The 57,671-nt window shown below is 60.6% G+C and carries 48 protein-coding genes and 2 tRNA genes (1 of these 50 running past the window's edge); 14 read left to right on the top strand and 36 right to left on the bottom strand.

What is annotated here, in order from left to right; genetic code table 11:
* Positions 1–681, bottom strand: the beginning of a protein-coding gene (gene pabB, locus KF841_16330) for an aminodeoxychorismate synthase component I (protein MBX3396923.1). 792 nt of this gene lie to the left of the window's left edge; the window shows 681 of its 1,473 coding nt (coding positions 1–681); the start codon lies at positions 679–681; its stop codon lies beyond the left edge, outside the window.
* 177 nt (positions 682–858) lie between these two features.
* On the opposite strand from pabB, the gene KF841_16325 reads away from it, so the two are divergent.
* Together KF841_16325 and KF841_16320 are read left to right on the top strand one after the other, a co-directional pair.
* Positions 859–1,368 (top strand): hypothetical protein, encoded by a 510-nt coding sequence (locus KF841_16325; GenBank protein MBX3396922.1) that lies wholly within the window; start codon positions 859–861, stop codon positions 1,366–1,368.
* 200 nt (positions 1,369–1,568) lie between these two features.
* Entirely contained in the window at positions 1,569–2,774 is a 1,206-nt protein-coding gene (locus KF841_16320; GenBank protein MBX3396921.1) for a hypothetical protein, read from the top strand.
* 2 nt (positions 2,775–2,776) lie between these two features.
* Here KF841_16320 and KF841_16315 read toward each other — a convergent pair whose 3' ends face one another.
* From KF841_16315 to KF841_16290, 6 genes are all read right to left on the bottom strand, one after another.
* Positions 2,777–3,661 carry a class I SAM-dependent methyltransferase gene (locus KF841_16315; protein MBX3396920.1) on the bottom strand — a complete coding sequence of 295 codons (885 nt, stop codon included), beginning with the start codon at positions 3,659–3,661 and terminating at the stop codon, positions 2,777–2,779.
* Positions 3,658–5,445: an OB-fold nucleic acid binding domain-containing protein gene (locus tag KF841_16310; protein MBX3396919.1), complete on the bottom strand. Its 1,788-nt coding sequence runs from the start codon at positions 5,443–5,445 to the stop codon at positions 3,658–3,660. The genes KF841_16315 and KF841_16310 overlap by 4 nt, the downstream gene beginning before the upstream one ends.
* A 67-nt stretch (positions 5,446–5,512) precedes the next feature.
* A complete protein-coding gene (gene yidD / locus KF841_16305; protein ID MBX3396918.1) occupies positions 5,513–5,722 on the bottom strand; it encodes a membrane protein insertion efficiency factor YidD in 210 nt (69 codons plus the stop codon).
* A gap of 14 nt (positions 5,723–5,736) precedes the next feature.
* On the bottom strand, positions 5,737–6,345 hold the full coding sequence (gene trmB / locus KF841_16300) for a tRNA (guanosine(46)-N7)-methyltransferase TrmB (protein ID MBX3396917.1): 609 nt from the start codon (positions 6,343–6,345) through the stop codon (positions 5,737–5,739).
* A 56-nt stretch (positions 6,346–6,401) separates the two neighbouring features.
* Positions 6,402–8,048 (bottom strand): murein biosynthesis integral membrane protein MurJ, encoded by a 1,647-nt coding sequence (gene murJ, locus KF841_16295; protein ID MBX3396916.1) that lies wholly within the window; start codon positions 8,046–8,048, stop codon positions 6,402–6,404.
* Between the two features lie 133 nt (positions 8,049–8,181).
* Positions 8,182–9,261 carry a PilT/PilU family type 4a pilus ATPase gene (locus KF841_16290; protein MBX3396915.1) on the bottom strand — a complete coding sequence of 360 codons (1,080 nt, stop codon included), beginning with the start codon at positions 9,259–9,261 and terminating at the stop codon, positions 8,182–8,184.
* Between the two features lie 241 nt (positions 9,262–9,502).
* On the opposite strand from KF841_16290, the gene KF841_16285 reads away from it, so the two are divergent.
* Positions 9,503–10,735 (top strand): hypothetical protein, encoded by a 1,233-nt coding sequence (locus KF841_16285; protein ID MBX3396914.1) that lies wholly within the window; start codon positions 9,503–9,505, stop codon positions 10,733–10,735.
* Between the two features lie 19 nt (positions 10,736–10,754).
* Here KF841_16285 and KF841_16280 read toward each other — a convergent pair whose 3' ends face one another.
* From KF841_16280 to KF841_16270, 3 genes are all read right to left on the bottom strand, one after another.
* On the bottom strand, positions 10,755–11,237 hold the full coding sequence (locus tag KF841_16280; protein ID MBX3396913.1) for a DUF5329 family protein: 483 nt from the start codon (positions 11,235–11,237) through the stop codon (positions 10,755–10,757).
* 89 nt (positions 11,238–11,326) lie between these two features.
* Positions 11,327–12,853: an amino acid adenylation domain-containing protein gene (locus KF841_16275; protein ID MBX3396912.1), complete on the bottom strand. Its 1,527-nt coding sequence runs from the start codon at positions 12,851–12,853 to the stop codon at positions 11,327–11,329.
* Between the two features lie 6 nt (positions 12,854–12,859).
* On the bottom strand, positions 12,860–13,099 hold the full coding sequence (locus tag KF841_16270) for an acyl carrier protein (protein MBX3396911.1): 240 nt from the start codon (positions 13,097–13,099) through the stop codon (positions 12,860–12,862).
* Between the two features lie 236 nt (positions 13,100–13,335).
* Here KF841_16270 and KF841_16265 point away from each other — a divergent pair, with 236 nt between their 5' ends.
* Entirely contained in the window at positions 13,336–14,220 is an 885-nt protein-coding gene (locus KF841_16265) for an alpha/beta fold hydrolase (GenBank protein ID MBX3396910.1), read from the top strand.
* Here KF841_16265 and KF841_16260 read toward each other — a convergent pair.
* From KF841_16260 to KF841_16180, 17 genes are all read right to left on the bottom strand, one after another.
* Positions 14,172–15,686 (bottom strand): N-6 DNA methylase, encoded by a 1,515-nt coding sequence (locus KF841_16260; protein MBX3396909.1) that lies wholly within the window; start codon positions 15,684–15,686, stop codon positions 14,172–14,174. The two genes, KF841_16265 and KF841_16260, sit on opposite strands and share 49 nt — an antisense overlap.
* A gap of 147 nt (positions 15,687–15,833) precedes the next feature.
* Positions 15,834–17,276, bottom strand: a complete 1,443-nt coding sequence (locus KF841_16255) for a flagellin (protein MBX3396908.1) — start codon at positions 17,274–17,276, stop codon at positions 15,834–15,836.
* A 92-nt stretch (positions 17,277–17,368) separates the two neighbouring features.
* Entirely contained in the window at positions 17,369–17,674 is a 306-nt protein-coding gene (csrA, locus tag KF841_16250) for a carbon storage regulator CsrA (GenBank protein MBX3396907.1), read from the bottom strand.
* A gap of 190 nt (positions 17,675–17,864) precedes the next feature.
* Positions 17,865–18,326 carry a flagellar assembly protein FliW gene (locus KF841_16245; GenBank protein MBX3396906.1) on the bottom strand — a complete coding sequence of 154 codons (462 nt, stop codon included), beginning with the start codon at positions 18,324–18,326 and terminating at the stop codon, positions 17,865–17,867.
* Positions 18,327–18,470: 144 nt separating this feature from the next.
* Entirely contained in the window at positions 18,471–20,417 is a 1,947-nt protein-coding gene (locus KF841_16240; protein ID MBX3396905.1) for a hypothetical protein, read from the bottom strand.
* Positions 20,418–20,487: 70 nt separating this feature from the next.
* Positions 20,488–22,212 (bottom strand): flagellar hook-associated protein FlgK, encoded by a 1,725-nt coding sequence (gene flgK, locus KF841_16235; protein MBX3396904.1) that lies wholly within the window; start codon positions 22,210–22,212, stop codon positions 20,488–20,490.
* A 3-nt stretch (positions 22,213–22,215) separates the two neighbouring features.
* Positions 22,216–22,746, bottom strand: a complete 531-nt coding sequence (locus KF841_16230; protein ID MBX3396903.1) for a hypothetical protein — start codon at positions 22,744–22,746, stop codon at positions 22,216–22,218.
* Positions 22,743–23,201, bottom strand: a complete 459-nt coding sequence (locus KF841_16225; protein MBX3396902.1) for a rod-binding protein — start codon at positions 23,199–23,201, stop codon at positions 22,743–22,745. The genes KF841_16230 and KF841_16225 overlap by 4 nt, the downstream gene beginning before the upstream one ends.
* Positions 23,202–23,205: 4 nt before the next feature.
* A complete protein-coding gene (locus KF841_16220; protein MBX3396901.1) occupies positions 23,206–24,327 on the bottom strand; it encodes a flagellar basal body P-ring protein FlgI in 1,122 nt (373 codons plus the stop codon).
* Positions 24,328–24,386: 59 nt separating this feature from the next.
* Positions 24,387–25,235, bottom strand: coding sequence for a flagellar basal body L-ring protein FlgH (locus KF841_16215; protein MBX3396900.1), 849 nt, complete (start codon positions 25,233–25,235; stop codon positions 24,387–24,389).
* A 5-nt stretch (positions 25,236–25,240) separates the two neighbouring features.
* A complete protein-coding gene (gene flgA, locus KF841_16210; GenBank protein ID MBX3396899.1) occupies positions 25,241–26,491 on the bottom strand; it encodes a flagellar basal body P-ring formation protein FlgA in 1,251 nt (416 codons plus the stop codon).
* Between the two features lie 120 nt (positions 26,492–26,611).
* Positions 26,612–27,418, bottom strand: coding sequence for a flagellar basal-body rod protein FlgG (gene flgG / locus KF841_16205; protein ID MBX3396898.1), 807 nt, complete (start codon positions 27,416–27,418; stop codon positions 26,612–26,614).
* 53 nt (positions 27,419–27,471) lie between these two features.
* Positions 27,472–28,230 carry a flagellar hook-basal body protein gene (locus KF841_16200; protein MBX3396897.1) on the bottom strand — a complete coding sequence of 253 codons (759 nt, stop codon included), beginning with the start codon at positions 28,228–28,230 and terminating at the stop codon, positions 27,472–27,474.
* A 213-nt stretch (positions 28,231–28,443) separates the two neighbouring features.
* Positions 28,444–29,019 carry a hypothetical protein gene (locus KF841_16195; GenBank protein ID MBX3396896.1) on the bottom strand — a complete coding sequence of 192 codons (576 nt, stop codon included), beginning with the start codon at positions 29,017–29,019 and terminating at the stop codon, positions 28,444–28,446.
* Entirely contained in the window at positions 28,995–29,555 is a 561-nt protein-coding gene (locus KF841_16190) for a biotin transporter BioY (protein MBX3396895.1), read from the bottom strand. The genes KF841_16195 and KF841_16190 overlap by 25 nt, the downstream gene beginning before the upstream one ends.
* Positions 29,556–29,629: 74 nt before the next feature.
* Positions 29,630–30,559, bottom strand: coding sequence for a PhnD/SsuA/transferrin family substrate-binding protein (locus KF841_16185; GenBank protein MBX3396894.1), 930 nt, complete (start codon positions 30,557–30,559; stop codon positions 29,630–29,632).
* Between the two features lie 224 nt (positions 30,560–30,783).
* The gene (locus KF841_16180) at positions 30,784–32,328 is read right to left on the bottom strand and encodes a glycosyltransferase (protein MBX3396893.1); all 1,545 of its coding nucleotides are present in this window, start codon (positions 32,326–32,328) and stop codon (positions 30,784–30,786) included.
* 373 nt (positions 32,329–32,701) lie between these two features.
* Here KF841_16180 and KF841_16175 point away from each other — a divergent pair, with 373 nt between their 5' ends.
* Positions 32,702–33,643: an ABC transporter ATP-binding protein gene (locus KF841_16175; GenBank protein MBX3396892.1), complete on the top strand. Its 942-nt coding sequence runs from the start codon at positions 32,702–32,704 to the stop codon at positions 33,641–33,643.
* A 176-nt stretch (positions 33,644–33,819) separates the two neighbouring features.
* On the opposite strand, the gene KF841_16170 is transcribed toward KF841_16175, so the two are convergent.
* Positions 33,820–34,245, bottom strand: coding sequence for a hypothetical protein (locus tag KF841_16170; GenBank protein MBX3396891.1), 426 nt, complete (start codon positions 34,243–34,245; stop codon positions 33,820–33,822).
* A 208-nt stretch (positions 34,246–34,453) separates the two neighbouring features.
* Here KF841_16170 and KF841_16165 point away from each other — a divergent pair, with 208 nt between their 5' ends.
* Complete coding sequence (locus tag KF841_16165; GenBank protein MBX3396890.1) at positions 34,454–36,205, top strand: tetratricopeptide repeat protein; 1,752 nt, start codon at positions 34,454–34,456, stop codon at positions 36,203–36,205.
* Positions 36,206–36,298: 93 nt separating this feature from the next.
* Here the strand turns inward: KF841_16165 and KF841_16160 are convergent, their stop codons facing one another.
* A complete protein-coding gene (locus tag KF841_16160) occupies positions 36,299–37,225 on the bottom strand; it encodes a prepilin-type N-terminal cleavage/methylation domain-containing protein (GenBank protein ID MBX3396889.1) in 927 nt (308 codons plus the stop codon).
* A gap of 80 nt (positions 37,226–37,305) precedes the next feature.
* Positions 37,306–37,716: a hypothetical protein gene (locus tag KF841_16155; protein MBX3396888.1), complete on the bottom strand. Its 411-nt coding sequence runs from the start codon at positions 37,714–37,716 to the stop codon at positions 37,306–37,308.
* 520 nt (positions 37,717–38,236) lie between these two features.
* Between KF841_16155 and KF841_16150 the strand changes: the two genes are divergently transcribed.
* The 4 genes from KF841_16150 to KF841_16135 all read left to right on the top strand — a co-directional run bounded on the left by KF841_16150 (position 38,237) and on the right by KF841_16135 (position 45,772).
* Positions 38,237–42,226, top strand: a complete 3,990-nt coding sequence (locus KF841_16150; GenBank protein ID MBX3396887.1) for a DUF11 domain-containing protein — start codon at positions 38,237–38,239, stop codon at positions 42,224–42,226.
* Positions 42,227–42,469: 243 nt separating this feature from the next.
* Complete coding sequence (locus tag KF841_16145) at positions 42,470–43,879, top strand: hypothetical protein (protein MBX3396886.1); 1,410 nt, start codon at positions 42,470–42,472, stop codon at positions 43,877–43,879.
* Positions 43,880–43,894: 15 nt separating this feature from the next.
* Positions 43,895–44,785, top strand: a complete 891-nt coding sequence (locus tag KF841_16140; protein ID MBX3396885.1) for a hypothetical protein — start codon at positions 43,895–43,897, stop codon at positions 44,783–44,785.
* A 243-nt stretch (positions 44,786–45,028) separates the two neighbouring features.
* Positions 45,029–45,772, top strand: coding sequence for a hypothetical protein (locus KF841_16135; GenBank protein MBX3396884.1), 744 nt, complete (start codon positions 45,029–45,031; stop codon positions 45,770–45,772).
* A gap of 157 nt (positions 45,773–45,929) precedes the next feature.
* On the opposite strand, the gene KF841_16130 is transcribed toward KF841_16135, so the two are convergent.
* From KF841_16130 to KF841_16120, 3 genes are all read right to left on the bottom strand, one after another.
* A tRNA-Leu gene (locus KF841_16130) sits at positions 45,930–46,011 on the bottom strand.
* A gap of 79 nt (positions 46,012–46,090) precedes the next feature.
* A complete protein-coding gene (locus tag KF841_16125) occupies positions 46,091–47,380 on the bottom strand; it encodes an agmatine deiminase family protein (protein MBX3396883.1) in 1,290 nt (429 codons plus the stop codon).
* A gap of 143 nt (positions 47,381–47,523) precedes the next feature.
* Positions 47,524–50,625: a phosphoribosylformylglycinamidine synthase subunit PurS gene (locus KF841_16120; GenBank protein MBX3396882.1), complete on the bottom strand. Its 3,102-nt coding sequence runs from the start codon at positions 50,623–50,625 to the stop codon at positions 47,524–47,526.
* Positions 50,626–51,002: 377 nt separating this feature from the next.
* Here KF841_16120 and KF841_16115 point away from each other — a divergent pair, with 377 nt between their 5' ends.
* On the top strand, positions 51,003–52,118 hold the full coding sequence (locus KF841_16115) for an acetyl-CoA carboxylase carboxyltransferase subunit alpha (GenBank protein MBX3396881.1): 1,116 nt from the start codon (positions 51,003–51,005) through the stop codon (positions 52,116–52,118).
* A gap of 55 nt (positions 52,119–52,173) precedes the next feature.
* On the opposite strand, the gene KF841_16110 is transcribed toward KF841_16115, so the two are convergent.
* Genes KF841_16110 through KF841_16100 form a run of 3 tightly spaced genes read right to left on the bottom strand, consistent with a single transcriptional unit; the run spans position 52,174 to position 54,940 of the window.
* The gene (locus KF841_16110) at positions 52,174–53,238 is read right to left on the bottom strand and encodes an NAD-dependent epimerase/dehydratase family protein (protein MBX3396880.1); all 1,065 of its coding nucleotides are present in this window, start codon (positions 53,236–53,238) and stop codon (positions 52,174–52,176) included.
* A 35-nt stretch (positions 53,239–53,273) separates the two neighbouring features.
* Positions 53,274–53,831 carry an isoprenylcysteine carboxylmethyltransferase family protein gene (locus KF841_16105; protein MBX3396879.1) on the bottom strand — a complete coding sequence of 186 codons (558 nt, stop codon included), beginning with the start codon at positions 53,829–53,831 and terminating at the stop codon, positions 53,274–53,276.
* Complete coding sequence (locus KF841_16100; GenBank protein ID MBX3396878.1) at positions 53,825–54,940, bottom strand: 3-oxoacyl-ACP synthase III family protein; 1,116 nt, start codon at positions 54,938–54,940, stop codon at positions 53,825–53,827. Before KF841_16100 ends, KF841_16105 begins: the two co-directional genes overlap by 7 nt.
* 430 nt (positions 54,941–55,370) lie before the next feature.
* Between KF841_16100 and KF841_16095 the strand changes: the two genes are divergently transcribed.
* The 3 genes from KF841_16095 (at position 55,371) to KF841_16085 (ending at position 57,574) form a co-directional block, all read left to right on the top strand.
* On the top strand, positions 55,371–56,399 hold the full coding sequence (locus tag KF841_16095) for a dipeptide epimerase (GenBank protein ID MBX3396877.1): 1,029 nt from the start codon (positions 55,371–55,373) through the stop codon (positions 56,397–56,399).
* A 55-nt stretch (positions 56,400–56,454) separates the two neighbouring features.
* Positions 56,455–57,225 (top strand): SDR family oxidoreductase, encoded by a 771-nt coding sequence (locus KF841_16090; protein MBX3396876.1) that lies wholly within the window; start codon positions 56,455–56,457, stop codon positions 57,223–57,225.
* Positions 57,226–57,501: 276 nt separating this feature from the next.
* Positions 57,502–57,574, top strand: a tRNA-Lys gene (locus KF841_16085).
* Positions 57,575–57,671: the final 97 nt, after the last annotated feature.

The raw sequence follows: 57,671 nt of genomic DNA, 5'->3' as shown, positions 1-57,671 counted from the left end.
ATTTGTCTGAAAGATATCGCCCGCGCGGATGTACTCAATGATCCGAGAAACCTTGGCGAGGTAGTCTTCGCGCGAGTAATTCCAGCCGGGGCCGCCGATTTCGACCCAGTCGGTCGAACAGTCCGCCTGATAGTCGCTATCGAGCGTCGCGACGCAGTCCGCAAGCTCATCGAGCCGATCGTCCAGCGGCGCCCGCTCGACCTGGGCATCGTCGAACAATCGGGGTGGAAGCTCGATTCCGGCGACGTGCCACGTTCCACGCTCGCCATCGTGGATGATGACCGTGTCGAACAATGACCAGTATGAAATCGGCAGACGGTCGACGCCCCCACGCCTGCCTGCGGACGGCTCGATGCAGTGCCCCGCCTCGTAGGCGAGGTAGCCGATCCATCCGCCGACGAACGGCAATTCTCCTGGACTTTGTACGGCGCCGAGTGCTCGGACGCGTTCCGCGAGCCGTTCAAACGGATCAACCGAGTCCGACTGGAGCAGCATGTCCGTTTTCACGGGGGAAACGGCATATATTGCGTATCGGCCCCAGCGCGGCGCGGCGGCTGCCGATTCCAGAATCACTCCGTGGCGGATCGCACCGATCTCATATCGCAAAGCGGCGATATTGATCGGTGCGGGTATCTCTCTGGCCGCCCACCGGACGGACTGCTGACCGGGCTTATCGGGCATGGCGGGAGTATATCCGCTTCCCCCCAGCTTCTCATAGCGGACAATGCCGATCGGGCACCGGTCCGGGAACGGCATGACCGATTCAAGTCTCGATGCCGCTTGAGATTGCAGGCTGTTTGCGTAATAATCTAATATCCAGGCAAACCTTGGGGGACCCACTGGAGCTAGGAACCACGAATGAGCGCAGAACGCGAAGTGGTGTCCGTGGCGGTTCCACCGACACGGCAGAATCAAACGGTCCTCTGGTTGATTGCCATGCTGCTCGCCATCATTGCGACGGCAATGGTGTTGCGAAACGATCTGCCCTTTGGGGCGCGGCCCGCGTTTGGTGATTCGCCGATGGCCGGCGCGCGAGGCATTTTCGCGTTTACCGGGCAGATTGACCGCAACAGCTATGGCCTGTTCATGATGGACGTGGATAACAGCACGATCTGGTGCTATCAGTATGTGCCGAGCCTGGGTCGGTTGCGGCTGGTCGCGGCTCGGTCGTACATGTACGACCGGTACCTCGAGAGTCACAACTGCGGCGATCCGACGCCGCAGATGGTCAAGCAACTGATCGAGGACGAACGCAACAACAGAAATCGCGTCTCCGGCGGCGGCATCGCTCCGGATTCGCCGCTCGAAGAAACGGACATCACGACCGACGCGCCACCGAAAGTGCCCGCGACGCAGTACGAGCCGTGAGTCCACCGGCCATCGGCCGTGACCGGGTAATTTGAAAACCGGCGTCGGGGTGGACGCCGCAAGAGCACCCGCCGCGAAAGTCGACGGGCGAGCCGTGCCTCGCCGCGAAGCCTTTCGCCCAGCAAGCGCCGTCAGCAGAATCGACGCCGTTTAACCAACCCGCTCCCTCCATCGGGGAGCGATAGCGCAGGAACGTCGCCATGAACGGATATTTGACGATCGAGGAAACGTGCAAAAAGCTCGGCAAGACCGAAGACCAGATCAAGGCGCTCGTGCGGCAGGGGAAGCTCCGCGAAGTCCGAGACGCCGGCAAGGTGTTCTACAAGGCATCCGAGGTTGACAACATCGCCGCCAAGGAAGGCAGCAGCGTGGTCGACCTCGATGGCGCTTCGCCGGAGATCATCAGCCTCGACGATAACGAATCGTTCGCGTCAGCGCTGTCGAATCTTGCGGACTCGTCGGCGTCGCTTGGCGCGCTCGACGAAAGCCCCGAGCCGGACCAGCTTCCAAGCCTGGAACCGGGTGAACGCAGCGGCAGCGCTTCGGGCATCTCGTTCGCTGACGACAGCGCTTTGAATATTGACGACATTCCCGAGGAACTGCCGTCAGCCGGATCGAAGGCCGGCGCGCCAACCGAATTCTCTTCAGAGATCGATCTGCTCCCGAGTGATGACAAGGAAGGCTCGTCCATGGCGCCCGCGCCGGCGCCGCAGAAGGGTCGCCCGTCCTCGTTCGAGGATGTTCCCGACCTCGGCCTTTCCGGATCGAGCATCATCAGCCTTGAGCCGGGCGATTCGAAAATCGTTGACAGCCCGGCCGCAAAGGAAGGCACCAAGATCACGCGGCCCGGTATCAGCGTCTTCGACGAGGAAGAGCTTGGCGTGCCCAGCGACCCCATGGGCGAAACCCAGATTTCCTCCGGCGCCGGCGACTTCGACTCCGTTGGGAGCGGCAGCGGGCTGCTCGACCTTACCCAGGAAAGCGACGATACCAGCCTTGGCGCCGAACTGCTCGACGTGATCTCACCGACCGAGGCCGGCGAGACGGAAGTCGAGGCTGAAGTCGTCGAAGAGGACACCGGGCCTCGCACCAAAGGCGGTACTGCCGTGGCGATGACACCCCCGCGCGAGTCGGTGTCCACAGCCGCTGCGGTGACTTCGGTCGCGGCCCGAGCGGCAGTCGGAGGTCCCGACGCATCCACGCTTCCGATGAACATCTGCCTGTTTGTCGGCGTGCTATCGATGGCCATTCTCGGCCTGGCGACATCGGCCGCCATGCAAGGGACATGGCCCGAATCGATCATGGGAGTGATTTCCTCCGGCGTTGTACACTGGTCAGTCCTCGGGGGACTGTCGGCCGTGGCGATCGGCATGGGCGTCTGGGGAATTCTCGCCGGGCGTAAGTGATTTCAAAACGACGACGCTGATCGCGCCCGCTGGAAGACCGCAACCTTCGTCGAGAAGCCGCGGACCCACCGTTGACGTTGAAGGATCGCATCGAATGTCGTCAGGACGCCGCCTGCGACAGCGCCGACCGCCTCTCCCACGGACGGCAAGGTCCGGATCGTTTTCGCGAGCACGCTTGAGAAGTGACGCCAGGCCCACGTCATCGCCGCGCCGCGCAGGCCGTCCGCGCATACCTGACCATTGGACACAAAGAACACCGGGCGCATCTGAATCAATCTGAATCCGATGGGCGACAATTCGGCGAGATGCTCGTCGAGCGTGTGAAATGACTGGCTTGCGGTCGCGGGCAAGGTGCGCGCTGGAAAATTGTCCGTCACGATGAGAATCCCGCCCGGCACGACGGCTTCGCCGCATACCCTCAGGGCTCGTCGCCAGAGCGCGTCATCGGTGATGTGGAAAAGCACGTCCATCGCCGACACCACTTCAAACGGGCCACCCGCACGAATCATTTCCGGCAGGCCCTCACTGATGTCGCCAGCCTCAAACACCTGTCCCGGAAACCGCTCGCGCAGGCGCCGGACCGCTTCTGGTGAGATATCGATCCCGGACAGCCGCCGAAGCCCGAGCGACCGATAGATTTCAATGTAGAATCCGGTGCCGCAGCCGATGTCAAGGACGTTGCACTCCTGAGTCGGAAGCAGCCGCCGCAGCAACCTGATGAAATGGGCATGGCGCAATCGATATAGCGCCCGGTTGTATCGCTCGCCCAGTCCGGCGTAGCCCACGCGCTCAAACGCCCCCGAATACCGGTGACGAGTGAGCCATTCATCACGCGTTGAGGGAGGCACCGGCCGATCGGATTGCTCTTCCCGGCTCGTTGCAGTCATTCTTCGTACGCCAGGTCGCGCGCGTTCTGGAGTTCAATTCGCCACTTGCCGTCTTCCTTGACGACAACCCCGATCACCCGAATGCGCCGACCCTCGACCAGCTTCTGAGACGCCGACATCTCCTGCGCCGTCCGATCATAGTAGTACAATTTCACCTCGACATCGCCATCCTTGAGAATCACCGAATGCCGTTCGCCGTGTTTCGCGCTGGGCCGTGATGAGATGCTCTCCACGACTGCCGACACCGTGACGCGCTTTCCCTTCAGCTTTTCTCCGATGTCCGCCAGTGCCGTCATGTCGGCAGCCTTCACGCGATTAATGCGCGAAGCGATCACAGCCTCCTCGCTGGCGGGCAACGGCCAATAGACATAGTCGGTCGAGGCGTTCCAACCTTCGTCGTGCTGGCCCCCGTCGTCTTCGCCGTCGTGGCCGAGGCAATAGAGCACGGGTTGACCATCATTCAGAAAGTACTTGAACGTCTTGCCGCTGAACGGGTCCTTGAGCACCTTGCCGACGCGTCCCTTGTCCAACTCCGACAGTTTTTTCGGAAACGCGTATTTACCGTCGCCTTTCTTCGGCTTGTACGAGAATACGGCCAGCAGCAGTTGCGTCGCACGCCGTTCCGCTTCGCACTGAGCCGCAAGCGTGTAAATCCGCGAGTATGTGCCCTCGGCTCCATAGAGCATACCCTTGGTCAGATTGTTCGTCTGGGCAAGCTGGCGGCCGGCATCGATGATTCCCTGATTGTTCTCGGTGGCGTATCCCGGTTCCATCAGTCGGTCGATCGTCTTGAACGCCGCCATGACGGCACTTGCCGTGCCGGCGGGATCGGCATCGACGCGCGCGCCCAGTGCGAAGCGATTTCCGCCGCCCAGCGTCTGGCCGGTCACATCGCGATATCGATTGCTATTCAGCTTCACCCCGCCGCCGAGGGGACCGAAGATGTACTGCAAATTGTCCAGCATGATCGCGCATTCAGTTCCGAGGCAGTACGACGCGTCCAGCGGCTGAGAATCAATCTTTGCCAGAGACGTCGACAACTTCGCCGCGTCCGCCGGCTTCAATACTCCGTGCGCGAACGCCCAGCGAATGTGTTGATAGGTCATCCGCCGAATCGAGTAGCCCGTGAGCTGTTCAATGGAGAAACGGGCCGTTCGCAGCTGCCCGGCCACGCGAATATTGGTTTCGACAGATGCAATGAACCTGGCCGGATCGACGTCGCCATCCTTCCCGATTCGCCATGCATTCTCCATGACGCCCTGCGCACATTGACGCAGCTTCGGGACGTGTTTCAACTGCGTTTTCTCAAGCCGATTGGCATTGTCATCACGATCGCCATCGATGGTCATCGGCGCGACGACGTATTTTCGCTTCGAAGCCATCTCGAACTTCTTGAGCGCGGCCTTCGTGCGTTTGAATGACTGCTCCCACGAACCGCGCCGGTTCGGGAACCACGGCGCCGGACTGCGCTTCGTGCGCGTATCCGCCTCGCCGGTTGATACCTCCGTGTTGTCGGCCGCGGCGGAGCCGGTCAACATACCGTCGAATTCCGGCCAGTTTTTCTCCTTGACTGGACTGTCAACCAGGCCGGGCATGAACTCGGCGTACAACGAATAGGCATCATCCTTGTCCGGCACCCTGGCTACAGACTCGTACCATTGGGCGTAATTGGTGTGTCGGTGGAAATCCGGCATGGGTGGAAGATCCACCGCCAGAACCGGCCGACCGCACAGCGCGACCACCGATGCCACAGTGACAAGAAGACAGCTCGTGACTTGACTCATGATGGCTTGATCCCCCGTGCCGCGTGGACGGCACGATTGGCGAACATTGTGATTTCATCGCATTTCGCTACGGCACCGGGTCGTAGCCGCTTCGCCGTCCGGGATGGCAGCGAAAAATTCGCTTCAGACCGATCCACATGCCGCGAAGCGGACCATATCGCTCAATTGCTTCGATGGCGTACTCACTGCAGGTCGGAATGTATCGGCAATGGCCAAAGAGCAATGGTCGGATCGCAGCCTGGTAGCCGCGAATGCAAAGCAGCAGCAGGAATGTAATCACCCGGTACAACATCATCGTCGCCTGAACGCGAGCCGATGGATCGGGCGGCCCTCGCGGATGTACTTGATCTCAAAGTTGGTCTTCACATCGCCTTCGGCCGTGCCGAAATCCTCGTCGCGAAAATCGACCGCCTCCAGCTCAATTCGAGCCGCGGTCACTGCCTTGATCTGTTCGAAGTAGTCAGCGTGGTCCGTCTGAATCGCCAACCGTGAACCACTCGCCAGCGCACGGATCGCGGCATCGACAAAGGCCGGCTGGATCAATCGCCGGCGAAGATGCCGCTTCTTGGGCCACGGATCCGGATGATAAATATGCAGCGCGGCCAGGCTGCCGGCGGCGAGGCGCGTCATCACAAACTCGCGTGCATCGGTTCGCATCAGACGGACATTGGCGACACCCCAACGCGCCATACGATCAGCGGCATATTTGAAGAACTTGTTCGCCCATTCGATGCCGACATAGTTGCGATCCGGATGGGTCTGCGCCTGCCGGAGCAGGAAGCCGCCTTTGCCGCAGCCGATCTCAAGCTCAATCGGCGCAGAGCGCTCGAACAGTTCACGCAGATCGGTGAGCTGCGGGAGCGAATCCGGATCGACGGTGATCGCCGCGAAATCGAGCATGATCCGAATAGTATAGCCTCAAACGGCATGCTCGTTCGAGGGCGCGTTCGGGTAATTCACACTGTGTCGACCGATTTCCTGCCGCGAGAGAACAGCCAACCCAGCTCGTCCATTCGGAGCATCCGAGCGACGATGATGAACACCAGCCCGGCCGCCGCCGCTGGCCCGAAGACCATCGTGCAATCCCGGACGATTCGCGGCCACCCACCGACGCCCGCCTCCGGCAGGCGAGACAGCACCATGTGGGCCACCCCACAGGCCAGCAGTGTGGCCGTCACGGCTTTTGCGGTGGATCCGGCCAATGCCGTTGCTCCGATTCGCCCTTGCAGCTTTCGACGCAGAAGCATCGTCGAAATGAATACATGCAGGAACGAAGTGATCGATGTGCTCACGCCGAAAGCCGCTTCGCCAATCCACCAGAGCAGTACGACGTTCATCACCGCATTCAATCCGACGAGCCAGCAACTGACCCACATCGGCGTCATCGTGTCTTTCAGGCTGTAGAAGCCGCGAAGCAGTATGTGCTGGCAGCAGAATGCCGCCATACCCAGCCCATACCACATCAACACGGCCGCCGACCGCACGGTGTCCGAATGATCAAAACGCCCTCGCTCGAAGAGCAGCGTGACGATTGGCTCGCGAAGCACAATCATCAGAAGCCCTGACGGCAGCCCGACAAACACCGCCAGCCGAAGCGCCTGCGTCAAAGCGCTACGAAGGCCTGCGAGATCGCGCCGGCTCGCGAATCGGCTAAACATCGGAAACGCCGCCGTTGCAAGCGAAATCGCCAGCACGCCGAGCGGAAACTGATACAAGCGCTGTGCATTCGTCACGGCGGAGAACGCGCCTTCCTCAAGCGGATAGCGAATTGAGGTACCGAACAGCGTGAATGTCGCGGGATCTCCGGGACCGCGTGTCAGCATTGTGCAAATCTGGGCATCAAAGAACACGTTGAAGAGCAGCACGCCCTGACCCAGCATCACGGGAATGAACATGCGCAGAATGGTTCGCAAGTCCTCGTCGCGATGATCAAGCGACAGGCGAAAATGCACGCCGTATCGGCGCAGCGTCGGGAAGATCATGAACAACTGAATGACGCTCGAGGCCAGCACGCAGACAGCCACGCCGTAAACCTGACGTTCGATTTGCTCGCCGAACATCAGCGGACCGACCGTCGTCACGCCGACCATATTCACCACGTTCAGCACGATGGGCAGCAACGCCGGCACGGTGAAGTGGTTCAGACAATTGAGGATGCTCGAGAATAGCGCGACGAGGCATACACCCACCATGAAGGGCAGCATCACGGCCGTCAGCCCGATTTGCAGGGTCGACATGGTCCCGCCCGGCGAACGCCAATAGACGACAAGCGCGACCAGCTCCAGCAAAACAAGCAGCACCACGAGTACCAGCGTCATGATGCCCGCCACGCGCCCCAGCAGAAGCCAGGCCCGATCGCGACCCTTCTTATCGAGGACATCGGTAAAGACCGGGATGAAGACGGCGGAGAGCGCCCCTTCCCCGAAGAGACGACGAAACAGGTTAGGCACCTGGAATCCGTAATTGAATGCGTCCTGCACCCAGCTTTGCCCGTAGGCATAATTCATCACCATGTCACGAGCCAGACCGGTGACCCGCGACAGGAGCGTGCAGAATGCGACAAGTCGGGCAGACCCGAGAAATCGTGACGAATGGTCGGACATCGGGCGAGACTATATCGATCGCGCCGATCCGTCACAACTCAGCCGGAATTGAGATTGAATCAACCCATGTCTCGCGATGCTTCCGCGGGCACAATCGAAGTGAGCCGTCCAGCACTTCCGACGGCAAGCCCCGTCACCGCCCGGAAAACTCGTCCGGATCGTTGGCGTACGCCCGAGCCGTCTCCAGCGTGATTCGACCCACGCCGACCAGCCGTCGAAGATCGGTATCGAGTGTGAACATCCCATCCGCCCGGCCGCTCTGAATCGCCGATTCGATCGATTCAATCTTGCCGGTCCGAATCGCATTGCGGACCGCATAGTTCGCACCGAGCACTTCCATCGCCAGAACGCGACGCCCACCGATCGCCGATGGCAGCAGATGTTGCCCAACGACAAACCGCAGGCTCATTGAAAGCTGCGCCCGGATGTCGTCGTGCCGCTCACCGGGAAACAGATCAATCAATCGTGTGATTGCCCCCTTTGCATCGCGCGTGTGCATGGTTGCAAAGATGAGGTGCCCCGTCTCCGCCGCGGAGATGGCGAGCTGTGCCGTCTCCATGTCGCGGATCTCACCGACAAGAATGACATCGGGATCCTGCCGCAGTCCCGAGCGAAGACCCTCATAAAACGACGGCACATCCGAACCGACCTCCCGCTGGGTGATGATGCTCGCGCCGTCCTGCGGGTAGATATATTCGATCGGCTCTTCAATCGTGATGATTCGATAGCCCCCGCCTGAATTCAGCATCTGGATCAGGGCGGCCAGCGTCGTCGTCTTGCCGCTGCCCGTGATTCCAGTCACAAGGACGAGGCCGTCCTTCTGCATGGACAACCGGCTGCCCAGCGCCGTATCGAAGCCCAGCTCGATCAGCGTCGGTATGGATTCGGGAATGGCCCGAAAGCACGCACCGCATGAACCGCGCGATGAGAACACATTGGCCCGGAACCGCTTCACGCAAGCACGCCCGCCGGGCGTCGCACCGGAAAACTGAAATGCGAAATCCAGATCGCCCTGCCCCAGCCGGCTCCGCATCGCAGGCGGAACAATCGGCTCGAGCAGCGCCAGCAGCGATTGTCCTTCAACCACTTCGTCCGCCGCGGGTATGAGCTCACCATGAATCCGGTAAGTCGGCCGGTAGCCCGGAACAAGATGCAGATCCGACGCCTCGCGAACGTGCATGGCGTCAAGCCACCTGGAAAACGACTCATTCATGTGTTCACTCATCGGCAAGCATTTCCGCAACCGTCGCCGACCATGATACAATCCCGGCCCTGGAAAGTCGCACCGGCGAGCGCCGCAAACCCGGCTCCAGTTCCGATTCGACCTCGCGCTCGCGCGGTCGTCCATTGGAATGCAGATTCGGAATTCAACCCCGTTTTCAATTCACCGGGCGAAACCTTGATCGCCGATTTCCCATTCGCGGCGAAAGCAGTCGATCGTATAATCGACCTGTATGACGATCGTCCTGTTCGAAGACGCCGGTTATCGCGATCTGCTTCCCCTCGTCTATTCCCGCGCGACGTTCAATCTCCGCTGCGGGTTTGACAATCTTCGCAACAAGATCGAACACGCCTACGCCGCGCCGATCAATGCAATGTTCGTGAGGCCGGAGATCGCGCCGGTCATGGTTGAGCGTTGGTCCCTGCCCGTCAATGCCGCTCCAACCTCCGATCGCCAGCTCTGGATCAACGGGCGCGTGCTACTCTCAAAGCGCATCGATTTGCCGCCGGATTGCGCGATCTGGCAAGGTGACACGCTCGTCGCCGCAAATCTCTCCGCCGCCGCCGTAAAGGCGTGGACGGTTCAGACGATGCTCGATCACGACAAGCTCCGTGCCGCCACGGCGAATCTGCGCCGCCTCGAAGCAACCGCTGGCGAGTTTCGCCTCATCCGCTATCCATGGCAACTGATCCACGCAAACGCGGACGAAATCAATCGTCAATTTCTGGCGCTGGGCAGCGGCGAAATTCTGGGTAACGTTTATGCCGGAGCGCACATCTTGAACGATTCCGCGGTCCGTATCGGCAAGGGCTCGAAGATCAAACCCTGCACCGTGCTCGATGCCGAAGACGGTCCGATTCACATTGGGGAGAACGTCAATATCGCGCCGAATGTGACAGTCACCGGCCCCTGCTTCATCGGCGACCAATGCACCGTGCAGGCCGGCGCCAACATCCGTGGCGGAACCAGCATCGGCACTTTCTGCAAGGTTGGCGGCGAAATCGAGGGCGCGATTTTCCACGGTTATTCGAACAAGCAGCATGACGGCTTCGTCGGCCATAGCTATGTCGGCGAATGGGTCAATCTCGGCGCGGACACGGTCACGAGCGACCTGAAAAACACCTACGGATCAATCAAAGTCGCCCTCAATGGTTCGGAAATCGATACCGGAGAAATGTTCATCGGCTCAATCATCGGCGACCACGCCAAGACCGGGATCAACACCGTCCTGCCGACCGGCTGCATCGTCGGCTATGCCGCGAATCTGTTCGCCAGTTCTCACCCGCCGAAATTCGTGCCCAGTTTCACATGGTTGACGGACGACGGCCGATCAATCAACGAGCCGCAAAAGGCGCTCGCCGTCGCGATGAAGGTCGTCGCGCGACGGAAGCGCGTCTATTCACCGGCTGAGCAGGCGCTGTTTCTTTCCGTGGCCAGAACGGCGAAGGCAATCGAACGAGTCTGAGCGCCAGTGCCCGGCACGCCTAATTCGATCCAGACTCGATTCGCTTCAACTCCTTCAGCAGATATTCGTCGCTCCTCACTTCACGGCCGTCATTGAAGCGAATGAGATAGGGCTGGCCACTGACCGACGACTTCGTCGCTGCCACGCGAATAAAATCGCGCGACGTCCGGATTTCGCGGCGCTTCCATTGCCACTTGTCACGCAAATGACCGGCCGCCTCGCGGCATGTGTGTTCATCGCCGTTACGAATGAAAACCGCGCCCTCCAGCGATTCAACATGCTCGATCAAGCGCTCGATCTTCCGCCGCTCGGAGAGCTTCTTCGCCGCCAATGAGTTGGGTGCGGTTGATGTGACCGAGCTCGATGGCTCCGATGCCGTTGTTGTCGCAATCGGGTTCGGATCGGCGGCGGCCGCAGGCCGGCTCATCGGCCCGGTTGCCTCGTCACGGTCACGGCAGGCGGCGAGAAACAGGATCAACAGGAAGGCGAGCATCCTTTGCATTTCAAGCCTCGCTGAAGCATCGTCCTGTACCAGCGCCCGATCACTCAGCTCAACGAAATGTCGCTTCCGCGCTTTCGCCCCGTACGCAATCACGAACCGGCACGCATCAGAGCCTGAAGGTCGATTTTTCCCCGGTCTGTCCGGGGCAGCTCCGGCGAAAAGTGCCATTCATCCGGCATCATGTACCCGGGCAGCAGCGGCCTGCAGAATGCCACCAGCCCCGCTTCATCGAGCGCGGCACCGGCTTTGGCCGATACGCAGGCGCGAATCCGGTTGCCGAAAACCGGATCGGCGACAGGAACCACCGCGGCCTCCTTCACGGCCGGATGACGGTGCAGCGCCGCTTCCACTTCTCCCGGCTCGATCCGGTGTCCCCGACACTTGATCATTCGATCGATGCGTCCCTCGAAGAGCAAGACGCCGTCGCTGCGCCGCCGCACCCGATCCCCCGTGCGGTACCTCAGTCCCCCACCATCCGGGACGGCGCAGAGCCTGGACCGCGTCATCTCATTGTCACCAAAGTAGCCGGTCGTCACTGTCGGCCCCGCCACGAGCAACTCACCGGATTCCCCCTCTCCGACCGGTTGACCATTCTCATCAGTGATCCACAGGCGCGTGTCGCGAATGGCGACGCCGATGGGCACCGGTCCGTCGTCCGCGATATCCGCCCCCGTACACCGATGCCATGTGCAGACATTCGTCTCCGTCGGCCCGTAGAGATTTGTCCATGAAACGTGGGGAATCTCCATCGACAGCGCTTGCAGCGCCGGCTTCGGCATGACCTCGCCCGCGAAGATCACATGCCGCAGCCGCGAAAAGTCGTGCTCCGGGAGCCGGCCGCGAAGCTGCATCATGATCAGTGCCGACGGAACCGAATACCATGTGGTGATTCCCTGCTCGGCAATGAACTTCGCCGTACGATAGGGAAACATCTTGAGCGATTCAGGTACGGGACACATGGTCGCCCCCACCCGCACCGCCGCGAATATATCGAATGTGGATAAATCGAAATTGTACGGCGCGTGGTTGGAGAGCCGGTCTTCCGGTCCTAATTCGAAACAGTCCGCGCCCCATTCCGAAAAGTGCAGCAGACTGCGTGTCGTGATTTCGACACCTTTGGGCCTGCCGGTTGAACCGGACGTATAGAGAATGTTCGCCACGCCCCGCTCCGGAGAACGCGATTCCGCGGCCGGTTGCCACGCGTAACGCTCGCCCCAGGTAGCCATGGCGGACTCATCAGGATTCGCGAATACAAGTTCAACACCTGTCACGCCGGCCGGCGGATTGCCGCTGCCGACCCAGATGGTGATTCCCGCGTCGCCCACAATCGCCTGCACTCGCTCTGCGGGCCAGGCCGGATCGATCGGCACATAGGTTGCCCCCGCCCGGATCAGTCCGAACATCGCAACAATCGCCTCGATCGATTTTCTGAAGCAGAACGCGACGCGCACACCCGGCCCCGCACCAACCGACTCCAATAATCCCGCAAAGTCCGACGCACGCGCATGCAGATGGCGATAGGACAGGCTTGTGCCGCCGAACTCGACGGATGGCCGGCTGCCGTGCCGAGAAGCGGCGTTCTCAAGAAGGGTATACAGCGAGGAATCGTCCATCATTTTCAATCATCGCCGGGAGTCGATCCACTCGACAAGCGAATTGACCGTTTCTATCCGCTCGGGTGTCACCTCCTCGTCCGGCAGGCGGACCTTCAGCGTATCCTCGACGAACACCAGCATTTGCATCAGTCGAAGCGAGTCCATGCCGTGATCGAAAAGACTCACGTCATCCGCCGGCCATGCATGGCGCTCCGTCGGAATCAGTGTGCCGAACAGGTATTCACGAACTTGCTGACGTGTATTCATGGCTGTGCCAGGCCTCTGGTTTTCGATCCGCGCGCCCGAATGTTCCGAATTATTCAATGAGTTTAATCGCGGGCAGGACGGCTTTCAAACCAAACGACCGCGTCGGCCAGCGCTTGAAATCTCAGCCGCCATGCTAAAATACGCTTTGATGTTTCCTGACCCAATCCTGTCGACCCTCGCAGGCTGCGCAAGCCAATTGTCCAGGACATGCCGGCCCGAGTGCCGATCGGCCTAAGATGCTCCCGAATCAGTTGCCTCCCCCGTCCCGTAAGACCGCCCGACGACGCCCGCGACTTGCAATGCTCGCCGCCGCGCTGATCGCCCTGTTCGGCGGCACCGGCTGCGGCGCGTTCGTCACAGACAGCGGAATCTTCCCATTACCGGCGATCCACCTTGTTTATCCCCTGCCATCCCAGCTCGGTTTGACTTTCGAGACGGTCCGCATCGGCTCACCCGCCGGGTCGATCTTCGCATGGTTCATTCCCGCTGAAAATGCGAAGGGAACCGTCTTCATCAGCCACGGAGCCGTCAACAATCGCAGCAGCCATCTCGCCCACTATGAACTACTGCACAATATGGGATACCATGTCTTCATCTACGACTACCAGGGATTCGGCGAGAATCTCAGTGTCATCACCATCAACAATATCCTCTCTGATGCCAGGCTGGCGTTCGCGAAGTTGCTGGAACGCACCGAGCCCGGCACCGAAAAGATCGTGATGTTCGGACTCTCCATGGGCACCCTGCCGACCATGGCAATCGCCGCGGATGACCCCGAACGAGTCGTGGGAGTTATGCTCGAGGGCAGCTTCATCACCGAATCCTTGCCGCCGCTCTCATTCATCGGGCTCGGCATCACGCCCTCGCCTCTGGCGTATACACGGATTCCCGCCGACCTCAACCCACTCTCTCACATCGACCGCATCGGCGTTCCGAAGCTTTTCCTGCAATCACGCGACGACACAATCACCCCCTTCGACAGCGCGAGGGAGCTATTCGATCTCGCGACCACGCCGAAGTACTTTGTGCCGCTTTCCGGCCTGCATACCTACAGCGTGATCTTCGACCCCAGCTATGGTCCGCGCATCGAGGAATTCCTCAACGCGGTGACAGGGAACTGACTCGCGCCGAAAAGCGTTCGAGGAACTTCAATCGCCTCCACGTCCCGAGGCTCCAGTTTCAGCAGTCCCTCTGCATAGATCCGCCGATGACAGGACAGTGCATCCTGCGCAGCATCGCTTGTCAGGTATTCGAACAAACGCTCCATGAGCGCGGCGGCGTCGGTCCGAGGATACAGTCCATGAAAAGCCGTCAGATTCAGTGCCGCTGCCTCGTTCCGGACAAACCTGAATCGGCCGCGCGCGAACACAGACACCCAGATCGGCGCCGCCGGACGGTGCTCCGGCCTGAACCACACCGGCCGATGCGCGGGCAGATACCGCCGGTGAATTCCCAGAGATTTGCCCCAATCGAGGTACGCCTGCACCGGCTCGCTGAGCGGCTCGCGCGGACTCAACAGATAAATCCGCTGATCCGCCTTGATCAATCGTTCCACGTCATCGAGCGAGAAGACTGATCCGATCGCGGACTGCGCCTTCGTCACACAAATCGAAAAATCCGCGCGATCCAATCCGTGTCGCATCCGATCCGATTCGCGAAGCGTGAAGTACTGGTTGGCTCCCGTGGCAATTCCTCGAACACACCGCGCCAGACTCCCTAGCGTAATCGCGTCCGCAACGGGCCTGACCGAGCGATGTCGCGAACGTCCGCCCCCTAAGCTTGTCGAACCCTGCCCGCGCGCTTCGAACAGCGGCGTCCACTTTCGCTTCGGATCAAGCACGCTCCGAGGAACACCCGGCGCACGCTCCAACAGGCGATCGTCCGGTCCTCCGGCCGTCTCGACCGTAGCCAATTGAACCGGTTCGTCATCGCCACGGCCCCTCCGCAACAGTGTGATCGCTGCCGTGGTCATGACATCCTGAAACACCTTCGAAGCATGTGGAAACTGCACGATACCGTCGAGTCCGTTCCGTTCCAGAAGAAATGCCTTGATCGGCGCTCCGAAGTCGGCGTTCAGCCATTCGGCCGGTGTGATGACCGCCGCCCGCCCGCTGGGCGCCAGGGCTTCCCAGATGCGAAGCAGAAACAGCCCATAAACATTCGTCAGTCGACTGAGGCGACGTCCGCAAAGCCGATCAAATCGACCGAATACCGACTCGCCGTAACGATGAGCGTGATGCCGCACATAAGGCGGATTTGCAAGGATCGCCTCGTAAGCCCGAGGAAGCTCGGCCGTCAGAAAGTCCTCGCATCGGCACGTGACGACGCCCAGTTCCGCCGGAGCGCAAAACGAGCGGATCATCGCAGCGTCCACATCGTATGCATCCACCGACGGTCGATCTGGAAAGCCACGGAAGGCGAAATAAGACGCCGCTGCATCGACAAAGACGCCAGGCCCCAAGGCAGGATCGAGAATCGATCTCGGCCCATGCGCGCAGGCCCACGCCGTCATCCAATCCGCCACCGCTCGCGGCGTGAAGACCTGCCCCAGCGCGCGCCGCGATGCGATCTGTTTATCAAATGACATCCCCTGTCGCGACATCGGCCACAGTATACTGGAACGCAATCCCGGTAGAATGAGAAAAGCCCGCGACACGTCTGCCGCGGGCGTTGAATTGTGACTGATCGCCGGGCGCGTCAGGGAAGCGCGTCCGTGCGCGAACGCTCGGTCGAACTAGCGAAGCAGCGAAAGCACTGACTGCGGCGTTTGATTGGCGACCGCGAGGATGCTCGTTCCCGCGCTCACGAGAATCTGGTTACGAGTCAACTGCGCCGTCTCCATCGCGAAGTCCAGATCGCGAATGCTTGATTCGGCGGCCGTCAGATTCTCCATCGTGATCGAGAGCTGATTCACGTTGGTATCGAGCGTGTTCTTTTCGAAGGCGCCGAGCCGCCCTCGCAACACCGATACCTGCTTGATGGCCTCCTCGATGATCATCGCAGCCTGTGAAGCTTCGCCCTTGGTCAGTGAGAACTTCCCGGCGTCGGTAATCTCCTGCAAGTAGCCGATTGTCGCGTTGCCGAGCCGGGTCGCAGCGACCGATTGGACCCCGATGTTCACCTGCTGATTCGTGTCCACGCCGGGTCCGAGCTGGAAGATCGCGCCACCGCCGGCGATTGCAAACGATGAGGCCGACCCGTTTGTGTTGAATGCCTCCTGAATCCGAAGTTCGATGCCCAGTGCGCTGTTGTTCAGCGCGAGGTTCAGACCCTTTCCGATGATACCCGCGCCGTTGATCGTGGCCGACACGTCGCGGCCGATGTCGCGGGCCTTCTGTGCACCGGTTTCGTCCTCAAACAGCGCCTGGATCGCGCCGTTACCGCCGATCTCCTGCACGCTGACGAACGCATCGCTGCCAAAGCCGACCGAGGTGAGGATGATGCCCGAAGCCGCATTGCCGTTGATGAAGGTCGCACTGACGCCGGTCGCATCCGTCTTGCTGTTGATCGCGGCCAGGATCTGCGACGCGGTCTGACCGGACTGAAGCGCGATGGAGTCCACGCCGTTCTGGCCGGCCAGCTCGATCGTGACGGAGCCGCTCAGCACATCGACCGGGAAGAATAGTTGTGCCCGCTGTGCCGATTGTATGACATTGATTTCGACCGGGAGGAAAGGCGCCGTGCCCAGCTGCGCCTTGCTGATGTTGAGGTCGGTGATCTGTGTCGCGACGATGCCACTGGTGATGTACGAAAGCGAGCCGTTAAGCAGCTTTCGTCCGCCAAACGTGGTCGTATTCGCAATCCGTGTGATCGAATTGATCGCATCGTCAATCTGAAGCTGGTTGGCCCGAATCTCATCATCGGACACCGCGCCGCTGTTGGCCGCCTCGATGATCAGACTCTTGATGTCATTCAGCAGGTTCGCCACCTCATCCAGCGCGCCTTCGGTCGTCGCAATGACGTTGCTGGCGCGCTGCGAGTTCGCGATCGCCTGCCGAACAGATTCAATCTCTGAACGGAGGTTCTGCGAGATGATCAACCCCGCCGGATCGTCCGCCCCGCGATTGATTCGCAGGCCGGTCGAGAGCCGCTCAAGCGAGGATTGCAGCGATCGCTGCGAGCGGGATAGGTTCCGCACTGCTGCGAGTGCGGACGTGTTCGTATTAATGCGTGTCATACGCATTCCTCCGTGAAGATCCGATCGCGCCCCAAGGCGCCGAATCGTAAGGTCGCCGAAATCAGCCTTCCGTGGCCGACGGCATCAAGAACTCATGAACCCTTGCCCTGGTTGTCCTGCTTCGGCTTCCGTCCCGTACCTGGCTGCGGTCCCTGTGACCCTGGCGGCTGCTGCGGCCCGCGCGGAGGCGACCCTTCCGGCAGATCTTCAGGTTTGATGTTTGCCGCCGCCCGATTCTCCCGCTTGATCGCCTCGTAAACCTCCTTGCGATGCACCGGAATATGCGGCGGCGCTGTGATGCCGAGGCGAACCTTGTCGCCACGGATGTCGACGACGGTGATTTCCACGTCGTCTCCGATCATGATTGTTTCATCGCGCTGACGCGATAGCACCAACATGGTTGGCTCCTCCAGAGCCACGCCGACGCGATGGACCGTCGACGCGAGCCCGCGGGTGTCGTCCTGACATTTGACTCACCATTCCTTCGTAGCCCATCGCGCACCGTGAGCAAACTCGCCCCGTCGGCCGAAACCGACGCCTCGCCCTGTGCATCATAGGCGTTCCTTAAAGCCTGCGTTGCGCCGGTGCTCAGGCCGTCTTGCTGACCGCGCGCTGCTGTGACTGCTGACCGGGCAGCCGCATTAGCGGATGTCGGGTCGAATACTTCTTGTCCGAAAGCACGAGCTGCTTGCCCACGCGCGTCGCGATGTTGATCACCAGCGGACCCTGCAGATTGCCCGTCAGCATGTCCTCGACCTTGTTCACGATCACAAAAACCTGCGAGCCGCTCGTGTCCGCCAGGCCGATCTGGGCCAGATCCTCAGTCTTGATCGCGATGCGATAGTCCGGCACGAACAAACGCGGGTCGCACACCACGAACGCCAGTTCAGGTCGATGCACCGCCTGCATCCAGTAAAATGCGCTGTCCTCGCCCGTCTGGATCAGCGCGTACTCGCGGTCATCCGGAAAACCCAGCAGCCCCTTCGGAAAATTCAGGAACCGCTGGTCATCTACTTCAATTCCTCCGAACCTTGAAGTCTGGATCATCATGTCACCGTGCTCCCGGCCGCCGGTTCGCGGCCTCTATCGCTGATCTCCCGGTCGCTCGGTCCGCGGCCCCATTGGCCGATTCACCGATTCCCGGATGATCCTTCCCAAAAAAGACAAAACCGCCGTTGCTCGCGATGAGTCCATTCATCGCAGGAAATTCAGCAACGACAGACTGAAAGTCTGTGAACCCACTTGCAGGCTCGCCTGCAGCGACGTCTGGGCCTGCTGGAAGCGCGTGACCGCCTCCACGAAATCCACGTCTCGAATGTCCGACAGCAACGCATTCGTTGCCGAGACCGCGTCCTCCAACTGATTCATCCGGCTCTGCATGTCGCGAGACCGCGCCCCCACCTTGCCGGCGATGCTCGACAGGCGCCGCTGGGCCGCGTTGATCAAACCACCCGCAACCGTGATACCCTGCGAATCATCCGCCAGCAGCGCATCGCGCAGCTGATACAGGGCACTGAACACGCCGGCTTGCATGAATCCACCGACCGCGGAACCATCCAGCAACGTCGACGTTCCCGCCACGTTCAGCCCCAGCTCCTGCGCGACCGGCGACAGCGGCGGATTCGGACTCGACACCGTGATCGGATCCGGACCCGCCGGCCCCGTCAGTCGCAGCCCCGCGCCGTTCGGCGCCACCGCCGCAGTGATGCCTGCGCCGGCCGTTGACGATGCCGCATTGATGGCAGCAATCACCGCCTCAAGCGTCGTCAAGCCGCTCAAATCGACCTCGAACGAAATGCCATTCGCATTCGTAATGCGTAAGTCGTTGCCTTCAACCGGATGAATGCCGCGACCGCCGTTCAATCGAGACAGCGGTGTATTCGAACTCAACGTGCGAAGACCCAGCGTCGCGGCGTCGCTGCCGCCGTTCTCGCCGATCACCAGCACCGTTCCAGCCGCGAGATTCTCAAGCTCGAAGCCGTCGCCGGCGGCGTTGATTCGCGCCCGCACATGCGCGCCGGCGTTGTTGATTCGATTCAGGACGTCCTGCACGGTCGTTGCGCCCGTGAACAGCACGGTGCGGCTGATCTGCCCGTTCTTGATCTCCAGTCCGCTCGGCAGGCTGATGCCGCCCGGCCCCAGATCGGCAAGCAGGGTCGTCAGCGTCATGCGCCGGTTAACCGGGTTGCCGTCCAGCGTGAGTCCCGCGCCGACCGTCTTCCGTATGCCAAGATCAGACGCGGTCGTGCCGTTGCCGACTTCCACCACCGCGACGCCGCTGCCCGGCGGCGGCGTAATTCGCAATGCCGCGCCATCGACCGGATTGATCGCCAGCACGAGTCCGCTGCCAGCGCCGGATGCCGCCGCGTTGAACCGCGCAATGATCTGATCGATCGTTTCCGCACCAGAAAGGTCCACGCGGAAAGTGATGTTCGGCCCCGTTTCCGTGATGTCGATGCTGCCGAGGTTGACGCCCGTCTTGGTCGCGCCGGACAGTTCGCTGATCCGCCCGCCTCCCGAAAGCTGCACATCGAAGGTCGTCGCCCCGCCGATGACCTGCTCCCCCGTCCCGAACAGCTCGCTTGTCGTCAGATTAAAGGGCAGCGTCGATCTGAAATCGACGGCTGTCGATCGCAGTCCCTGATCGGCAATCAACGTCGCACGCCCCGATGCATCAGTGATCGGAGCACGATCGAGCGACCGGCCGCCGAAAAGATACTGGTTCTGAAATCGACGGTTTCCCACGTTCTGAAGCTGGGCGATGATGCCCTCAACGATCGTTGCCTGTGCCGCGCGCTCGTCAGCACTCTGTAGGCTCCCCGCCTGCTCGCTCGCGATCCGCGCCGCGTCGTTCAGAAGATCCGAGAGGTCCGAGATCGCCGAGTCAGCCGCCGAAAGGAAGCTGTCCGCGCTGCGCAGGTTTGCCAGAATCTGGTCCTGCCCTTCCAGCGACTTGGTCATTCGCGCGATGCGCTCCGCCGCGATCGGATCATCTCCCACCGACAGCAGTTGTCTGCCTGACGACAGGCGCTGCTGATCCTGAAACATGCGCAGCGTGTTGCTCTGAAGCTGGGACAACAGGGTGAATGTCCTCAGGCTCGTCGAGACGCGCGATAATGTTCCGGCAGAAGAGATATACATGAACTCAGCTCTCACCAATCCTAAAACCCAGGCTCCTTGAACTTAGGCTCCGTGAACCCGCCGCCCGTCCTCATCTCAACAGGCCCAACAGGGTCTGAAGCATCGAATCAACCACCTGCATATAACGGGCAGCGCCTTCGTACGCCCGCTGGAACTGCATCAGATTCACCGCTTCCTCATCCAGGTTGACGCCCGAAATGCTCTCACGCTGCGCCGTCAGGGAATCCCAGATCACGCCGGCGGCCTTCTCCGCGCCGGCCGCCGCCGACGAACCGACCGACAGCGCCGCGATGGACGAGTTGTAAAACTCGTTAAGCGACGCGCCGCCCAGGCTCGCAATCGCCTGATCCTGAAGCGCCGACAATCGGAGTGCATTGCTGTTGTCACCCGTGAAGAAAGCCGGGTTGTCCGTCGGCCGGGCCACGGCAAGGTAGTTGACATTGCCCGCGACCAGGGGATTGACGCCGATATCGACCGCACCGGAGCCGGTGAAGAAGGTGTTCAGCCCCAGCGCTGCAAGTGCACCGGATGTGTCATCCAGAAAAGTGAAACTGTAGCCGTCAGCCGAGGACAATTGAAGCCTGCCGTTTGAAAGCACCGTCGCCGACAGGTTCGGAACATTTGCATTGATATCAGCCGCCAGCGAATCCAGCGTCGTATCCGAACCCAGCCCGTCCAGATTGATATTGATCTGTCGTGTTGCCACCACCTCGCCCGTGTTCGCATCACGGACATTGATGAAGAATGACCCGGTCTTGGGCAGATAGGGCAGTCCGTTGTTGGCCGTGTCCAAGGCAACTGTCGAATCAATCACGCCGTTCGTGCCCGTGAGCTGGCTGAACGCCGCAAGCCCCTGGCCGCCCGAGTGAATCCTGTTGAACTCACCGATCAACGCGAGCGCGATCTGATCGAGCCGGTCAAACTGGAGCTGATTGTGCTGATCCCTGGCGCTTACCAGACCTTCCACCAGCCCGCTTGAAGTCGAAATCAGGCCATTATTCAGCTTCAGCCGCACATTGACCGTCGGCAGGCCGTTCGCGTCGGAGACCATCTCCGTCTTCAGGCCGAATGACTGTCCGAATTGAATCAACGACTCATTCCCGACATACACGTTGACCGCGCCGCCCGGCTGCTCGCGCACCGTGATGTTGAAAATCTCTGACAACTGCCCAAGCAACTGATCGCGTTGATCACGAAGCGCCGAAGCCGGTCCCGTGCCACCGGCCTCCGCGACGCTGATCTGAATGTTGAGATTCGCAATCTCAGTCGCCAGTCGATCTGCCGACGCAACCGACGACTCGATATCCCTGTTGACGTCGATGCGATGGTTGATCAGATCGGTACGGACCTGCTGAATCCGCTTTGCAAGCCGATCCGCCGTGGTCACGACGATGCTCCGCGTCGCGGCACTGTCCGGATTAGCCTCCAGATCGCCCACCGCGCCGAAAAATTCCGAGAGGAGCGAACCGAGATTCGAATCCCCCAGCGGATCGAGAATGCCTTCAAGCCGCGTGAGCGTGCCGCGCTCCGCGCTGGCCGATGCCTTGTCCGATGTCGCCGAGCGCAACCGCGTCTGGAGCGACTCGCTGATCGCCCGATTGATCGCAAGCAGGCGGACGCCGTTGCCCATTTGCCCGGCGCGAATCGTCGCACCCGCGACGGACGCGAGTTGCGCCGTGTTCCGCGTGTACCCCGGCGTGCCGACATTAGCGATATTCTGGCCGGTCACCTGCATCGCGGCCTGATAGGCCGCAAGCGCGTTCTGCCCAATTCCCAGTGCTGAACTCAATCCCATCGATCAACCCACCGCATCGAGAACCGAGACTTGTCCGCGCGATTCAATCGCCCCGCGGTGCGAATACGTTTTCGGTGACTCGTCCGCGAGGATCATCGCGCCGAACATCGCCTTGAAATGCGCCATCATCTCGCGACAGACCAGATCAACCACGCGATTTGACTCAGCCACGCGCAGCATCTTCTCACGAAGCCTTGCACCCACCTCAGCAAGCCGACCGCCCCGGGCGGCATCCAGCCGCGAACACAGCGAACGGAGTGACACACTATCGGCACGCGGAGGAATCTGAAGGCCCAGCGCCTTGGACAATTCAACCGCAAGCCAGCATCGGCGCTCATCCAGGAGCGAGGCGTCCGCCGCAAGCTCCCCCTCAAGCGCCGATGCCGCGCTCATCGCGGATACATCGCATCGCCGCATCGCCTCCAGCTTCTGCTCGATGGCCGCCAGGAACCGATCCTGAATGCCGCACAGACCTTCAAGAACGCCCGCCATGTCATCCGCAAGCGATGTCAGCTGCGCCGATGTCGTCATCATTCACCTCTCGCCAGCACGAACGCCTGATTCTGAACAAGCGGCCGAACAGTCGTGGTCGGTCGAGCGTTCGCCTTCCGCGCCGAACGTTCCGCCGCCACGCCCAGCTTTACCTCGCTGCCGGCCGAATCCCGACCAAATCGCGCGAACGCCTCATACATCTTCTTCGCGATCGGGTCCGCGACCGATTTCCCCATTCGAGTCGCCAGTTCCTGGTTCAACTGGCCCTGAAACACCTCTTCGCCGCGGCCGCCATGAAAGTACTTCCCCTTGAGCTTTGACGACTGCATCTGTCTCATGAGCGTGCCGTAAAACACGTTCCCGACAAATTCGCCGACGCGCTCGCGCAGCACATCCCGACCGGCCTCGCGATTCGGCTTCAGACCGTCCGCTCCCGCTCCCGGCGCCTTCGCCAAGCCCGGAATCGTCGTGCTCCATGTCGCATCCAGTGTCGTCACACCGTCACTCCTGATAGACCAGCTTGCCGCGAATCTTGCCCGTGCGGTAGAGGTTCTCGACAATCTCGATAATGTCCTTTGCCGACACATTCAGTTGATTCAGCTTGTCAACCAGGTCGCGCAGCTTGGGTCCGCCCGTGTTCGTCGTATCCATCCCCGCCGCACGATCCTCGCGGATCAGCGGGTTCTGCTCCGTCGGCTTCGGCTCCGGCACCGTCATGCGAATCGTCATTCCCCCGTGCACGATCGCCGCCGGACCCATTTCGACGCCCTCGCCGATGATGATTGTTTCCGTCCGCCGATTGATGACGATGCGTCCTTCGCTCGTCGGCATCAGCAGCTCGAGCCCCTCAACCCGACCAATGAACTCCGCCGGATTCACCCGATACTCAATCGGAATCTCCACCACGACATTCTTCGGGCCGATCGCCCGCGCAAGCTGCCGCACCTGACCGATCTCCGACTGATCCTCGTTCACCGCCTGTGCAATGGCTGCAGCCAGCGCATGACTCGCATGAACATCCTCGAGCACCAGCGTGAATTCCCAGTGCTCATTGATGTACGAGTGGATGACGTCTTCCTCCATCACCGCGCCGCCCGCGATCACGCCGGTGCCCTTCTGCTTCGGATCGAGTACCCGCACCGGACCCTGCGCAAATGCGAAGATTCGATCCAGGCCCGGACCCTGCAACGGCGTCGGCACCAGTCGACCGTTTTGAAGACTCTTCGCCGAGCCGACCGCGCTCACCTGGACATCCACGGCGTCCCCCTCGCGAACGCCGTTTTCCGGCAACTTCACCTCGACCCAGACGATCGCCACGTTCTTCGTGTCCGAAAGCTCGGATTGCGTCACCGGAATCTCGAATCGATTCAGCATCGACTGCAACTGCCTGATCGACGCCGCATATTTGCCGCCATCGCCGGTGCCGGACAGCCCGACGACCAGTCCGTATCCCATCAGCGAATTCGCTCGCCGGCCCTTCAGATGCGACACATCGCTGACCGAAGTAGCCTCCACCACCGGCGCGAACACAAGCAGGCAAATCGACATGAGCGCGGCCCCGCACAGCTGCCGAGCGCCGCCCGGAACATTCCCGGCCGAGTTGTCGCTTCGTGCATTTCGCATCGTCGTCTCCATGCCATTGTGCCTTTGCCCTGGCCTGACCATCCGCTCGTCCACCCTTGTCAGAATGGCTTCACCTTATCGAGCACTTCCTTCAGCCAGCCGCGCTTGATCGCATCTGACACCGTGCCCTCATTCTTGATGTCCGCGTCAAGGTCATAGATCTTGTCGCTCGTGATCGTGCGATCCGGACCGATATCCCGGCTGTTTACCTCACCGCTCAGCATCAGCACCTGCTTATCATCGCCGTAGCCGATTCGCGCCGCGCCGACGATGATCAGGTTCCCGTTCGGCTTCACGTCGATCACTTTCGCCATCAGCCGCGTTTCGACGATGTCCTGCCGATTGGATCGACCCTGATTCTTCATCTCGTTCTGATGCTGGAAATCCACCTCCGGCTTGCCACCCCCGAAGTTCTGCTGCTGCCATTTGCGATCATGAATCCGGAACCACGCATCCAGCTTCGACTGGACATCCCACTCGTTCTTCTGCTGCATGCGAGAGTCGGTCTGCGACCGGAATCGATGCCGGATCACGACGCCGACAAGATCATTCACCTTCACCAGGGTCGGCTCGGGCGGCGATACCGCCGTCAGAGAATTCTGAATCAATGCCAGATTCCGGGGCGCCGTCGGCGCGGGCGACGACCCGGTGCTGACCCGTAGCGCGCCGTTCGTGGCATTCGTTGCGCCGCCTGCCGCGGACGCCCGCGCAGAATCATTTGACTCCGTCGTCGGAGCCGTCGATCCCGTCGCCGGCCGCGACGTGGCTGAACCGCCGCTTTGCGAGCCCGTACCTAGCAGAACGTTGGATCGCGATGCCCGGTACAAAGACGAACTCTGTCCCAGCGCCACCGCCGTCGGCAGGATACAGATCAACAACGCCGTCATGATTCGACCATTCACGCGCATCGGCCTCACTCCTCGCGGCTCGCCATCAGCCGTGCCTCTGCATAGCTCACCAACCCGGGCCCGACCACCACCGCGTCGATCAGATCCTGCTTCCGCCGCGATCCGTCTCGACGGATCGCGATCACATCACCCACCGCACCGGAGGCCTGCGCCTGACCCGATGTACGGATCTCCACGCCCCCGCCACTGATGATGATCTTCACCACTTCGCCGCGGCGAATGACCGGCTTCGACTCCACCGCCCGCGCATCAAGCATCTCGCCCTGTCGAATGAACCGCCGGCTCTGCTGCCCCGCCACAGCTGCAACATCCGTCAGCCCGATCTGCTCAATTCCATCGAAACGCCGTTCTTCAAGCTTCACGTCGCGAACCGTGATCGTCTGCCCCTGATTGATCGGCCCGCGTGCCACCACGACCGCCTTGAGCAGAATCACCTCAGCCGAAACCAGCAGCTCCCGCGACGCCTTCGCGCCTTCGTCGCCGCGATCACCCCGCGGGGCTTCAACTCCCGCCGCCGGCGCGATATCGCGCGACAATGATGCCACATCCGAGGCGCTCGAGGACTCAATCCGTACTTCATAGCTGACCAGGCCTGTTCGCCGACCGTCCCGATTGCGAATGCGAACCCGGCAGTCAGATTCCACCGATTGCTCCAGCACGCGCTGCGATGTCGGGCTGAAGCGAATTTCGACCCGACCCTCTTCGTGGGAGAAACCGGCCACAATGTGTCGACGCAGGATCGACTCAAGGGAATCCGCCGCGACATCCGGCTCACCGCGAGAATCCGTCACGAACTCACCGTCCGACAATGCGGTCTCCACGCGGGCCCCTTTGGCGCCTCGCGCCCCGATGGGTTTGTGATTCGGCAGCGCCGGCCTGCTTCGTGTCGGTGCCCTGTCGTTGTTGCCGAGTTTCGGCAGAACGGTCGCCCGCGCCTCCCGCGGCGGCTCAAAGCGCGTCACCCGGCATCGCGACGCGCCGAACACGACGACATCCGCCATGTTGACGCCCGATTTCGCCAGCGCCTCTCGCACATCATTCACCCGCACAAGCGACTCGCCGCCGACCGACGGAAACTCCGAAATGCCGACACTCTCCAGACGCACCATCGCGTCCGCGTCAAATCCGATCAGCTCCGCCACGTCGCGCAACTGCACCTCTCTGCTCGATACCACGGCCGTGGGCCAGATCCGGATCCGCCCCGCCTCCACTACCTGCGTGCAGATCAGCACGCAGACTGTCGCGATAGAAAGCACCGCGCCGATCGTTCGCGGCGCGGATTGCCTGGTTGACCGGAATGTTGCGTGATGACTCATTTGATCCCGTGCTTTCATCTGCCGCCTAGCTTCTCTAAGCCCCGAAGCGCCGACCTCTCATCACCGCCTCAACTGATTCACCACCTGCAGCGTCTGATCCGCCGTCTGGATCGATTGCGAGTTCAGCTCAAACGCTCGCTGCGTTCGAATCAGTTCAATCAGCTCGCGCGCCGGATCCACGTTCGAAAGTTCAAGGTTTCCCTGATGCAGAATCCCGATGCCATCCGCGCCGGGATTCGCCAGGATCGGCGGGCCCGACGCATCCGTGTTGCGATACAGGTTGTCGCCCAGTTGTCGAAGACCGGCCGGATTGATGAACCGCGCCATCTCGATCTGCCCCACATCCTGAAACTCCGTCGCACCCGTCACCATCACCGACACCAAACCGTTCTGACTGATGCGAATCGTCGTGGCCTCCTGCGGCACGTTGATCGACGGCTCCAACCGCGCTCCAAGCGAATTGCCCAGAACCACGTCGCCGTTCGCATTCAACGTGAAATTCCCGGCACGCGTATAGACGGTCTGCTCCTGCCCCTCGATGAACGCATTCACCTGAAAGAACCCGTCGCCCTCAATCAGAATGTCCAGGGGCTGCTCGGTCTGATTCACCGAGCCCTGCTGAAAATCCTGCTGCGTGCTGGACAGATTCACGCCGATGCCGACCTGCTTGCCCAAAGGCAGCGGATCATCCAGACCGTTTCGTAACCCGGGCTGCTCCACCGACAGGTACAGCAGGTCTTCAAAGTTCGTCCGCGACCGCTTGAACGCCACCGTATCGATGTTCGCAAGATTGTTCGCGATGACCTCCAGCTTGGAGTCCATCGCCTTCAAACCCGTCGCGGATGTGTACATCGCCTGAATCGACATTCGCTCGTCCCTGACTGCCCAAGTGGCCGCAAACCGTCACGGCTCAACGCCGACTATCCAATCCGACCGACATCATTCACCGCCCGGCCAAGCGTCTCGTTCTGTAATGAAATCAGCGACGCGCCCATCTCGTAGGCCCGCGTCGCCGCGATCATCTCAACCAGCGTCGAACTCGGATCGACGCCCGATGCCTCGACGTATCCCTGCCGAACATCGCCCCGTCCCTCTCGTGCCACCGCGCGGTCACCGCTGAACAGGTTCTCACCCGTCTTGTCCAATGACCGGCGATCCTCAAAATCAACGATCCCGACATCGCCGATGACGTTGTCACCCTGACGCATTCGGCCCGTCGAATCGATATGCACCGGATCGCGTGAATCCGCATCGATCCGCAGCGGAAGTCCCTGCGCACTGAGCACCGCGCCGCCCGACGCCGTGTGCCGAATGGTTCCCTGCACGTCCGCCGTGAAGCGGCCGTCGCGCGTGTAGAACGTCCCGTCGCCCGTCTGAACCGCGAAGAAACCCTCCCCGACCAGCGCGAGATCCAGCTTATTGTTCGTGGGCAGAAGCCGGCCCTGTGCGAAATCGGTATAGGCGGGATCGCTGAACAGACCGCCCGAGCTGCGCGAGAATGTCGGATTCGACTCGCCGACCGCCCCACGCAGAACGGCCTCGTTCAACCGCTCCGCGAACGCAACCCGATCCGGCTTGAACCCGGCCGTGTCAACATTCGCCAGGTTGTTCGCGATCACATCCTGACGATACTGCTGCGCGATCAGCCCATCTGCGGATAGCCAGAGTCCGTTTACCATGATTCATCCATCCGACGGCGAACGCGACGTTTCCAACGTCGCTCGTGCACAACAACCCAGCCCCGACAGCCGAGGCGCCAAGCGCCGACGGCCGCGAGGCATGAGCCCGCGCACGCACAATCGAATCGATGGTTCGTGGGTAATTTCTTGAAATTAGGGAATTAGCGGCGCTCGGAGCCGCAATAAGGCGGGAAGACGCGCAGATGATGCCAGTCAACCGGCAGGCTTTGGCGGATCCTTCGAACCTGGTGGCTCGTCCATCCGCTTGCGGTCCGGAGCGAATTCCCCCTCAACCGGGCGACCCATCGGGCCCACCGGAAGTGCGAAAATCGTCCGGAAGATCTCGTTATTCGGCCCGGTCGCCCCCACAAAATAGGTACGGCCCTGCGTCAGTTTCCGGGGTCTGGCGTCCCGTGGCGGGTAATTCTGAACAAACCCCGCCGGCGTTTGACCATAGACAATGGCGAGGTGCTTCGCCTGGACACCCGATTTCTCGACCGCCTCAATCTCCCAGAGCGATTCATCGTCCGCCCCGATTGCCAGCGCATTGACCCGCGGCCATCTCGCCGGCCAACCCCAGGTCACTTCGTGCATCAGAAACCGCGGCTCTGGATTTGAGAGGTCCACCTCAACCCGATAGGAATTCTGACATCCGATCTGGAGCGCCGACAGGAAACAGGCCGGTACCAGAACAGCACACGTCCGCCGCCGAAGGCGCAGCTCGTCCTCACCGGCCGCGAAAGCCTCGCGCGATCCACCGGACTTCACTTCGAGGTTGACCGCCGCCATATCGTAACGCCGTAGGCCGCCATCGCGCTCTTCAGGACACTGGTGACCAGAAATGGAACGACGCCGAGCGACAACGCCGACTCAATTCCCACCCAGAACGACAGCCAGGCAAATCCCGATGCCAGAATAACAACATGCCCCACAAGGAAGGCCGTCGTCAGCGAAGTGACGCCATGCAGCCTCATGCGCTCCACCGTCAGGCCGACAAGCCCCGCTGAAAGCAGAAAGCCGATGAGATACCCGCCGGTTGCCGTCGCAAAATACGCCGGGCCCGCGGTCCCATTCGCGAACACAGGAAGGCCGGCCGCTCCCTCGATCAGGTATACGCCAACCGCCGCGACCGCCCGCGTCCCACCAAGCGAGCCCGCGATCAGCATCACCGCAAAGGTCTGCATCGTGAACGGCACCGGACCAGAAACCTGAATCCACGCGCACACGGCGATCAGCAGACTCGCCGCGAGCACAAGTCCCGCTTCCTTCGCAATGCGGATCCGGATGGATGGCGCACCAACAACCGAGCTGTTTGCAGTCAACATGTATTTCGTTCACTCCTTGGAGCAACAATAAGGCAGTGGCTCACGGGCCGGAACCTGCCCACTGGATATAACTCTCAATTCGACTGGACAAGCGGGCGGATCGCCTCGTAAGTGCTCAAATTCGGCTCCGCAAACCCCTTGATCCCGAGATCCTTGCAGATTCGAGAATCATCCTTCACTTCCTCGATCAGATATCGCCGCAGCTTCTCCGTCAGTCTCGGATTCGCGGCCGGCCCGGCAACAATCAACAGCTCCGGGACTTCGACCGTCTGACCGACGATTGTCAACTGGTCCTTGGACGGGCCAAGAAGAAAGCTCCCGCCTGTGTCCTTCAGGCCTGCATACTCGATTTCATCGACGACGCCCGCATTCACTGTTGGATCATTCGTGATCGTTTTCGCGACATCTTTGCCGAGGTACAGACGCCCCTCCAACCCCAAGGGCGGCGGGGTCAGCAGTTCCGGCAACAAATCCTTCAACGCCACGCCGGCATTCTCAAGCGCCGCCTTCGCGGCGACATCCGTCAAGAGATCCTTGTATACACCAAAGGCGAATCGCTTCCCTTTGCAGTCATCAATCGACTTGAGATGCGACTCCGCGCGAATGACGATGTACGCCTTGCGACTTGTCTTGCCCAGTGAGTTCGTCGCCTGCGCGATCGGCTTCAGTTGGCTCAGGTCGCGAATCGACGCATATTCCGCCGCCGACAGAATGCCGTACTGGATCAGTTCCTGCCGAAGTTGATCGCCGATCGCGACCCCATCGGGCTGCGACGCGAACATCACAGGACCTTCAAGCTGATTTTCAAGTCTGGCATGAAGCGATCGATATTCCGCCGGAATCCCGAACAAATCGGCCCGCGTCGTTCCGATTTGCGTGATCTTGCCCATTTCCTCCTGCTTCGCCGGAGCCTGGCAGCCCGCGCCAGCCATCAGGCAGAGCGTCGAGAAAACGACCCCGGTGAGCGCGACCCGCGTTAATCCGCGTGCTGGCGAGCGATACATGGCGACGAACTCCGAAGCGGCGATCCACATTTTCCCGTCGAGAGTATACCTTCGGCCCGCCCGTCCACAACCAGCAGCCGAATCCGACGCCAGGACGCGCGAACTCGAAGCGACACTGGCCCCGTCACGCCGGCCCGAAGAATCAGCCCGCTCCCCCGCACGCTCATATTGAATTCAGGATGAATGAAAAGCGATGGATCGGCGATCAGCGATCCCCGAAATGGCTACAAGCGCACAATCTGCGCATCACGCGGATCATCGTCCGGCTCAGCGGCCGCTTTGGCTGACTGATAGCGGCTCATGACCGTCAGGCCCGCGACATACGCGAAACCGACCATGAACAAGCACATGAAAAACAGTCCGACCCACATCTTCATGTAGATCGTGTACGCGACGCAAACCATCATGTAGATTGCCATCGTCGCCTCAACCCACATCTGAATCCGCTTCGCGTCAAGCTTATTTGTGCCGGCTGATCGCTTCCACCGCTCGTCCGTCGCTGTGGCGACGCCGAATTTTGGCGTCCGCACGAACTCCGACTGCCCGCCGAAGAAGCCTTCGATTGCCGCCCGCGCATTATTTACCGAAATTCCCACGCCCACTGCCATGAGAAAAGGCAGATACTTCAAGCTCTCGCCCCACGATCGAAAGATCTCTCGCTGCGACGCAACATAAAAGCTGCTTGCAGAGAAGGTTGCGAGCAACACCAGGGACATATCCATCGCAAACCGCATCCACGGGCTGTCCTCAAACAACGCATTCTTGAAGTACAGCGCGGGGAACAGCAGGAGCGTCAACATCATGATCAGGAAGTAGCTTACGCAGCTCGTAAGATGAAAGAATGCCTCCAGCTTGATGCGCCACGGAAGTCGCGACCGCAGAATCACAGGCAGCAGTTTTCGACAGGTCTGCGCCCCGCCTTTGGCCCAGCGGTGCTGCTGGCTCTTGAACGCGTTCACTTCAGGCGGAAGTTCGGCCGGACTGGTCACATGCGGAAGATAGACGAATTCCCAGCCTTTCATCTGCGCGCGATACGACAGATCAAGGTCCTCTGTCAGCGTGTCATGCTGCCAGCCGCCCGCATCGACGATGCAGGATTTGCGCCAGCCCCCCGCGGTCCCGTTGAAGCTCATGAATCGGCCGGAACGATTTCGAGCCGTATGTTCAATCACGAAGTGCCCATCCAGCAGGACGGCCTGCGCCTTGGTCAGCAGCGATGAGTCGCGATTGATGTGCTCCCACCGGGCCTGGACCATGCCCACCTTCGGATCCGCGAAGTAGTCGATCATCTCCTCCAGTATGTCAGCCGGCGGAACAAAGTCCGCATCGAAGATGATGATGAACTCGCCCTTGGCAACCTTCAGCCCCTCCTCCAGCGCGCCCGCCTTGTAGCCCTGCCGGTTCTCGCGATGCAGCAATACGACGTCGTGACCCTGCGCTCGCATCCGCTCGACCGTCTCCCGGGCGATATCAACCGTGTCATCCGTTGAATCGTCGAGAACCTGTATCTCCAGTTTCTCGCGCGGGTATCGAATCGCACAGGTGGCCTCAATCACCCGTCGCGCCACAAACCGCTCGTTGAACATCGGCAACTGGATGGTCACATACGGCTTCACTTGGAAGCCGGAAGCTTTCCTGGGGGCGTTTCGACGGTGCTTGTAATAAAGGTAGACAAGCTGGTAGCGATGAACGCCATAGATGGCGAGCAACGCGCAGACGACAAGATGCGTCGTCACCAGGAACACGCCGAGTGAACTGGCCTCGTTCATATCTTCTCAATGCCCTACCGGAGCATTCGCCATCAGCCGTCATGTCCTCGCATGCGAGGACACTGACTCCTGACTGGTCCCGTAAGGCACCAGACGGCACTCCGCAAAAACCCGATGGAAACCAGCACCGGATTCTACGTGCCCGCCCCGGGCTGATCAATTCATATCAGTACCGCATCCGGACCCTCTCCGGACTTCGAAAACCACTGAACTTATTATTCGCACTTATGTTATGAATATTTCACCCAGGCATTCACTGGCAATTCCCGTCGAAGCCCGGCTCGCACACCCGCCGGTGTGCGATATACTCACGGCACGCCTCGGTGGTCAGTGCCCGCCGGGCTCAGAGTCCTCTATCAAGGGCCGGTATTCGATGTCCGCCACCATTCTCGAAGCCGTCAACCTCCGGGTCGAGTACGGGAACTTCACCGCGCTCGCCGATTTCAGCATCCGGCTGGAGGGCGGGAATCTCCTCGGCTTCATCGGCCCCAACGGCGCCGGCAAGACCACCACCCTCAAGGCCGTCGCGGGGCTCGTGCCTCTGGCGGCCGGGCAGGTCACCGTCCTTGGTGAGGCTGTTGAACCCGGCAACACTCCAGCGCTCGCGAGAATCGGATTCGCGCCCGACACGCCGCCGGTGTACGAGGATCTCAGAGTCGTCGATTTCCTCCGCTTTGTCGGCCTGGCCTACGGCCTTCGCGGCCCAACCATCGACGAGCGGATCGAATTCTGGCTCGACCAGCTCTGGCTCACCGAGAAAAGAAACTCAAAAATCAAGGAGCTTTCCCGTGGCATGCGTCAGCGTCTCACCGTAGCCCGGACCCTCCTGCCGAATCCAAGCCTCATCCTTCTCGATGAGCCGGCCGCAGGACTGGACCCCGCAGGCCGCGTTCAGTTCAGGAAGATGCTCGGAAGCCTTCGAGATCAGGGGCGCGCCCTCGTCGTCTCCAGCCACATTCTCGCCGACCTTCACGAATACTGCACACACATCGCCATCATGGAAGGCGGCCGAATGCGGCAGTTCGGAACGGTCGCCCAGGTTGTCGGCGGCAACGAAAACAATCGATGCCTCTACGACGTCCTGCTGGCATATCCAACGCCCGATGCCGCTCGTGCGCTTGAGGAGATCCCCGAAATCTCACTTCTCCAGATTCACGGACGCCAAATTTCCTTCGAATTCGAACACGACGACGCACGGGCCGCCCAACTGCTGCGGGCGCTGCTCGAAAAGGGACTTCCCATCGCGCGATTCGCGCCCGTCGAGCACGACCTCGAACAGGCTTACCTTCGCACTGGAATCAAGCAGGTTGACTGACCTCCGGCGCACGATGCCGCAGCCGCCAGGGTTGACTGCCCGGCTACAACGCAACGAGCCGCCCACTGTAGGCGGCCCGCTGCGTGAGGTATTGGGTGTTGGTTGGGAAAAGGGTAAGGAGTGTATTGTCTTCAGCGGACAGTCAGTTCAACCGCCCGCGGAACATTTCGATTTACTCACTGTCCGTCCGACTGGTCTTCGAGCATCTTTCGGAGATAGCCGTTCTCGCGCCGGGTGGCTTCCAGATCAAAGAGCAGATACTTGATCGAGAGGCGTAGATAGTCGAGGGATTCCTGCAAGCTCGTCACGGTCCGGCGCAGCTTCGCGTGACGTTCCTTCGTCTGCTCGGCGAGGGCCTCCAACTTGACGCGGTCTTCTTCTGGCAAGTTGCCGATCTCCTTTGTCAACTCCGCCAACTTCTTCTGAAAGGTCTGCTCGTCCATTGGCTTCCCCCTGGCATTCGCCCGAATCATCGGGACCATCGACCCGGCTTTGATCAGACACACCATTTTGTCGATGAGTTGCGTTGTTCGGCCGTTCGTCGTCCGTCCGGTCGAACGCTCAGATTCGATGCAGCCGGCATGCCGAGCACGCTCCCCCATGCCAAATTTCCACGATTCGCGTTAATCTGTTGATCCACCCGAGGTTGCGACGCCGTCACCGGCGATACCCTTGAGCGCGACACGGTCCGTCTGTAACGGCGCGACGCGGCGACTCAACAAAACGCGCTCCCGCAGCGCCGGTCCGCCCCCGGGTGTCGTACACGATCTCCGCGCATCGTCCGAAACGATCGCGCCGCGAGTCTTCAGAGTGAGCACACAGCAGTCCGAGAATCCGGCCAGCCCCAGAATCGAGACCGTGCTCGCCGCGCTCGGAATCGCCGCGATTGCGATACTCGTCTTTCACCCCATCCTCGACGGCCGCTTTCTAAACTGGGACGACGACCGCAACTTCCTTTCTAACGAATCGTTCCGGGGGCTTGGCGCATCGCAACTCGCGTGGGCCTGGCGAACTTTTCACCTCGGAGTCTGGCAGCCTCTGGCATGGGTACTTTTCGGAACCCAATATGAACTGGGCGGACTTGATCCGCGCATCTATCACGCTTTCAGCGTGGGGATGCACGCCCTCTGTGCCGCCACACTCTTCCTAATGGCGAAGACCATACTCGATGAAGCCGGCCGACAGGCTCCCGCTCCAGTTCGAACATCCGCGCACGGCCAGCGAACTTCCCGCGCCAACCTCATCGCGGCCGCGATTGCGGCGACACTCTTCGCCCTGCATCCCCTTCGCGTCGAGGTTGTCGCCTGGGTCTCCTGCCAGCCTTATCTGCCCTCCGCGTTCTTCTGCATGCTCGCCGTGATTCTTTACATCCGACGCCATCGCGATTCGAACCGGCCTCGAAGAAGAATTCTGTCGTATTTCGGCGTCATCACCTGTTATCTCATCGCACTGGCATTCAAGGCGCCGGCAATCACACTGCCGATCGTCCTCCTCATTCTGGACGTTTATCCGCTTCGCCGGGTTCGCGCCGATTCGAATCAGCGTTCGGCTCGCGCCAAGCATCGCTTCTTGGCCCTGGTCTGGGAGAAGCTGCCGTTCATCATGGTCGCGGTCGTCGTCGCTTTCCTCGCGATGAAGGCGAAGGACGTCAACGAATCCCGCATGCCGTTCGGTGAATGGAAAGCGTCCGAGCGTCTCGCCCAGTCCGCATACGGCGTTGTTTTCTATCTCTGGAAAACGATCTGGCCGACCGGCCTGTCGGCATTCTATGAATTGCCCAGCTCCATGAACCTGATGCAACGGCCGTATTTCGCCGCGGCGATCGCATCCCTCGCCCTGACGGCGGTCTGCCTTGTCGTTGTGAGACGACGGGCCGCGCCCCTCGCCGCGTGGACGGCCTATCTCGTGATACTCGCCCCGAATCTCGGGATGATTCAGATTTCCCAGCAGATCGCCGCCGATCGGTATGCCTACCTCGCCACGGTGCCGCTGTTTCTTCTGCTGGCCGGCGCAATCCGCGCCGCGTGGAACCGGCCATTCCGTCCGGTCCGGGCGGTTGTGATCGCCTCGGTGTGTGTCACGTGTATTGCACTCTCATTCGTCGCTCGCGGAGAGATGCGAAGCTGGCGGAATTCCGAATCACTCTGGACGGCCGCACTCGCGGTCAATCCGCGATGCGCTCACGCTCATTGCGCCCTGGGACAGGCCCTCGCGTCGGACGCCCAAACCGCGCCTGCCGGCGACCGCGACAAGCTGCTGGCGGACGCGGCGGCCCACCTTGCGGAATCCGCCCGGCTCAAGCCGGACTTCGCCTTCGCATACAGCAACCTCGGAGCGGTCTGTCTCTACGCAGGCCGATACGACGACGCCCGCGCCGCCTATGTCCGCGCCCTCGACTTCGCAAACCAATTCGCCAGTGACGAACTCTCGCGAATCCATGCCGGTCTTGCAATCGCTTTTTCGCACCTCGGTGACAAAGAAGCGGCATGGCAGCACATTCGACTCGCCCAGCGACTTGGACTGCCGCCCGAACAAGTCGAGCGCCTGCTCGACCTGATGTGAATCGCGAAAGCGCAGATCCAACAGGACATAGTACGCGAACATGCAATTCGGCGTGACTACATCAGTTACGACATGGATCAGAGTACGCAGGCGTCAAGGCATGCCGTCAGCGAACTTCCAGTTCGGCTGCCAGATTGTCGCCGTCGGCGTGATGGCTACGCGTGTGTCATAGTACTGATACTCCGCGTGCCCATCGGCAAACCCAAGCGACCACTTTGAGAATTCCTTGTGCCAGCCGAAGCGCTGCGGCGTTGCAAGTGACGACGCGACAGTCGGCCCCGCACGGTACGTCGCACTATAGAAGCCCTGCTCCGGCACGATCACGAATCGTGACGCGCTGCCGCCAACAAACGCCTTGTTGATCCGCTTGGCGTACGACTGGCCGCCTGTCTGGCCGAAAAGCTGTGCCACGGTGAAATCGCCACCGGTGAACCACGAATAGCCCTGAGCCCATCTCGTATTGAGTGTGTAACTGTTCCCGTTGGCCTCGAAGGAACTGCGCGTGTCCGTCTCCGTGAAAATGGGCGGATCGCTGATGATCGCGGTCTTATGCGTTCGGTCGCTCGGACATCGAAAAGGCAGATTGGTCGTATCCGAATCGCTGATCGATCCGGGCATCATGTACTTATTGATCGGTCGATCTTCAGCGAGATACACCGACGAATCCGCCGTGGCGAAGGTGCCGCTTTCCGGATTCGGAGCCTTGATTCCGGCAAACACCCACGGCGTCCGCACCGTCACGGTGTAGCCCGGAAGCGTCGGCGAGATATACCACGGCAGATAGGGAGCGTTGGTTCCTTCCTGTTCGCCGAGATAGCCCACGCAGGCGAGTGTGATTGTTTTCAAGTTGGACAGACAGTAAGCGATCTTGCCGCGCTCGCGCGCCTTGGACAGCGACGGAAGAAGGATCGCCAGCAATAGAGCAATGATGGAAATAACGACCAGTAATTCAATCAGTGTGAATCCGGCAGAATGCCGGGATCGCCCCCGCTCGCTGCGTACACGCATTCGTCGATTCATTTCGCAGAGCTCGATCATGTCACGCCCATTTTAATCATCCCGACGGCCGTTTTATTCCGTGAAACGGGATCCTCCCAACCCTAAACAGATGGCGGTGCGGGTTCTTCCTCAGATTCAGCCGCTTCATCATTTGCCCGAGGCTGCTTGCCAGTCGGCAACTCTGGAAAACAATGCAGACAACGCCCCTGACTGCCCGGCACATCCGACGAGAAATAATAGCTTTGGCACTGAATGCACTGTGCTGTGCGATACAGTTCTCTCTTACTGCATGCCGGACATATGTAAGGCGGAGCGGCCCCATCGACTGCCTGCTCTGCCGCAACTGCTTCCGCTGCCGTCAGTTCGGCGGTTTTTCCGCAGTCGCGGCACATCCAGGTCGTGGCGGATTCCGACGAATCAGGCACCGTATCTCCCGCGCCGCTTCGATACCAGAAAATCAGCAGCGCGGAAACCAGACAAACAGCCGCCAGTGCAATCTTCAGTTGCGTCACAGACGATTCACCTTCGATGACAGACCCGCCCGAGAGTATCGTAATTATCCGAGTTCCCAAAGTCCACCAATCGCAGGAAATGTACTACTCACATCGTTTTAAGGCGTCTCAAAATCGACACCCGCGTTTTCACTTGCTTTGCGACCCGGTCGCCGAGCCTGGTTGGCGCGAACAATGGGCCGCAAACACTTGTATCGCAGCAGCCAAAACATTACGCTGGGCAGTAATTACGGCGAGCTTGTTAACAAGGCATTGTCTTCTCGGGCGGAAGACGCACCGTTCAGAAGTCCGACCCATCGTTCGAACCCACGAATGTAGCTTGATTCGCTGATTTCTTCGTCGAGTCAGCCCGTGCCTTCGCAAGGCGGTCGGTGAAAGTACCACTTCCGCCAACTCAATCGCGGCTGGATTTGGCCGCTGAAAGGTATCTTCGAGAACAACTGAACCGCCGGCCAGAAAAGCGCCGGACGGTCCGTGCGACCAGCAAAGCCAAAACCCTATCACAGGAGGAGTCCAACTCATGCGATTCAAACAAACAGTTCAGATTGCCAGTGTCTTCGCGATGATCGTCGCGCTGGGAAGCACCCAGCAATCAGCGCACGCGCAAGTGTGGTCATCACTCATAAACGAGGGCTCGACGCCGCCGGGAACTCCCGTCGGATATGCGGTCAGTACGATCAACGCGCCCAAAATCAACGGTGTCGGCGGATGGGCAATTGTCACCAACCTTACCGGTAGCACTCCCGTCATCAGCTCCATTTACGGCGCGCCGGATGGTGTCACTCCCCCCGGATTCCTCCGATTCGAGGGAACCGTTGCCGGACTGCTTCAGAATGACTTCAACACGACCGCACTCGGTCTCGACGATCTCGGTCGGCCGCTCTATCGCTGCGGTTCGGTCGTTGGAGGAACCGATGAGTCTGCGGTTTTCATCGACGATTCATTGCTCGTCCAGCAAGGCACATTCATCGTCGGCGGCGTGCTCGACGGCTACGAAATGGACCTCTACAACGGCCCTGACATGAATCTGACGCAGAACGGCGTGGCCTGGTCTGTCGCGCGCGTTCGCAGCCCATCAAACGTGCTGGACGAGGCAGTGATCCGAGGCACCAACGAACTGATCATGATAGGACAGACCATCCTGCCGGGAATGGCCACCCCGCTGGACAACGACTCGAGTGCGACATTCGGCCGACTTTCAGTCTCGCCGAACGGCCTCGAATACATCGTTGAGGCTCAGCTCGAGACAACCGGAACCGGCGTTCCTACATCCGCGAACGAATTCATGGTTTATTCCGGTTCTCCGATGCGAATCAACGGCCAGATCGTTCAGGAAGGCCAGCCTGTCCCCGGCGGACTGCCCGGCGAGAATTTCGGCACGGCGTTTGATCCTTACGAGGTAAACGATTTCGGCGATGTCATCATGAACATCTCCTCGACTGCCGCAGCCGCCCAGAACGAAATCATCATCGTTCGAGGCCAGATTGTTCTCCGCGAAGGCACACCGATCGGCGGCGTCACCCTCGGCACAACGCCGGAATCGCTCGCGATTAACAGCAATGGCGACTGGGTTGTCGCGTGGAACACCACCAGCCCGACAGGCGAATGCATCATCTTCAATGGAAATGTGATTCTCAAGCGAGGCGACCCGGTCGACCTCAATAACAACGGCGACCCCAATGACGACGGCGCGGTGATGGCCGTCGTGAATTCGTTCCAAGGCTACGGCCTGCAGATTTCCGATCGAGACGCCTCCGGCAATGTCACGATCTATGCCAATCTCGATGTCGATACCAACGGGAGTCCGACCACCGGCGAAGTCGAGGGGCTCTATCGAATCACGCTTCCGACCGGCACGCCCACATCGCACGAACTGCAGATCAATGTCACGGTCTCGCCAGATCCCGGGTTCGAAGTCCCCGGGCAAATCGAATACACAGTCAGCGTTCGGAACAACAGCCCAACAAGCTCAACCGGCGTTACGGTGACCAGCACGCTGCCGACCGGCGTCGCCTACAATTCTGGTGACCCCGTCACGTCACCCAGCGGAAACGACGTCATTGGTAACATCGGAAACCTCGGACCCTATGAAGTCTTCAAGTACCGGTTCCTCTGCGACGTGACCACGCCGGGCCTGAAATCGGTGACCTCCGTGGTGGCCGCTAACGAAGCAGATCCAATTCCCGCAAACAATTCCATCACCGTCAGTTCCAACGTCGAACCCATCGTCGAGCTGGCGCTTTCGATCGTCGATTCGCCGGATCCGCAGAATGTGCAGAATGGCCCGATCACATACACCATTCAGGTCACCAACAACGGTCCTTCGGCCGCATCGGGAATCATCGTCAACTTCACCCTCGACGGAACGACAACCTTCTCTTCAACCGATGCCGTTGCAATTCACGATGGCTCGCCGTTTGGTGGCGTCGTCACAGCCGACATCTCCGGACCTAACGGACTGAACGGTCCCCTGCCGAACGGCCAATCATTCTCGTTCGGAGTCGTCGTGCTGCCGACCGTCGTCGGGACCATCAATGTGAGCGGCTCAGTCCTCTCGAACGAAACCGACCGAACGCCGGCGAACAACAACGCAGCCGCGGCAACCACGTACGCGCTGATATCCAACCTGGCCGTCGCGATCACGGATGCGGCCGATCCGATCAGCCCCGGCGCGGACATCACTTACACCGTGACCGTCAGCAATGCCGGCCCCACCGACGCGACCGGCGTCGTCGCTGATTTTGTGCTGGATCCGAGTACCTCGCTCATTTCCGTGACCGCGCCCGGCGCGCCCAACGGCCCGAATGTCCAGGCCGGCATCGGCAACCTGGCGAGCGGCGGCCAGGTCAGCTTCGACGTCGTTGTGAGCACTTCCGGCCTGCGATATACCCACGCCAGCGCGACGGTTACCGGCGGAGGCGTGCAGGTCGATCCGAACCTCGGAAACAACAATGTCGAGGAAGTGACGGCCGCCTTGCCGCATGCCATCGGATTGACACGGCCTATTTTCTCCGACATTGTCACCGACCCGAGTTCCGATGTTCCCGGACTGCCCGGCAGAAAGTTCACCAACTTCAAGCGACCGTGGCGCAGCCCCAACGGCGAGAACTGGATCATCGTCGGCGAGATAGATCAGAACATCAGCCCGCAGAACGATTCCGACGGCGGCGCCGATGACGACGTCATCATCCGGAGCGTCGGCGGATTCGTGGAAACCGTCGCTCAGGAGGGCGTCAGCCTGGATGACCTCGGCGAACCCTACGGCGCTTTCGATGAGCAACTTTCAATCAACGACAACGGCGACTTTGCATTCGCCACGGATACGAATACGACACTGAATGTGCCTGGTGAGATCATCGTCAAGAGCGTTTCAAACGTCTTCACAACCGTCGCTCGCGAAGACGACATCAACCTCGCAGTGATCCAGCTCTACAATTTCGACCTGCGATCCCCCGTCATCCAGAACAACGGTTCCACGTGGTTCTATGCACTGCTCGGCGCGGACGTCAATTCCATCACGGGACGTGCATTCTTCAGTGACGATGGCGGGGCACTCCAGCTCCGAAATGCCAGCGGCTATGTTCCGCAGAACCAGGTCACCAATCCCACCTGGGCATGGTACGACTGGGAGCGCTACCAGATGACGACCAACGGCACAGGTTCGAGTTATCTCGTCCGCGGTCGAACATCCAGCACGCCGACCGGCGGATCGTTTCGGCGCATCGTCGGCATCGGCACGGCCGGCAATCCCCCCGCAACTGCAACCACCGTCGTCCTGGAGGAAGGTGTCCCGGCTGCCGGGTTCGCGTCACCCATCAAGACCGGCACTGTCGCGAACTATGCGTGGATGGCGCCGAACGGCGACTGGTACGCCCGCGGCACCAACAATGACAACGAAGACTGGGTCATCCGAAACGGCGCAGTCCTCGCGAAGTCCGGCGATCCCGTTCATTCCGGCACGACGGAGGCATGGCACAACTCGACAGCGGCCAACGCGCTGAGCCCTTCACTGACCGGCGTGGCATACTTCGTTTTCGCCGGTAACAACAACGGCGATTCGATCGTCGGAGGATACACGGTCAGTCGAGACAACGATTCGAACGTCGCTCTCGTCTATAACAACGAACGTATCATTGTCCGCGAGAATGATCCGATCGACATGAACGGAAACGGGCTGCTCGATGACGACCTGTATATCAGCCGGTTTGGGGAAGACGACCTGATCATGGACGAGAGCGGCCATGCCTACATGGTAGTCGTTCTCAGAAACGCAAACGGTACCGAGGTCGGCGACGCGTTCGTTGCGATTGACCTCAACTGCAACGGCATCTACGGAGATCTGAACTCGGACGGATTTGTCGACGGTGCGGATCTGCAGGCATTCACCGAGTGCGTGCTCGTCGGCAATCCGGCCGCATCGACTTGCCGATGCGCCGACATGAATCTCGACGGCCTGGTCGACCTGAACGACATCGATACCATGGCGACCGTTCTGACCTACCAGCCGTAATCGATCGAGTTCGCGGCGGATTCCGAGGTTAACACACTTGCGGCCGGAACGTCTCATGGGGCGTTCCGGTCGCTTTCTTTTCACCCGACACGAAAACTCCGCATCTTCCGACCGACAGATCGGAAGATGCTCGAAGCAGTCTTCTCGGTCACCCGGCCGGTTATAATGCGGAGAAGCCCAATACGCCCTGCGAGGACCCGGGCGATCCGCACCAAGGAACCTGCCATGCATATGTGTGCCCGCATGTCTGCCACAATCGCCGTCGCGGCATTTTCGGCCGCATGCCAAAGCACCAGCGCTTCCGAAATCGATCGGGCCGATCCGCGCGGCGGCCTGTGTCATCATTGCGACACCAACTGTGATACCCTCACGGACATCAATGACATCGCCGACTTTGTCGCCGTGCTGATCGAGGAATCCGCCGGATGCTCGCCCTGCACAGGTGACGCGAACGAAGACCAGATCGTCGACGGAAGGGACATCCAGCCCTTCATCGACTGCCTGCTCAGCCCGCCGCCGCCGACGGGAGCCTGCTGCCTTGCCGCTGACGAATGCGTCGTCACGATTGAACCGGATTGCAACGGCCTCTGGCTCGGACCGGAAACCGCATGCATTCCCGCTCCCTGCTCATTCGGAAACCTGACCGCATATCGGCCACAGCACGGAGGCGGCTATTTCCCGCTTCCCCGATCCGCCGTCGCCGAAACAGACGAGGAAAGCCCTATCGTCGGACCCGGAATCCGGATTAACTTCCCGGGCGACAACGATCCAGCCGGCGAGGACGACCTCATTGAGCTGATCGCCGAGACAACCCGGCCGGACATACCCTTGGCACTGCGGCGCAACCATTCGGCGATTCGGATCTGGACAACGCGAAACAAGACACCCGGCACCGAAGTGCCGTTTATCAACGACAAGACCGCGGCATTGTCGCTCGATTCCGGCAGCTCTGCCGGAACGCTCTGGGTCGAATGGGCCGCCGCGGAACACGGACTGGCCGAACTTCGACTGGAGCCGCTGGATCAGTCCCTGACTCTCGACAGGATTCAGTTCCACACGTTCAGGTCCATCGTCATGGCACTTGGCGGCGAGGACCAGGTTCCGTCCGTCCCGGTTGATCCGAACCATGGCACATTCGTCGTCGGAATCGCTCTCTATCAGCGCGGATATGATGTCTATCTCTACGATGAAGACAATGTCTCGTCCACGGGCGCGGGTGCGGTCTATAACGAAATCGTCAACGCCGTCACCACACGATTCGTCGAGAACGTGTCCATCTTCGGCTACAGTCATGGCGGCGGATCGACCTACCACCTGTCCGACCGGCTCGATAACGATCGCGCCGGCATCGGCATATTTGAAATTGTCGCCACGTCCTACGTCGACGCCGTCAGGAACAACTCCGATTTCGACGTCAATCAGGAACTCCGCCGCCCGCCGGCGACCGGATATCACGCAAATCACTATCAAACAGGAACGTTGGCTGATTTTTTCCTCGACGGCGGACCCGTACCAGACTCGAATCCCGCACCCACCGGCCTTAACGTCGAAACAGTCTCCTGGGGCGTCGGAGCAACACATTTCCTCGTAGACGACTATGTGCAGGTGCGCAGCTACATCGAATCGAACTTCGTATCACGGTTCGACCCGTGACAAGAGGAACCCATCATGGCCAATAACAGCCTGTTGAAACATTCGCTTAGTCTCGCCTCGACATTGCTTCCGTGTCTCCTGAATGTCACCAGCGCGGAGCCTCCCGATTCGCCACCAGCCGCCCCGATCGTGGAGATTGTCCCGATTGAGTTCTACCAAAGCGCATTCGCCGCGCTCACGAACGCGACCGATCGGGATGCACTGGAAGGACAGGTCCGGCAGATGATCGCCGCGGACCCGGATCGCAGGCAGATCATCGAGCAGGTCGTGTGGTTCGCCGCGCAGGATCAGACGGATCCTCTCCGCCGCGTCCTCGTCGGCCGAATCCTCAAAGTCGTGGATCTTCCCACCGAACAACTCGTCCGAATCCTCGTGCCGCATCTCGACAACCGCGTTTCGAGCGTGATCGAGCGCGTTCGGGACATACTCCTCAGTTGCGAAGACCATTCGTCCACGCGCCCGCCCGATTTCTCTCCTTACCGGGCAATCATCGAAGAAGACGTCCGCGCGAACCGTGAGCCGAGTCGCTCACTGATCCGCCATATGTACCGGTCCGACCCATCGGTCGCCCTGCTGACGCTGATCCGGGCGTACCAACTCCGAGACCCGGAAGAGATCAAGCCGATTCTCTGGGCGGAACATACTATCGCCGACCTCATGTGGAAACGCCGTTACGGGTTCGTTGACCGCCGCGGCGGCGATCCTGCCGTGACGGCCGAACTCGACAAACTGGCCCGCCACGACCGTTGGTGGGTTCGCCTCTATGCCGCCGAGATCATCGCCGCCAACCCCGAGCTGGCCACCGCCTCCACGCGAGCCCGCCTCGAAACCGACACCCAAGTCCTCGTGAAGCAAGCCGTCGGCCGCGCGCCCGCCGATCCCGCGCAGCGGGGCGACGATCAATAGGCGCCGTGCCCTGGTTCGGTGTCTGTCCCCTCATCGAATTCCGGAGCGAGGATAAATCAGTTGCGGACAGGCCGATCGCCCTGCTGGCAATCACGACCGTTGCCCGGATAAGATGAGCATGTTCGAGCCGGGAAATGCGGCAGCATCCCAGCCAATACGGTTGATCGCCCAATCGATAACACATCCAACCGGATCGGCGCCGTCAGTTGTTTCCCAGGCCATGAAGATTCTGTGAGCTGACACATGACCATACGCAAACTGCATCAGGATGTGCTTTCAAGGCTGCTCGCGCTCGCACTCTCCGTTGCGCTGCTCGGAGCCCAGTGCGATCCGCCTCCGAGCGGTAATAACAACAACAATCCGAATAACAACAACCAGGGCAATGGAAACACGTCGCTCGATGATCTACCCTTCGCCCAGTTGACTGGAAACGAGCTGATGGTCGAAGGCGCTCGCATCAGCGAAATGAATGGCGATTCGCGAACGCGCGATGAGAAATTCACGGCCGCCTACACGCTCACACCCACCTCCGCCGACACGCGCGAGGTCATCATAAATTTCAACGAAGTTACAACCGCCATTTTCGGAGATATCACCGGCCAGGCGCACCTCACTTATGAGGAATCCGGCACCGATGTCTCGCTTGAGCTGCAATGCACGACGACGAACTACTCCGGGACCATCGAGTGGGATACGATGGTCCAGGGAACGTACGACTACATCCCGGCACTCGGCACGACTTCACTCACGCTCCACGCAGTCGATGTGTCCAGTCCGGAGTACATTGTCACCTTTTCGACTCCGGGATGCCCCGAACTTGATAGCATGGACCCGGCCATGTACGCATGGCAAGGCCCCGGTCAAGGCGTGTGGGGCTTCGTTACCATCGTGCTTAACAACGGCCAATTCACGAAGAAACTCGATAACCCGCTGGCCGACGATCTCGGGGCTTCTGATTTCTATGAGATCCAGATAGGCGGGCAGTGAAGTCCGCACGACGGCGTCTGCCACCGTTGCGGCACACTCGGCGGGCCGACGGCATGTCGCGCCGGCAAATGGCGCGATCAGCCAATCCCAGCGCAAGCAAAATCCCTGTGATGATCAGGATGCCTTGTTTCAGAGATGCCAGGAGGCGGCCGCTCACTGCGCGAGGCGGGAATCGAACCCGCACACCTTGCGGTACAGGATCCTAAATCCTGCGCGTCTGCCAATTCCGCCACTCGCGCGACCTGTTGATTCTAGATCACTTGGCGCAACGGCTCAACTTTGAGTGACCAGCCGTGCCCCGGCACGAAATGGGCAGTCTCACGGCAAGCCACCGGCCGACTCATCCGCCGAGGTCCCGCGCCCGATCACATTCGCCATGCACCGAATCGCCCCCAGCAGGTGACACACAGCCGAGGTGTCGATCGGACGCACCGACATCCCCATCGATTCGTACGCCCGTCGCGACGCCTCGTCCAACGCAGGAATGCCGTACGTCGGCATGTACACGACACGCCGACCGCCGATTGTCTCCTGAAGCACATTGTTGTAGCTCACAATGAAGTCACCGTGGCGACAATCAACGTACGGCAAACGTCGCACCCGATAGCCCTCCCGCTCCAGCGCGGCAGCCACCTGATCGAAGCGTGCGCATCGCTCCGGCGAGAAATCCGGCGCCTTCGCATCCGGCATGTCCGGCCGAATGAAAAGCCGTTCGTCCAACGCCCGCCGGGACGACTCATCCGCCGTCGACATGAGCTCGCCGGCCAACCGGGGACTGCCGACAAGCACATCCCCTTCGTCCACAACGGTAATGAACATGTCAATGTGCGAAACGGGCGGCAAGCCCGACCCGTCGGCCACAAGCATCACGCGCGGCTTGAAAGTCCGCGCCAGTTCCGCGCGCGTCTGATCCTCGGTCAATCGCCCGAGATTCTCTCGCATGACATTCGCCCCGACGAGTACGTGACGGCCCCCGTTCAGCACGTTGCCGCCCTCCAGAATCAAGGGACTGTCCGCGATGCCGTACGACGCGCCGAACTGCCTGAGCAGCTTCGGAATCTCCCGCTCCGCGGCCCGGCGAACCGCGTCGAAGTTCTGAACAATCTGCGGCACCATCACGATCGACTCGCCACTGACCGCAGAGATCGCACCGATGTATCGGTCACGCGACCAGATAAGCATCGGTCGCGGTATGCGCCGCACATGCACCCCCGACCGACTGTCGAATCCGGCGCTCGCCAACCGGCTGGAAAGTGCCGCGCACGTGGCATCACTGTTACAGATCAGGCTGACGCCCGCCGTCAGCGGCAAGGCGGCCAGCAGGTCGCGCATCGGCGTCCAGAGCTGCTCCAGAAATTCGTCCGGCACATGAATGACGATGTACTCAATCCGTCCGTCATACTCTGACAAAGGTACAAGCGATCGCGCCGCCACGCTCGCGCCGATATCAATCGCCGGAATGAGGCCACCGCCGGATTCCCCGCCTCGAGCGGGCTGACTCGCCGCGCGTCGAGCCGCCTCGCGCGATGTCCCCCCGTCGCCGGGACCGGCCCGATCACAACTCATGCCAAATACCAGGCATGCCACGGCGAGCATACCGGCCGACATCACCGAAGCCCTCTGAGACCGGAAACCTCTCGACATCGCCAGCCTTCACCCAACAGGTTTCTTCGCCGTTCGGGTCGCATACGGCACATCAACCGAAATCGCCCCCGGAGCCCCCGCACATCCCGAACCACGTCATTGAAGACTCACCAATCGAGCGGCTGGCGCCAGGCGGCCCGAAAATCGCTTACCGCTGCCGCCGAATTCGCCGCCGCCGCCCAATCAATCTTGCGCCCCGCGGCCTCCGAATCGTCCGCCGACACAAACAGGAATCGCTCCTCGCCGTAAGACGCAACCGGCCTCAATCGCGCAACCGGTATCACCGCGACACCTTCGATTTCGGCCAGCGATGCCAACGCGGAGGCATCACGCATCTGAACGACATAAGCGCTCGCCGCCGGAGCGAATGGCCGACTCGCAGGCCCATCCTTCGCCAGCAGATACGCCGTCATGCAAGGACGCGCCATCGCCATTTCGACGACAGCCGTCGCGACGCCGCCGTCCGAAACGTCGTGGACCGCCACAATCGCCCCCGCCGCGATGGCGTCCGCCAGCGCCGCGTGCATCCGGAACGGTGATGCCGGATCAATGGCATTCCAGTCCGAGACGGTCGTTCCGACATAGTGCAGCACGATCTCATCCGCTTCGCCATCCGCGCCGGCATTGAATCTCGGCATCGGCTGAATCGTCCGGCTCACGTCGTCCACGATTGACAACGCGGAGATCAGCAATGTGTACGGGATCGACAGCTTGTTCGGACGCCGCGACATCTCCGCCTCGACAAACGGTGACGTTTCGCCGTACTGTTCGCGGATCACTTCCAGCAGCATCGCCGCGTCCTGGCGACTCATCGCAAAGACGTTGTTCAGTGAATCCTTCCCGCTGATGAATGGCAGCCCGTATCGCCTGGCTCCGTCATAGCATGCCTGGCACGCCCGAACCAGCGCCCCCAGCGCGACCGGATCATCGGAAGCAGGCCAGCAGAAATTGTCGAGAATCGCCGTCTTTCGCGGGTCCCCGCCGACACACACCACATTACGCAGCGCCTCGTCGATCGCCGCGATCGCCATCCAGTACGGATCAACATCCGCCAGCTGCGGCGCTATTCCGCAGCCGATCGCCACGCCACGCATCGATCCCAGCACCGGCCGGATCACGGCAGCGTCCGTTGGCCCCTCGCCCGGCCCCGTCCACGGCTTCACGACCGAGCCGGATTGGACTTCATGGTCATACTGACGGTAGATCCAATGCTTGCTCGCGATTGTCGGCTGCGAAAGCACGCCGTTCAGTCGCCTGGCCGCCTCCACCGGCGCCATGGCCGCGTGAGCATCACCCTTGGGTGCCGTCAACTTGGCGTCCTTCACAACGGCGGGCCATTCCGCGACGCGTCGATCGCGCGGCACACCCTCGTGCAATAGCGTCATATCCAGATCGCCGACCACGATGCCCGAATACCGCACCACCAGTCGCTTGTTGTCAGTGAATCGACCGATCACCGTCGCCTCGACCGATTCGGCCCGCGCAAGCGAGAGAAGCGCCTCGACGTTCTCCGGCGGCACCGACAGGACCATCCTCTCCTGCGCCTCCGAAATCCAGATCTCGTCGTAACGCAGTCCGGCATACTTCAGCGGCACACGCTCCAGGTCGACTTCCGCGCCCGTCTCCGCACCCATCTCGCCGATGGCCGATGACAATCCGCCGGCGCCACAATCCGTAATCGCCGAAAAAAGGCAGGGCCCTGGCGCGCCGTCCACCGATTGTCCGCTGGCGATCAGAACCAGATCGAGAACTTTCTTTTCCTCGATGGCATTGCCGATCTGCACCGCGTGCGAGAATTCGTCCTCGTGTGTGTCCGTCATCTCCGCGCTCGAGAAAGTCGCGCCATGAATCCCATCACGCCCGGTTCGACCGCCGATCAGGACAATCGCGTCGCCCGGTCGCGCAGACTTCTCAATCCGATCGCGCCGAATCAACCCGACACAGCCGCAATAGACCAGCGGATTCCCCAGGTACCTCGGGTCGAAATGCACGGCGCCATTCACCGTCGGTATCCCCATCCGATTGCCGTAATCGCGCACACCGGCCACGATCCCCCGCAAGCTGCTCTTCGGATGAATGATGCCCTTGGGAACCCGGTCGATCGGCCAGTCCGGCGGCGCAGCACAGAACACATCGGTATTGGCAACGGGCTTGGCTCCCAATCCGCAGCCCAGCACATCGCGAATCACGCCCCCGATTCCCGTCGACGCGCCGCCATACGGCTCGATCGCGGAAGGGTGGTTATGCGTCTCGACTTTGAATGCAATGCCGTACGTCTCGTCAAAGGCGATCACGCCGGCATTGTCGACGAACACCGACAAACAGGTCGGACCGCGTCCATCCGCGTTCAATTCTCGCGTCGCCCGAGCGATCGTATCCCGCAGCAGATTTTCATATTCATAGGTCACGCTCGCCGAGCGATCCCTCTCGTCAGCGACAGGCCGAGCAAAGCTCCATGCCGGAAACGGCGCGCCTCGGTACTGATACGGCGACTTCAACGTCTTATGAACACAATGCTCAGACCACGTCTGGGCCAGCGTCTCCAGTTCCAGGTTGGTCGGATCCCGCTCCACAGACTGGAAGTACGTCTGAATCGCCCGCATTTCGGCTGACGACAGAAACAAATGCCCATCTCGGCTGAGTCGATCGAGCGCCGCCCCGTCCAGATTCCGGATCGCAACGTTTACCAGGCTGAACTCATACCGCGGAGCGGTCGGGGGCGCCTTGATCGGAGGCGTACCGACATAGACATCCTCGATGCTGGCATTCCCGATCAACCGGCTGATTCGCGGCAGATCCCGATCCTGCGGAATTGGCCGAAGCTCATACCGCCGCGCGGTCCTCACGCCGGCTGCCTGAATTCCCAGATCCGCCAATGCCAGGACCGTGGACTGCGCGACATGGTCCATCACGCCCGGCTTCAGATGCACCTCGATCGCCAACTCGTTTCCCGGGTCGACGATCAACTGCCCTTCCCGATGAATCGAGTATGTCTCCACAACCGGGTCCGAAAGCAGCGCCTCCGCGATGCGTCGCGCCACCACTTCGTCATCGCCGTCCACATTCGGAAGATCAATCAGAAAGACCCGGCCGCTCCGAACGTCCTCAACGGAATGGATTCCGAAATCACGGAGCAACTGCCACAACCGCCGCCCTGTCGCGTCCGATAATTCCGGTCTGATCGAAACCTGAAATCGCCAGATGGCCATACGGCGTTCCTATAATATTCTGCTGCGGCAAGAATGCCTTAACTACTTATTATATATTGGTTTGTATCTAAATTGATGCGGTCGGAGCGCGGCTAGTCTAAGCACCTGATGGGTTGCCGTCAATTTTCACTTGTCGATGTAATGATGGCGGACTACGCTAGTCTTTGCGGCGGCTCTCTGTCGATGCAGCCATTCGACTGCCACCGGGAGCACCCGCAGTGCGTGCCTCGCCGTACGCAAAGCAGGTATGAAGGAATCGTGTCCGGGATTTCAATTCCGTGATGCCGCTTTCTTTCCGGGATCGGTTGGTTCATGTATTCGGCGTCGTTGAGTCGCGCCATCCAATCCGGACGAGTCGGCATGAGGATTTCTAATCTATGAGCGAAAACAGCAACGGCGCCCGCTCCTTTGAGTTGGGAGCCTACTTGGAATTCGAACGACCGCTGGCCAAACTGGAAAAACAAGTCGAGGAACTGGAGGCCGCCCAATCCGTAACCGGCCGCGACCATTCCGAGATGATCCGAACACTCCGAACCGAGTTGCAGGCGGCCCGAAAGAAGCTGTACTGCAATCTTGACGCATGGGAAACGGTTCAGATGGCTCGGCACCCGAAGCGTCCGCTCGTGCCGGACTACCTCAACCTCATGGTTCGCGACTTTTGCGAGCTTCACGGTGATCGAAACTTCCGGGACGACCGGGCCATCATCACCGGCTTCGGCCGCATCGGCAGCTTCAAATGCCTGTTCGTCGGGCACAACAAGGGAAAAGACACCAAAGAGCGCATCGAAAACTGCTTCGGAATGGCTCATCCGGAAGGATATCGCAAGGCGCTCGCGAAGATGAAGCTTGCCGAGAAATTCGGCCTGCCCGTCGTCTGCCTGATTGACACCGCTGGAGCCTACCCCGGCATCGGCGCGGAAGAGCGCGGCATCTCAACGGCGATTGCAGTCAATCTCATGGAGATGGCCCGGCTTCGAACGCCCATTGTCTGCGTCGTCATCGGAGAAGGCGGGTCCGGTGGCGCGCTGGGCATCGGAGTCGGAGATCGACTCGCCATGCTCGAGCACGCCTACTACTCCGTGATCTCACCCGAAGGCTGTGCGGCCATCCTCTGGAAGAGCGCCGAGCACGCAAAGACGGCCGCCAACGCCCTCAAATTCACCTCAAAAGAGCTGAAGCATCTACACCTCGTCGATGATGTGATCAAGGAACCGATGGGCGGCGCTCATCGCGATCCGGCCGCCGCGGCGGCAAGCCTTGAACAGTACATCGTTGAATCGCTCAAGGAGCTTCGCCGATCCAAGATCGACACCCTCCTCAAGCGGCGATACAAGCGCATTCGCGAAACCGGCAGCTTCTTCACGGACAAGTCCAACGTGAAACCTGCCAAGCCGGCGAAGCCGAGATCCCGAACCAAGGGTGTCACGACCCGCGCGTCGGCTCCGATCGTTCGGCAGACGTCGGCCACCTTCGCCGCAGCGCCGCACCTGTAACGGATTTTGATGATTGGGCAGCTTCCATCTCTTCAATGGAAGCTCCGCGCGCCGATCACGCATCGGACCGAAGCGCTTTTCTCGATTTCATCTGCGAATCGCGGGCAGGCGCGAAGGACGAAGGCTCCCCCCCATACTCCGCACGAAACCATTCCACCGCGCGACACATGCCGTCGGCGAATGTGACCTCGGGTTTCCAGCCGATCAATTCCTGGGTATGCCGACAGGACACCCGCTGAGGCAGACCCGTCAGCGCAACCGCCGACCGACGAATTGAATCGCGACGAGGCGATTTGCGGAAAATCCGCTCCCCCACCATTCCTGCCAGAAACGCCAGCCAATAAGGCGTTCGCCGGGTCACGCGCGGAATGCCGAAACAATCGGCCATCGCGTCGAAGTACTGACGCTGCGTCACCCGCTCAAAACCGGCCGCAATCAGAATCTGCCGGGCCGCCTTCGGCACCCTGCCCGCCAGCATGATCGCCCGCGCCACGTCCGCCACATAGACCATCGCCATCTCGTTGTCGCCGCTGCCCACGAGTGACATCATCTTGTCGCGCATCGCCGGCTCGACGTGCGTCTTCATCGTCCGGTTGCCGGGACCGAACAGGTAGCCCAGCCGCACGATCACCCACTCCATCTCCGGCGGACAGGACTGCCGCACCAACTCCTCCGCACGCAACTTTGCCCGACCATAGGGAAACCACGCCGGAGGCATCGGCGTCGGCGTGAATTCGTCGATCTCCTGTCCCGATTTGAACAGCTTCGGATGATAGATTCCGCAGGAACTCACCTGAACGAAGCGCCCGACTCGATTCGCGGCAGCCGCCTCAAGGACGCGCCGTGTACCGTCCACCGTCGTCCGCTGGAACTCGGACTCGCTGCCGACGATCTCCACGCGGGCGGCCGCGTGATAGACCACGTCGCAGCTTTCGCAGGCGCGAACGAGCGAATCAGCATCGTCCAGATCAGCCGGAACCGGCTCAGCGCCGAGAGATTCCACCTCGACGCGCTTCTTCTCGGAGCGCACGATCGCACGCACGTCGTCACCCGCATCGCGCAACGCCGCGATGAGATGGCTCCCGACAAATCCGGTTCCGCCTGTGACAAGGGCTTTCATGAGATCTCGCGAAGCTGGGAATAGGCAATCGCGATCTAATCGGCCGGCCGCGATGGCAGCCAACGATTGACGCGCGAGCAATAGTCGATGTACGACTGCCCGAATCGCCCACGCAAGTTGGGCTCCTCGATCTTCGTGACCTGCAGATGCGCCAGCGGCATCCCGACGAGCACCAGGACGAAGATGCCGATCGAATTCAGCGCGATCGCCTCTCCCAGAGCCGTGACAAGCAGGGTGATCACCACCGGATTACGAACCCAGCGGTAAGGCCCGGTCGCCACAAATACCTTCGGCGGATCGAACTCGACGTGCGGGCCCCGCCCCAGCGCAATCAACCAGCCGGAGCAGAACAGATAAGACGCCAGGCCAATGATGAAGATCGAATGCCCGATCAGCGCGCCAAATTGCCGCCAGAAATTCCGAGCTTCGCCCCAGAAGGTCGTGTCGCTGACAATCAGTTGGCCCACGACATGAAAAATCGAAGGCACAAGGCCCAGAATGAAAAGCAGAAAGGCTGCGGTGAATACCACAGCCCTTAGTGCGAATGGCTTTTCCGATGGATCCGGTGTTTGCGGAGGAAGATTCTCTACCATCGAACCGCGAAACCCGCCGTCATCCACTTGCTCGATTCGACCGCGTGCACGATGGCCAGCTCGCCCGGCTTGATCTCGCCTTCGCGAACCATCTGGTCGAAGTGCAGAAGCGTCGCCGCTCCGCCGCAATACCCGATCTTGTTGCTTCGGAACTTGATGTTGTCCCGCCCGATGTGCAACCGATCGAGAAACGCCGGAATATGGTCTTCGTACAACTGCGTCGTCGGAATCGACACAACGTAGTGGTCCACCGTGCCCGGATTGATCTTCAATCGAGTGGTGAAATTCACGAGCCCCTGCAAGAGCAGCGGCGCCGCGTTGTCATTCACCGCGGTGAAATCCTGCCAAAGATGATGCAGTCCCTCGTTGTAAAGCTCCGGAATCTGCTGCGTCGTCTTCATCAGGTCCGCAGCAGCGCCACCCGCGGTCATACCCGCCGGTCGGCCCGCGCCAACGGACTCCACAAATGTATCGATAATGCGACGGCTCGTGTCGCCTTCGTCCGCCGCCTTCAACACCATCGCCCCGGCGCCGTCCGCGAGAATCCACCGCAGCGCGGCATGAACTTTGTCCACCTTTGGCTGGTTGAAGTAGCACGACCGCAGATAAATCGACGAAAGCTGGCTGTAGCAGACCAGCGCCGACTTGTAGCGACCGGTCCGGATCGCGTCAAAAGCAATCTGAGTGCTCTTGCCGACGCCCGAGCAGTTCGAGTGAACCTCGATCTCAGCGCAGTTCTGAATCGCCAGCCGCTCTTGAAGCAGCGCACTGGTCGGCGGCGTACTCTGATCATAAGAAGGACAGGAGATCAGAAGCAGCTCAATTTCCTGCGGCTCCATGTCCGCCATCTCCAGCGCGCGACGAGCTGCCTGCTCAGCCAGCGTGCTGAAGTTGTGTGTCATGTCGCCGGTCTCGGGATCAACGGCGAAATGCCGGGTCTTCACACCGCCACGATCAAGCATCTCCTGACCGAGGTTGCCGACAAATCGCTTCACCTTCGTCGGTGCGTTATCAAGGGGACCGAGAATCGCTTCAACACGATCATTCGGAACCGGCGGACCGGGAAGAAAACTACCGGTTCCGGCGATTTTGACAGGTATCAGTGACAATGACATAGGTCTCCCAAATTAACGATCACCGCGCTCGCGGCTGCAGGCCATTTCCACGCGCCTGCATGGCAACACCCGATTCGCATTCCCCCAATTCGGCAAACGCGAAGCCGCGTATCATAGCCGCCCTCGCTGCCGATGGGGAGTCCATTTGCGAACTCGCGGTCAAATAGACCCGTCTGCTTCCGACCGCGAAATCATACCGAACTCGCGGCAGGACGCAACAAAGCCCCCCGGCGATTGCCGCATCCGCCCTTATTGTTTGTCCCAGCATAAGTTACACTCCATATGTACCCGGGAACCCCGCCACAAACCTTCCCCCCAAAAACCGTCCCCGAAGGCCGCCTCGACCGCACCCTTATCCGCCGCTCCAATTCATCGACTTTGGACGCTTGGCGCAATCGCGATACCACATTGAAATCCGACAACGATGAAACTCACATGGCGGCGAATTTCAATCAGGCCCACAAACCCATTCCGCACCGCGAAAGCGGTACGACTGGACAAGGAAACCATCTGGGTTCAACTCGAACACGATGGCGTGGTCGGCTGGGGCGAAGCGGTCCCGATGGACACCTATCGACAAACGCTCGATTCATCCGAAGCCGCACTGCACTCAATGCAGGCGCTGCTCGCCGGTCGAAACCCGATTCACATCGAAGACATCAGCCACGATCTCATCGCCCGCTTCGATGACCAACTCGCCACGGTCGCCGCTGTCGACGCCGCGATTCACGACTGGATCGGCAAACGTCATGGCGTGCCAACCGTTGAGTGGCTCGGCCTGAATCCGAAAAACCATCCACTCACTTCCTTCACAATCGGCATCGATGATTCCGAAATAGTGGCTGCCAAGACGCGCGACGCCGCCGAGTTTCCAATCCTCAAGGTCAAAGTCGGAACCCCCGAAGGCGACCAAGCCCTCCGCGTCATTCGTCGGAACGCACCGGACAAGTTAATCCGAGTCGACGCCAACATGGGCTGGACCGTCCGACAGGCGCTCGAAGCCCTTCCAGAGCTGAAAGAATCCCGCGTCGAATTCGTCGAACAGCCGCTACCCGCCAACGATATCGACGGCCTGCGACGACTGCGCGAGGCCGCGATCCTTCCGATCATCGCCGACGAAAGCTGCGTTCGACCTGCCGACGTCCTTCGCCTCGCCGGTTGCGTCGACGGCATCAATATCAAGCTCGGAAAGTGCGGCGGCATCAGGCCGGCACTGAAAATGATCCACCTTGCGAAGGCTTACGGCATGAAAATCATGCTCGGCTGCATGATCGAAAGCTCGCTTGGCATCGCCGCGGCCGCGCAGCTTGCCCCGCTTGTCGATTGGCTCGACCTCGACGGGCATTTGCTGATCAGCAACGATCCATTCACCGGAATTGATGGGCGATGCGGCAGGCTGCGCATTGGTGGCGGCCCCGGCCTGGGTGTAACAGTTTCAAATAGCAACGCGTAGCCCGCTATATCGCCGACAGAAGCGACCGGTTCGCAGCTGCCCGGATGCAAGACCCATGACACACGAAGACGCGGTCTTGATGAACAAGAAGTCGAACGACTCCGCACGGGACCATCCGAACGAAAGGAAGATCATGCCCGAAACCACTGGCTCAGTTCGCGGGAAGGTGGTCCTCCTCACGGGAGCAACCGGACCAATGGGCCGAGTCCTCGTCGATGAATTTCTCGATGCCGGCGCAAAGCTCGCCCTCGGCGTCCGGCGCATGGCGAACCTGCCGCAACTCGAGCTATCCCTCGCGAAACGCGGCGAGTCCCCCATGATTATCCCCTGCGATCTGCGATATGAGGAAAACGTCGTCCGGATCATTCATCGCGTCGTGCAGCGCTTCGGACGAATCGACGCCATTGTCAACGCCGCCCTCGTCCTCGGACCTCGCCTCCCAATCATCGATTATCCGGCAGACCCCTGGCGCGACGTCATATCGACAAATGTCACCGGCGCCTACCTGCTCTGCCGCGAGGCCCTGCCGTGGATGGTCCGCCAACGAAGCGGATCCATCGTCCACATCACCACGCCGCTCACCACCCACGTCAAACCGGAATGGGGCGCCTACCTCGTCGGAAACCACGCCGTCGAAGGATTGACTCGGCTGCTCGCCGCGGAACTCAAGGGAACCGGCGTGCGGGTCAATGTTGTCGATGTCGGAATGATGACATCCGAACTCAAACCGGCAGGCCGCGCCGCTGATTGGACCCGAACCATCCTTCATCTCGTTTCTGACGACTCCTCCGGCCAGTCAGGTGAACGCATTACCGCTCACGCATGATCCCTTCGCCACTCAAGACAATCCGGCGATCCGGCCATTTGCCGACCGGGGCCGACGAGGCCCCTTCCGAAGGGAAAACCCGTCACAACATTCACATGAGGAGTTCTTACAACGCCGTGCGCGTGCCGTAAGCATACCCAGGTCAAAAACCAATCGACACAACCTCCGCGGCCACCCACTGGCCCCGCGCGGCCAGTCCATTCACCCACCTCGCTTGCCTTCGCCCCGCCCGAAGAATAAAGTAAGGCGTTCCTGTTCAAGGTCTTCAAAATGAGCGGGAGCGTAGCTCAGCCGGTAGAGCAGCGGCCTTTTAAGCCGTTGGTCCTGGGTTCGAATCCCAGCGCTCCCAGTCGCCCCACTTTCTTATTACTCAAAGCCAAAAAACTTCCGCTTGTTTTTAGGGATCGATTGCTTCGGGTGTCGCACCGGTGGAATACGACATCGAG

The organism is Phycisphaerae bacterium (genome assembly GCA_019636475.1).
Classification (GTDB): domain Bacteria; phylum Planctomycetota; class Phycisphaerae; order UBA1845; family UTPLA1; genus JADJRI01.
This window is presented reverse-complemented; position numbering and strand designations above follow the sequence as displayed.

Bases quoted from the DNA above. Each gene is read 5' to 3' on its own strand.
- KF841_16325 (MBX3396922.1), top strand. From the start codon at position 859: ATGAGCGCAGAACGCGAAGTGGTGTCCGTGGCGGTTCCACCGACACGG.
- KF841_16320 (MBX3396921.1), top strand. From the start codon at position 1,569: ATGAACGGATATTTGACGATCGAGGAAACGTGCAAAAAGCTCGGCAAG.
- KF841_16315 (MBX3396920.1), bottom strand. From the start codon at position 3,661: ATGACTGCAACGAGCCGGGAAGAGCAATCCGATCGGCCGGTGCCTCCC.
- KF841_16310 (MBX3396919.1), bottom strand. From the start codon at position 5,445: ATGAGTCAAGTCACGAGCTGTCTTCTTGTCACTGTGGCATCGGTGGTC.
- trmB (MBX3396917.1), bottom strand. From the start codon at position 6,345: ATGCTCGATTTCGCGGCGATCACCGTCGATCCGGATTCGCTCCCGCAG.
- murJ (MBX3396916.1), bottom strand. From the start codon at position 8,048: ATGTCCGACCATTCGTCACGATTTCTCGGGTCTGCCCGACTTGTCGCA.
- KF841_16290 (MBX3396915.1), bottom strand. From the start codon at position 9,261: ATGAATGAGTCGTTTTCCAGGTGGCTTGACGCCATGCACGTTCGCGAG.
- KF841_16285 (MBX3396914.1), top strand. From the start codon at position 9,503: ATGACGATCGTCCTGTTCGAAGACGCCGGTTATCGCGATCTGCTTCCC.
- KF841_16280 (MBX3396913.1), bottom strand. From the start codon at position 11,237: ATGCAAAGGATGCTCGCCTTCCTGTTGATCCTGTTTCTCGCCGCCTGC.
- KF841_16275 (MBX3396912.1), bottom strand. From the start codon at position 12,853: ATGATGGACGATTCCTCGCTGTATACCCTTCTTGAGAACGCCGCTTCT.
- KF841_16270 (MBX3396911.1), bottom strand. From the start codon at position 13,099: ATGAATACACGTCAGCAAGTTCGTGAATACCTGTTCGGCACACTGATT.
- KF841_16265 (MBX3396910.1), top strand. From the start codon at position 13,336: ATGCTCCCGAATCAGTTGCCTCCCCCGTCCCGTAAGACCGCCCGACGA.
- KF841_16260 (MBX3396909.1), bottom strand. From the start codon at position 15,686: ATGTCATTTGATAAACAGATCGCATCGCGGCGCGCGCTGGGGCAGGTC.
- KF841_16255 (MBX3396908.1), bottom strand. From the start codon at position 17,276: ATGACACGCATTAATACGAACACGTCCGCACTCGCAGCAGTGCGGAAC.
- csrA (MBX3396907.1), bottom strand. From the start codon at position 17,674: ATGTTGGTGCTATCGCGTCAGCGCGATGAAACAATCATGATCGGAGAC.
- KF841_16245 (MBX3396906.1), bottom strand. From the start codon at position 18,326: ATGATGATCCAGACTTCAAGGTTCGGAGGAATTGAAGTAGATGACCAG.
- KF841_16240 (MBX3396905.1), bottom strand. From the start codon at position 20,417: ATGTATATCTCTTCTGCCGGAACATTATCGCGCGTCTCGACGAGCCTG.
- flgK (MBX3396904.1), bottom strand. From the start codon at position 22,212: ATGGGATTGAGTTCAGCACTGGGAATTGGGCAGAACGCGCTTGCGGCC.
- KF841_16230 (MBX3396903.1), bottom strand. From the start codon at position 22,746: ATGATGACGACATCGGCGCAGCTGACATCGCTTGCGGATGACATGGCG.
- KF841_16220 (MBX3396901.1), bottom strand. From the start codon at position 24,327: ATGCGAAATGCACGAAGCGACAACTCGGCCGGGAATGTTCCGGGCGGC.
- KF841_16215 (MBX3396900.1), bottom strand. From the start codon at position 25,235: ATGCGCGTGAATGGTCGAATCATGACGGCGTTGTTGATCTGTATCCTG.
- flgG (MBX3396898.1), bottom strand. From the start codon at position 27,418: ATGTCGATTCAGGCGATGTACACATCCGCGACGGGTTTGAAGGCGATG.
- KF841_16200 (MBX3396897.1), bottom strand. From the start codon at position 28,230: ATGGTAAACGGACTCTGGCTATCCGCAGATGGGCTGATCGCGCAGCAG.
- KF841_16195 (MBX3396896.1), bottom strand. From the start codon at position 29,019: ATGGCGGCGGTCAACCTCGAAGTGAAGTCCGGTGGATCGCGCGAGGCT.
- KF841_16190 (MBX3396895.1), bottom strand. From the start codon at position 29,555: ATGTTGACTGCAAACAGCTCGGTTGTTGGTGCGCCATCCATCCGGATC.
- KF841_16185 (MBX3396894.1), bottom strand. From the start codon at position 30,559: ATGTATCGCTCGCCAGCACGCGGATTAACGCGGGTCGCGCTCACCGGG.
- KF841_16180 (MBX3396893.1), bottom strand. From the start codon at position 32,328: ATGAACGAGGCCAGTTCACTCGGCGTGTTCCTGGTGACGACGCATCTT.
- KF841_16175 (MBX3396892.1), top strand. From the start codon at position 32,702: ATGTCCGCCACCATTCTCGAAGCCGTCAACCTCCGGGTCGAGTACGGG.
- KF841_16170 (MBX3396891.1), bottom strand. From the start codon at position 34,245: ATGGGGGAGCGTGCTCGGCATGCCGGCTGCATCGAATCTGAGCGTTCG.
- KF841_16160 (MBX3396889.1), bottom strand. From the start codon at position 37,225: ATGAATCGACGAATGCGTGTACGCAGCGAGCGGGGGCGATCCCGGCAT.
- KF841_16150 (MBX3396887.1), top strand. From the start codon at position 38,237: ATGCGATTCAAACAAACAGTTCAGATTGCCAGTGTCTTCGCGATGATC.
- KF841_16145 (MBX3396886.1), top strand. From the start codon at position 42,470: ATGTCTGCCACAATCGCCGTCGCGGCATTTTCGGCCGCATGCCAAAGC.
- KF841_16140 (MBX3396885.1), top strand. From the start codon at position 43,895: ATGGCCAATAACAGCCTGTTGAAACATTCGCTTAGTCTCGCCTCGACA.
- KF841_16135 (MBX3396884.1), top strand. From the start codon at position 45,029: ATGACCATACGCAAACTGCATCAGGATGTGCTTTCAAGGCTGCTCGCG.
- KF841_16125 (MBX3396883.1), bottom strand. From the start codon at position 47,380: ATGTCGGCCGGTATGCTCGCCGTGGCATGCCTGGTATTTGGCATGAGT.
- KF841_16120 (MBX3396882.1), bottom strand. From the start codon at position 50,625: ATGGCCATCTGGCGATTTCAGGTTTCGATCAGACCGGAATTATCGGAC.
- KF841_16115 (MBX3396881.1), top strand. From the start codon at position 51,003: ATGAGCGAAAACAGCAACGGCGCCCGCTCCTTTGAGTTGGGAGCCTAC.
- KF841_16110 (MBX3396880.1), bottom strand. From the start codon at position 53,238: ATGAAAGCCCTTGTCACAGGCGGAACCGGATTTGTCGGGAGCCATCTC.
- KF841_16105 (MBX3396879.1), bottom strand. From the start codon at position 53,831: ATGGTAGAGAATCTTCCTCCGCAAACACCGGATCCATCGGAAAAGCCA.
- KF841_16095 (MBX3396877.1), top strand. From the start codon at position 55,371: ATGAAACTCACATGGCGGCGAATTTCAATCAGGCCCACAAACCCATTC.
- KF841_16090 (MBX3396876.1), top strand. From the start codon at position 56,455: ATGACACACGAAGACGCGGTCTTGATGAACAAGAAGTCGAACGACTCC.